Source organism: Enterococcus sp., assembly GCF_032555305.1.
Classification (GTDB): Bacteria; Bacillota; Bacilli; order Lactobacillales; family Enterococcaceae; genus Enterococcus_A.
Window position 1 is genome coordinate 1 of record NZ_JAWGOQ010000031.1, and the last position, 57,671, is coordinate 57,671.

Consider the following 57,671-nt stretch of genomic DNA (forward strand, 5'->3'; position numbering starts at 1 on the left):
GAGCCTTTATTTTTTTGTCCTGAATTTCGAAAGAAATCAGATAAAAAGACGTCCCAAACTCAAATTGCGAGTTTGGGACGTCTTTTGTCTACAGTCTGAGACATCGATTCCTCGATGTCTCTCGTTATTTCAATTTCTTTATCTCCGCTTCCTTATAAGCCGCAATCTCATCGATTAAATTCTCCGAGATTGGAGTGCCAAATGGCAATGGTGTCTTCAAGAAGTCTCGCTCGGGAGCGTCTACGCCAACATTGATATCTTCTGCGATCGGCATACTGTAATTGTGGATGTGTCCATGCATATTGCGAATATTCGTTGTTTTTCCCAGCAGCATCGGGTAATGAGTTAGATAGTATTGATGATGATTGAACTTGACGATCGCTCCGACATCATGGAATTCAAATTTATTCTCCCCATTTGCGAGCTTTGGATCATGCGCGGCTAAATATCTGAAAAACGTTCGCGTATCATGATTGCCCTTGATAAAAACGATCTTTCCTTTTAACTGTACTAGCTGCTCTAGGATATCTGGAAAGCCCTTCTCATATAGCGGATGCATCGCTACATCGCCCATATGATAGACCGTATCCTTCTCATTCACTACGGCATTCCAGGCATTGATCATTTGCTGATTCATCTCTTCAACCGTATCAAATAAGCGTGGCGCAAAATCATTATCACCTAAAAGATTCTCATGAAAGTAATGGGTATCTGATATAAAATATTTCATTCTAATCACCTACAAACGAATTCTATTTCTTAACTTCATTTTACCATCTCTCCTGAAAAAATGCGCTCATTGCGAAAAGATCGACTGACAGCTAGCTCCTGCTAGGGTCATTTTTTTCTAAAAACCAAAAAAATTTTATTGTCGTACGCATACGATCCAACTAAACAAGGCTACCGGATTATACCTGGTAGCCTTGTTTTTGCAAGAGTGATTGATATTTCATTTTAATGATCGTAATGACTGCTTCTAGCTGGGTTAAATCTTCAACTTTGGTCGCATCAAATTCCTTGGTTCGTTTAAAGGATTTCCCGGTATCGATCAAATGGAAGATTTGATTCCATTGCTCAAATTCAGAGAGATTATTGAGATTAGCGATCGGAAACGCTGCGCCATCACAAATCTCCCACAAACGGAAGACTAAAAAGGCGGTGTCGATCACTTCCATTCGTTTCTTTTTCTTCTTACATCGAATGATGACCCTTTCAGGATTGTATTCTAAATACCAATCTAAAAGAATAAAAAAAGCTTTCCAGCGATAGGTATCGCGGAACATTTTCTGCGTGTCGGGCATATCACGAAAAATCAGCGGAACCAAATACTGTTTCTTATATTTCAAGCAAGGGATCCCATCGATAAAGTAGTCGACGTAGCGTGTCAGATAGCTATTTCCTTCGTATGCACTGATATAATAGTCTTCTACACCATATTTTCGAAGCTCTTTCGTCAGGTTGGCACAGTCTTCAATTGAGACGGTCAGCCCTGACAAGAGACGGAAATCAGAAATAATTTTGTGATGCTCGATCGTGTGTATCTTGTGAACCAACTTCTCACCTTCATTCCAACAGTTTACTAATATCAGTGTACCATAATCTTCATAAATTTAATCAGATCAACATTAAAAACTTTTAGAAAAAAAGATGAATATAGCATAAAAGAAAGCGCATTATAATCACATAACCGTTAATCACTTCTTTTAACCGCAATCTATTCATTACATCTAATAATTAAATAAGCAGCGTTCTTAATTGTCTCCGTGCGCTTGATTGTCTTTCACATTGTCGCGGCTCACTAAAAAAGCAGGTCTCATCAACAATAGATAAGACCCGCTTCATGATTAAATTTCTTCTTTTACAAACAATCCGCGATCGATCATACCATCCATTAGGAAGTAGAATTTTTCTTGGACCATTTCTTGTTTTGAATCTTTGAAAATATCCACTGCTTTCAGACCGTTTGCTGTTGTCACTGACATCTTTAAGGTACTGATATCCTTTGCTACTGTGATTTTCAGCTTGAAGCCTTCTTTACTTTGGGGTGTCGCTTGTAATGGACGAACCAATTGGAAGTTGCCTGAGCTGGTTTCGGTAAAACCATTGTCCCGCAAAGTATATTTTTTAGCCGTTGGCGCTAATGCGTATTGATATTTTGATCCTTTGATCGTTGCTGTCTTCGTAAATGCCATATGCTCACCTCATCTTTTTTCTTTCACTCTTAATTATAAAGATAAGTATCAGCCATTTCAATCCACATTATTGGTTCTTGGTCAGTTCCCGTAAGCTCGCGACAAGCTGTTCAGCAAAATAGTCGACCTGCTCCATCGTATTGCCGTAGCCAAAGCTTACACGTACCGATTCTCTGATCTCTGGCGCGTTCTTGCCATACATCGCTTCAAGCACATGGGAAGGATCGATCGTTCCGGCTGTACAAGCCGAACCTGTAGAAACCGCAATCCCCTTCAGATCCAGCTTCATCAGCAACAGATCATTGATGATCCCGCTAAAGCGAAGATTCAAGACATGGGGCAGCTTATTGCTCAAATCACCATTTACATGATAATCGATCCCCGCTTGATCCAACGTCGTCAAGACCTTCTGAGTGAACTGATCATAGATTTTCTGGCGTTTTTCCCGCTCGTCTTCTGTTAATAGTTCAACAGCCTTCGCCATCCCGCAAATACCAGCCAAATTTTCGGTTCCTGCCCGACGTTTTTCTTCTTGTTCGCCGCCGCGGAGTAACGGTGCTAATTTGGCCGTATCACTTTTGAATAGGAAGCCAACACCCTTTGGCCCATTGATCTTATGAGCCGAAATGCTAAGAAAATCTACTCCTAATTCATGAGGACGAATAAACTGATTACCATAGGCTTGAACCGCATCGGTATGAAAATAGGCTGGATGATCCTTCAATCGTTCACCGATTTCTTTGATGGGCATCAAGTTGCCGATCTCGTTATTGCCGTACATGATGGAAACCAAGATCGTGTCTGGTCGCAAGCTGGCATCAAAATCAGCCAACGAGATATTTCCTTTGCGATCGACTGGTAAATACGTCACTTCAAAGCCTTGTGTCTCCAAGTACTTCATCGTATTGATCACGGCTGGATGCTCGATCTGGGTCGTGATTAAATGACGCCCTTCGTTTTGACGACCAAACGCCGTCTCCATGATCGCGGTATTGTCGCCTTCTGTACCGCCGCTGTTGAAGATGATTTCGTGGTATTTGACGCCGAGGCTCTTGCCGATCACCTCTCGCGCCATCTCCAATTTGCCGGCAGCCTGCCGACCAAAGGAATGAACGCTGGATGGATTTCCAAACGTTTCGGCCATGACTTCTGTCATCGCCGCTACTACTTCTGGATGCATCGGGCTCGTCGCCGCATGATCTAAATATATATTTTCCACAAACTTTCGTACCTCTCTCTGTGTGCAATAGTTCTATCTAAAAAAAGAAAAGGGCATCGCTGCCCTTTTACTCAAAATCTTTTTGTTCCATCGTAAATAATGGGCTGACAGATTCGTTTTGATGAATCCGTTTTACTGCTTCCCCCATCAGAACTGAACAACTGATGATCGACAATTTTTCCGGATGACGTTCAGGATCAGTCAGAACAGAATCTGTGATACAAATATCTTTGATGTCAGCAGCATCTAAATTTTCTTTTGCTGGAGGTGATAACAAACCATGAGAAGCACAAGCGACAACTTCTTTTGCGCCAGCTTTCTTCAAGGTCTTTGAAGCATTAGAGAACACTTCACCAGTATTCAAAATATCGTCTACCATGATACAGCAGCGGCCTTCCACATCGCCGATTACATAACCGGAATCCGGATTGCCTTCTTCAGCGACATCCACGATTGCGATCGCTGTGTCCAAATACTCGGCTAAACTGCGGGCACGTTGGACCCCGCTGTTTTTTGGAGAAACGACGACATAATCATCGCCCACCATTCCGCGGCGACGATAGTAATGAGCAAATAGCGGCATCGTGAATAGGTTGTCTACTGGAATATCAAAGAATCCTTGGACCTGCACAGTGTGTAGATCAAGTGTCAGTACTCTTGTTGCACCTGCGTCTGAAAGTAAATTTGCAATCAATTTTGCTGTGATTGGCTCATGCGGTTTGGCTGTACGATCCTGTCTGGCATACCCATAATAAGGTAAAACGACATTGATTGTTTTCGCGCTCGCTCGTTTCAATGCGTCGATCATGATCAACAACTCTAAATAATGATCATTTACCGGCTCATTGGTTGATTGGATCAGATACACATCAAATCCGCGGACTGTCTCCTCCAGATTGATCGCGATTTCTCCGTCACTGAACTGTTTAACCGTGCTTTTTCCCAATGGCACTCCACAGACTTCGGCGATCTTTTCAGCCAATGGTCTGTTTCCATTTAGGCTAAAAATTTTAAACTTATCATTACTTACTTCTGACATGGTGTCCCTCCAAGTATTTTTGTACCACCAGTTTAACATATTTTGGGTTATTTGCTGTAGATTTTACTTTTCCTTTCGAAAGGGATAAACGGATTGTTCGTGTTTTGGCGATCAAACCGCTGCCAAGAGCTGTCCTATTTCTTTTGGGAAACCAGCGAGATCGTCCCATTTCCCCATTCCGCCGGGATCACTGCCTCACTCTGCCCCCAATTATCATGAATCTTATAGAATCGTTTCCCTTCGGCTGTTTCCTTAAACCCGTGGGCAATCACCCAATGATTCCTATAGCTGCTGCCTAAAAGCTGGAGCAGTCCAATCATGACTGGTTCACCCGCTAAAATTCGTTTCGTCACTCGCTGCCAAGAACCCGCCACAGTCCCTCTTGCCCGATATGGAATACGATAGCGGCGAAAGAAGCGATTCAAGCCAAAGGATATCTGTAAAGGCATGGTCGGAAAATCAATCGGCTGCAATAAAGGCTGCAATGCGTGGATCAGCTGCTCATTTTGGTCGCTGTTCTTTTCCCTTAGCCCACTTGGCAAGCAGTCCGCATCTAACTGATCTTGCCAATACGCCAGCAGCACACTACTAGCATAGGTTCCGCATAAAAATCCCCGCGGTGTTTTCCACTCGCGATAGGTGTCAAAGCTCTTTAATTCGATCCATTGATCAATTGGATAGTCCATGTTCTCCACCACCGAAACATTTTCTTTTGTGTATCTTCTTAAGTTATATCATAATGGATAGTAACAGAAAGAACTAGCAAAAAAGGACGGAGGAATAAATTTTGGACAACACAAAAATCAAAGAAGATTTATACGAAGCAGTCAATGGTGAATGGATCGAAGAAGCAACGATTCCCGCTGACAAACCTGCAACCGGCGGTTTTCAAGATCTTGTCGATGAGATTGACGACCTATTAATCGCCGACACAAAGAAAATGAGCAAGGATGCTTCATTGATTCCAAACGATTTAATGAAGGAGTACATCGCCTATTTCAAACTAGCCAATGACTATCAAAAACGCGATCAAGACGGCGCGGCTCCTCTGCTGCCGTTACTTAAGCAAGTCGAGGAGTTAACTGATCTTCAAGACCTCGAAGAACAATTGACCAGTTGGGTTCTCGAAGGTCTTCCTTTACCTTTCGGTGTAGACGTGGATGCAGATATGAAAAACACCAAGATCAACGCCTTATTTGCCGGTGCACCAAGCCTGATCTTGCCGGATAAAACCTATTACGAAGCGGATCATCCACAGGCACCGCAGCTATTAGCGATCTTCAAAGAAATGACCATGAAGCTTTTTGATTTAGCAGGTTATGAAGCAGCGACAGCCGAAAAAATCACCGATGAGGCGCTTCAATACGATAAATTACTGGCCCCACACGTAAAAAGTGCCGAAGAAAGCGCCGATTACAGCAAAATGTACAACCCAGAAAGCGGCGAAGAATTTATCAAACATAGCCAGCATCTTGATTTAAAGAAATTACTGGTAGGCTTGATTGGCGAAGTTCCTGAAAAGATCATCGTGATGGAACCAGCCTTTTTTGAAAAACTCGATGAGTTAGTCAATCCAGACACATTCCCGCAAATGAAAAGCTGGATGATCGTTATGACTTTGAATGCCTTGACCGGCTATCTCAGCGAAGAATTTCGTCAGGTCGGCGGCACATACAGCCGTGCGCTGTCTGGCGCACCAGAAGCTCGTCCACAGGAGAAGGCAGCCTACTACTTGGCTTCCGGACGCTTTGACCAAATCGTCGGAGATTATTACGGCAAGAAATATTTCGGCGAACAAGCCAAGAAAGATGTCGAACAAATGGTGGAGCGCATGGTGGGAATTTACCAAGAACGCCTCAGCAGCAACACATGGCTTGGCGAAGCTACCCGCGAAAAAGCGATCGTGAAGCTGAGTACACTAGGCATCCACGTGGGCTACCCTGATAAGATCCCGCCAATTTACTCAAAATTCAAAGTAACACCAGCGGAAAAAGGCGGTACATTATTGAGTAACGCATTGCATTTCAGCCAGTTGAAGCGCAAAGATGATTACGCGAAATGGAATCAACCGGTACAACGCGATGAATGGGAAATGAGTGCTGACACAGTGAATGCTTATTACCATCCCTTCCGCAATATCATCGTTTTCCCTGCGGCGATTCTCCAAGCGCCATTTTACAGCCTAGAGCAATCCAGCAGCGAGAACTTTGGCGGCATTGGTGCCGTCATCGCCCATGAAATCTCTCACGCCTTTGACAACAACGGCTCACTCTTTGATGAGTACGGGAACATGAACAATTGGTGGACCGAAGAGGATCAAAAGCATTTCCAAGAATTAGCAGATCAAATGATTGCTGAATTCGACGGTTTGGAAATTGCCGGTGGAAAGGTCAATGGCAAGCTGACTGTTTCAGAGAATATTGCTGATGCAGGCGGACTAAGCTGTGCTCTAGAAGCAGCGAAGAAAGACAAGGACATCGATCTTGAAGGCTTCTTCATCAACTGGGCAACGATCTGGCGGATGAAAGCACGGCAAGAATACACCCAATTACTCCTGTCCATTGATGTTCACGCACCAAACAAATTACGGGCGAATGTCCAAGTCAAGAATCTAGCAGACTTCTATCAAACCTTTGATATTCAGCCAACAGATGCGATGTATTTAGCTCCTGAAAAACGCGTAAGTATTTGGTAAAGCAAAAGACCGAGGAAAATGAGTTTATTTTCCTCGGTCTCTTTTTATGCTGTTCGTAATATCTTCCATTTGCGAACCTTCGTACGAAATGACTTGAAGGGCGCGACAGTGTTGATATGAACCCACTTCCAAACAGGCCAATTCGAAGAGGTCGACTGCGCCCATTTTCTGCCGCCGGGCTGGAACAGCACCTCATCATCTAAGCTAGCTAGCCACTGACAGGTGGTGTCGACTAATTGATTGAACAACGTGATCATGTCTGCCAGACTCTTGCCCTCTTGATCCGCATAGAATTGTTCATGCAAGGGACCCATCTGATTCCACTTGATCCCTGGCGCAGGCATCTCGACTGTCTGACCTTCGCGTTCCGTCTTTTCCCAATCTTGAATCAGCGCCAACCAGCCAAGCTGATAAGCGAGATTTTCAAAAGGTGTCCGTTCGCCTTCATCCAACCGTAGATCCTTATCCTCTTCCTTGATATCCTGATACTCTTTAATGAACAGGTCTGCCCTTTTTCGGATTTCAGTGATGAATGCTTCTTTGCTTGTGTATTCTTGCATGATTTACACGCTCCCTTTAGTAGTATTTGCTGTTTGCTATACTCATAATCTACCATCTTAAGATAGGAATTCTGGAAACGTGTCATGTTTGCTTGGGTTTCTCGTTATGTTTTTCTTCTTGCAGCTAATCTCAGATAAGAATTCCACAATGGAGGGAAATCCTTTATTATAAAAGCAAGGAGTTCAAAATTTATGTGATGAAGGAGGGAGGAAGATGACGTTAAAACAGTTTGCGGTAATTATTATCCCGCCGCTATTGACCTTTGTTTTTTTCTTAATCAGGCAGCCACGGACAAAGAAACAAAAGCTTTTCCAAAAGGCGCAAGCCAATGGTTGGTATGTTGAAGCCACGGCGACGAAATGGCACTATTCGACCAAAACGACGGATGATATGAGTGATTATTCCAAAATTTTTGTGACATATGAATACACGATTAACGGTCACAAGCAGACAAAGCGCTTCATGTACCGTAATGATGACAATGGTGAGTTCCCAGCTCAATTGAAGGTCTACTACCTGAAAAATGATCCCAGTCAAGCAGTGTTTGAGAATGATGTCGAAGACAATAATTTTTCTCCATTCTATACGACCTTTAAGAAAGGCTGCAGCTGGAGCTTCATCGTCTTCATTATCTGGGGAATACTGGTGCTTAATGTATTGAATATTTAAGCTTCTAAGCTAAGAAAGCAGCCGGTTCACAACTGTAACCGACTGCTTCTATTCTATTTGCTCGCTTTTATTTTTTTCTTCTCTTCAGCAAAATGCCAAGTATCCAACATAGTACTAGTACGTTTACATTTTTCCCAAATTACATTCGCGTAGCGTTGGACTCCGTCCTTCTGAAAGATCGTCAACCGCGCCAAAATCCCCAATGATACGACCAATGCCTCATGTGCTCTGCCAAGATCCGCATTCTTCAAATTCAGACTCGTCCTTTTGCCCTTTTCGTCTTCATAAACCGTTTTGAGTGTAAATTCGAACAGGTCTGGATTAGCTAAGCAGTCCGCTTTTACCTCCTCTGTAGAGTTTTTTGTAAACTCCTCGATCATTGGGATGATCGCATCGAGCGTCGGTGCTGATGCAGCACGAATATACTTCATATCCCGCCGAATCGAATGTGTCCGCTCAGAGAATTCAGCTTGATTTCTGAATAGACTGTTTCGCACCTTCTCCCATTCACTGAACTCAAAGTAATCATAAAAGTATAAGCAAAAGTCCCGCATTTTTTCAGTCGGCTCACAGGTTAGGAAAATCTCGCGAATCAGGTCCTTACATATAAAGGAATAGTCCTCGACTACGATTGAATTCTTGGCTAAGACCGCCATCCCATACTCGATTACCTGATCTGCGTCTTGTGTTTCTGAATAATATTGAATGATTTTCTTTTCTAGAGAGTCTCGCTTCATATGAAATAGCTGTCGTTCTTGTAACGGCTTCACGTTTATTTCCCCTTTTTTCTATAGTGTTTCTGCCTCTTCCCGCTTGCGCTGCAGATAGGCTGCATCTTTCGCCTCATCAGCATAATGTTTACGCCCTACTGATACTTCACATTCAGGATATACGCTCTCATAAAATCTGCGAACGCCATTTTTTTCAAAGATCGTTAATCGTGTCAATAATTCTAGCAGTGTCTTTAATTTAGTAGGCGGTATACTGACATCTGCATTTAGAAACTTTTGCTTGTGCCTCTTCCCATTTTCATCTAAAAAAACGGTGTTGAGGGCATAATTATAACGTTCCTTCACAGCAAGTTTTCTTTGCCACTCCTCCAAATAATTCTCATAAAGCCAATCTAGTTTTTTATTCGTCGGAACAGAAGCCGCTCGTACATACTTCGTTTCAGGCCGGATCGCTCGTGTCCGCTCGGAAAATTCTGCGCGATTTTTGAACAGCCGGTCCCTTACGATCTCCCATTCGTGGTACTCAAAATAATCATAAAAATATAGACAATACTCTCGCAGAATATCCGTCGGCTCACTGGTCAAGAAGATCTCCTTGAATAAATGCTTACAGATAAACGAATAATTCGTCATTGTGATGGCATTAAACACCAAGACTGCCATACCATATTCGATCACCGAATCAACATCCTGCGTTTCTGAATAATATTGATTGATGCGTTTTTCCAGGCTCACCCGCTTCATGCGAAAAAGCTGCCTCTCATTCAATGGTTTTACCGCCATGTTCATCCCTTCTTTCTAAGAAAATCTCTAAATCTATAATACCTCTAAAATAGCCAAAAATTTACCCAACTTTCTTTAAAAAAATGAAATGACTTGGTAATCACGAATGTGGGATGAAAAGATTGTTTCCATTTTCATTCTGTGCTAGTATTTTCACGGGGACTTCCCCAAAAATAAATCAGAGTAGAAAATAAAGCGTTAAGTGCTGGAGGGATGGGATGTTGTCCTCTGGACGAAAGACTTAGTCTGCGGTTTTATTTTCGCATTCGCTGCATGCAGATGTAGCAGCTCTATGAGGAGATGCTAGAAATGAAGAAACACCTTGATGCTAGAAGCATCACAATGATGGCGCTATTGATCGCCATGATGGTCACCCTGTCTCGCATATTAGGAATCGAGACACAATTTCTCAAGGTCAGCTTTACCTTTATCCCGGAAATCATTATGGGAATGCTGTTCGGTCCATTTTGGACAGGGATCGGCGCTGTGATTGCTGATTTTATTGGAATGTCACTTTTTGCGAAGGCACCATTCTTTATCGGCTTCACCATCAATGCCTTTCTTGAAGGAGCGATCTACGGCTACTTCTTTTATAAGAAAGAGATTACTTGGAAGAACTCGATTCAATCGGTGTTAGTAACCACGATCGTGATCAACTTGATCCTGACACCACTATGGCTGGCAATGATGTATCACGTGCCGTTGAATAGCTGGTTGATCTGGGCACCACGTTTGATCAAAACCGTGATCTGGGTCCCGATCCAAGCGATCATCACCTATTTCCTAGGCGGTGTGTTGCCATATAAACAATGGATCGCACGTTTCAATCGCGCTCACTAATTATTTACAAATTATTACGTTTATGTGAAAGAGTTATTACCTTCACAGCGTATATCCCTTTAGAGGCTGTCTTATCCCATAGACGGCCTCTCTTTTTGTGTTATTTTTCTCAAGCATTAAAATCGCAATTCGTTATCTAAAGCGCTATGATGAGAAAAATTTAATACGAAAGCTGGGAGAAATATGAAAAATTCTGATGTTTTGATCGTCCCTAAAGACCGTTCACTGTACTTTTTCCCTGCCGTCACTGAAGTTAGCGTTTGTTCGGGGAAAGAACTACTTGAAGCAAGCAACGATTATTTACGCCAATACTTGAAAGATTTTCAATTAATTATATTCTTAGATTTCGGATTCGAACCAGAGATGGCTGCACGCATCCGTCCCTTCACAAAAGCCAAGATCGTTCTATTTTTCTGGAACCACTTCAAATTAGAGCACTATCGCAAACTGAATGCCGCCCAAAAAGAACCTGCGATCAATGAAATCTATCACTTCGATCCATTAGAAGCGCGGGATCTCGGATTGAAGCACAATAGCTCCTTCTACACTCAATCTGTCGGCGAGCCCTTGCACGACACTGAGTATGATATTTTCTTCGGTGCCAATGACAACGGCCGCAAGCAGCAGGCGATGGAATTAAAAGAACGCTTCGAAGCGTTGGGGCTCTCGACCTTCTATCACATCCTGCCAAAACGCGGGAATGAACAAGATGGTTATCTGCCTTATAGCGAATACCTGCAATTAGTCAAACGCAGCAAAGGCATCCTGGAAATTCTTCGTGCAGGACAATACGGTGTGACTCTGCGAACCTTTGAGTCCTTGTTCCTGCAAAAGAAATTAATCACCTGCAATGAGGTCCTGCCGTTTTATCGGATGTATGATCCAAGAAATGTCTTCATGATCGGAGAAGATCTCAGCAAATTGACCGCCTTCTTGAATATCCCATATCACCCCGCAGATCAAGAAATACGCGATTTCTTTGAAGCGAAGAATTGGGTCAAGCGCTTTGTCGATTACGATCCGAAGCTCTTTGAAGAATTCGAGTATTATCCAGAACTGATGGAGCATGAGAGCGCGTTGTAGATGAGTGAATCGAATATCAAAAAGACAAAAGCTTTCAAAATAAGAAGGCTTTTGTCTTTTTCTATTCAAAACCCTAAAACTCTTTCAAAATACTGGGCAATAATATGGTTGTAGGACCTTGCTTTTGATTTGATATCGTTTTACAATAATTGTATATAATAAAACGATATCAAAGAAAGGTGTGTACCATGAACAAACCGACACGATTCATCATTGCTGTTTTAACTGTGATCTTTTTAATTGGACAAATAATATTTGGGATAGCTTTTTTCAATCTGATCATCGCCACATTAATCGTTTTTTTCTCTGGGCTTCCAAAGGATTCTTTCGGCAATAGTGATTATTTTGGTATCGATATGAGTCACTACAACTTATCATTTCTTAGTGAGCGTCAGTTTGTTTTATTGATATTTCTTTTTGGTTTTATTGTTTTGCTTGGAACATTCTTTTTATTCCAATACCTACGGACGCTCCTGCTAAATTTGAATGAAGGAGAGGTCTTCAGCGAGTATAATCTAAAATACATTCGTCGGATCATGTTTCTATATCTTGGTGGCGGGATCATCAATTTTCTTTATGAGATTCTTCCCGTACCAATGATTAGTACAAACACAATTTCTAATACGGGCAATCTAATCATCGGATTATTCAACGTATTTATGATGACTTCTGGAATCTATACCCTCTATTTTGTCTTCAAATACGGCGTCCGGCTGAAAAAAGACAACGAAGAAATCATCTAACTATTAAGATTGTTTAGTAAGGAGGGATAACATTGATTAAGATCAACTTAGATCGAATCATGCTAGATCGAAAAATCTCTTCTAAAGAACTGGCACAACAAGTCGGCATTACACAGGCGAACCTTTCCATTTTAAAAACACAAAAAGCCAAAGGGGTCCGCTTTAATACTCTAGACAGTATCTGCAAGATTTTGCAGTGCCAGCCAGGAGATATCATTGAATATGTAGAAGAGTAAACAAAAAGCCGTGCATCTGCACGACTTTTTTTGTTGAATTCATAAGCCAATCTCTTTCTCCAATTCCTCTTTAATCATTACTTTTTCTTCTGCTAAAGTTTGCTCCGCTAATTTATCTAGAGCATGAGGTAAGTTTTTCTTACGTTTCTTGAACTCAGCCAATAAAGCTTGGTCGGTATATCCTTCACTAATCAAATCTTCTAACAGCTGGACATCAAAGTCCATGGAATCATCATCCATAAATTATTTCTTATTATCTGCTAACATAATTGTCACCTTTGACCCAAACCGCGAAGTTCTTGATATGATTCTAGAAAAAAGGAGGGAACAAAATGTTAGATGCTTTCTTTGAATTACTCATGGATTTTTTCGGTAGTTTCGTGGAAATGATCATTGCATTCCTAACGGTTCCACTAGATATATTTTTTAGTTTCTTTAATAGTATTTTTGGCTAAAACAGAATATTTTTAACGAGTCTCAGTTACTCATTAAAAAATCCCACAAACAGTTTTTTAACACTGCTTGTGGTTTTTTTTTTGTTCTTTCTAAATTGGAGGATTTTCAGTTTAAATTTACTCTTTCGAATGTACTTTCTTTTTATTCATCATGCCTATACTTCCAACTAGGAGAACAAACCCGAGACAAACAAATCTATAGTCAACAGTTTCACCTGTTTTAGGTAACTTTTCTTTTTCAGAATATGAACTGTATCTCCTATCATTTGATGGACCGAACACATTTTTTGTTTGATATTTTATTGATTGACTGCTACTTTCTCTTTTACTACTCATTGAGTTCCCTGTTGAACTGCTTTCTTTCGTACTGCTTGAAGACTCTTCGGTCGAGCTCTTTTCTTCCGTGCTACTTGTTGAGTCTTCGGTTGTGCTGCTTTCTTCCGTGCTACTTGTTGAGTCTTCGGTTGTGCTGCTTTCTTCCGTGCTACTTGTCGAACTTCCTGTTGAGCTGCTGCTGTTTGTTGTGCTACTTATCGGTTTTTCTATTGTACTGCTGCTTTCTTCCGTACTGCTTGTCGATTCCTCTGTTGAGCTGCTTTCTTCCGTACTGCTTGTCGATTCCTCTGTTGAGCTGCTTTCTTCCGTACTACTTGATGTTTCTTCTGTGGTGCTGCTTTCGTCTGTGCTACTTGAGGATTCTTCTGTTGAGCTGCTTTCTTCCGTACTGCTTGTCGATTCCTCTGTTGAGCTGCTCTCTTCCGTACTACTTGATGTTTCTTCTGTTGAGCTGCTTTCTTCCGTACTACTTGATGTTTCTTCTGTGGTGCTGCTTTCTTCCGTACTACTTGAAGACTCTTCAGTTGAGCTACTTTCGTTTGTGCTACTTGTCGAATCTGTTGTATCTGTTGTTTCTGTCCCATCATAAGGTTCTAGAATAATAAAGTGTTCATTATCTTCATATTGTGGATGTAATAGTTTTTGATCGCCATCGATTGTATTCTTTTTATCCGGGTGTACACCTGTAAAATAAAGAAGTCCACTCGTTATGTTATTCCCATCAAAAATATAAGGATGATTCTCTTGAGAGAACTGGTTCCCCTTAAAGTAGATATTTCCTCCAGAAGCCTCCGTGTAATTCGTATCAGCTAACAAGATGGTTGGCTTATTTGTTTGATTATTAACAGTATTATTGTATAACTTAAAAGTTTCAATTTTACCGGCGCTAAGCTCGATTGCAGGTTTATTGGCCGATTCCGATAAATCAATCTGATTATTCTCTAAAAGTAAATCTACTTTTTCTGCCCATTTAGACGTGCTTATTCGTGTGTCTGTCAAATGACAGTCTTTGAATGTTAAGGCTCGACAATTCAAGGTAGAGATACTTCCATTAGTAATGGTTGAGCCATAAAAAGCTACTTCCTGAGTATTCACATTCGCCTCAGGGTAGACATGTTCCTGGCAGTTTGCGTTCCCAGACAAATGAATCGTTGAATCATAAATTTTCGTCCCCCGCAAAACTGCTGAACCAATATCGATCGTTGAGTTTCGTATCGTTCCCGCCAACCAAATAGCATCCGTGTGACCATTTTCTAGTGAAAAAGATGAATCCTTCAATTCAACGACATCGCTCATACTAAGGATGCCACTGTTTATAAAGGTTTCATTCTTCCAGCTAAGCTCGGTTCCCATCGCTGGGATGACGTTCTTTCCCCCTAGATTTTTTACTAGTAAATTACGATTATAGTACGTGTTTCCTTGAATACTCGTATCTGTCCGATAATCAAAAGAAATACCTAAAACCCCAGATTTACTGTTGGGATAAAACGTATTATTCTCAACCGCATATCTCGTGGCTCTCCCATTAATACTGACATTCCCAGCAAAACTATTATTTCTTACAGTGATTTTATCGCCTGAACATACGACTAAATCCCCTATATTATTGTTAAAAGTATTGTTACTGATCTCAATGTCAGATGTAAACTCCCAGCCATCCTCGATGTCAATCGCGTGTGCCGGTGAAAGTCCTCCGGTATTGGTAAACGTATTGTTTCTGATAATAAACGATTCACCGCCGCAAATAGCCATGGCTAAACTTTTATTATTATCAAACGTACAATCCTCAAAAATAAGTCCTGATGGCTGCTCGTAATAAGTTAAAAATGCCACCGCCTTATCAAAATCAGGATCGCCACCAGTCGGCAAATTGGCTTGATGAATGACAAAATGAACACTTGCAGCTCCAGCTGGAATCGTTGTTTTCTTGTACATCAATTGATCCTTTGCTGCTTCGATAAAATTGCCATCCTTATCATAAAAAAGAGCATCAAATTCTCTTGTCGATAGATAGGGATTGTTCATGTAGCCTAAATCATAAGCAAATATGAAGTAATTTCCTTTAAAAGCCGATTCAAAATCAGCCACGCTTAACGCCTTAATTGTTCTGATCTTAGTGCTCTCCTCTATAGGCGTTCCCTTTTCTAAATCATAACCACCAGAAGCTAAATTTTGTTGAGAAACCATCGTTCCTGCGCGGGACTCATGAAATTCCTTGCCTTTACCAGTCGTCACTCCCCAGCCAGTGGAATCCTTGATGGTCAATCCTTTAAAACTACAATCAGTAACACTTTCTTCAATTAAAATGGCAATATTTTGTTCGGTTGTTGCAGGATTCGTATAATCATGTTCATTGATATCTCCTGCCACTGTTCCATTTATCAGATTTACATTCTCGCAACGCTGCATATGGATAATTTTACTAGACAATAAAGCGTTGGGATTTAATTTCAAAGTCGCACCATTTAAATCAATGGTCATGTTGTTTATATCCTTAATCGAAATAAACGTTTTTTCACTGATAACATACTCTTGCTGCGGAAATTTAATCGTAGTATAACCTTCATCTGACGCCCATTTTAATGCATTACTTATTCCCTCCGCATTATTGAGCGGGTTCCCATCAATGTTCCATTTTTCAAGATCCATGACATAAACATCTTTAGTAGCTGCCGAACTTGGAACGGAAAGACATAAAACACAAAAAAGACTGATCAATACCCCCAAAAAAATTGCTAACCTCTTCATACTCATTTCTCCTTTAAGTGACAAAACGTTTTTCTAAATACCCATTTTCCCCACTTTATAATAGTTTTCAAAAAAATATAGAATGACTACTCGCCATTTACTCTAGCCAAGATATCAACTTATTCTCTGCTACTTCAACAAACTATTTTTCCATCCTATGTCCCCTCCTCCATATTCAAATTGTATTTGCCTCATAGCCAAAATAATTTTGCCGATCCAGCAAATTTTTATAAGTGTATACTAACATAAAAATCACAGTTAAATAACCTTTTAATCGATTTTCGTTGCATATTTTAACTATTATTGACAATTTTATTCTCATATCCAAAACATAATTAACAACAAATAAATTATTGATGTAATTTTTAATTTAACTAAAAAAATTTGGATAAATTTAATAACTATATGTTTTTATACAAAAAAATTCCTATTAGTTTTATTGAATTTCTTCAATAGAACTAATAGGGATCAAGAAATGATTATTATTTAAATCAACTTCTTTCTTCTGCAAAACACTCTATTCTTTCCCGACTATAAATCAATCAATTTGTAATACCAGCTTCTACAACCCAAGTAATTTTAGAGGTATAGACCTTACTAGCCTTTCCTTGACCTGTGAAATCGTTGAAGCGGTAGTTGATAATAGTTAAAACACCTTGTTCGCGTAATTTCAATTTTAAAAACCTAAAAAGCCAAAGAGATCCGCTTCAATACTCTAGACAGTATCTGCAAGATTTTGCAGTCCAGCCAGGGGATATTATCGAGTATGTAGAAGAGTAAGCAAACTTTGCTTACTCTTCTAGTCATTCAAAATCGGAAACTATTCTTGGTTCTTTTCAATTTAGATGAGCCCTTTTACTCTATGAATTTGTTGCTGCAATATCTCAACCTGTCAAAGCAAACAACAACCACAATACACAGACAAGCAAGATAAACTGAATAATTTTTTTTATCTTCAAAAATTTCCTCCTCAGTTTCTCAATAAAAACCGCGAATGAAAGGAAGCTGCATGGATATTATCTTTATAAACAGATAATATCCGTAATGACTACGAAATGGCTTCTGCTAATTCACGCATATAAGCGACGTCCTCAGCAGAAAGCTGAATATCCAGCGCTTTACTGTTTTCATCCAATTCTTCTGGTGTGGTCGAACCACTTAAAACGTTGATATTGTCTCCTTGAGCTAAAATCCAAGCAATTGCTAGATTAGCGACGCTACAGTCGTATTTCTCGCATAACGGTTTCCATTGATCAATCATATCCACTACTTTTGCTAAGTTTTCTGGTTCAAACCATTTCTTACCGTAACGTGCAGTTCCTTTTGGCGCTACATAATCTTTGTCAATCGTACCAGTCAATATGCCCATTTCTAATGGTGAATAAGCTTGGATAGTTACTCCATGCTCTTTGCACAACGGCAACAACTCTTCCTCCACTTGTCGATCTAAAATACTGTATTTCGCTTGGATGATATCTAACTGACCCTGCTTCAGATATTCCTTAACATGATCGACATCAACATTGGCAGCGCCGATTCCGCGAATTTTCCCTTCTGTCTTCAACTCGTTCAAGACTTCCATCGTTTCAGAAATCGGTGTAAAGAAAGGTTCTACTGACTGCCAGTGACTCATATAGATGTCGATATAATCTGTCTGCAGGCGTTCAAGGCTTGACTCGATTTCTAGTCGAATAGATTCTTTTGATAAGTTTTTATATAGAGATGTTTCACCAACTTTGTTAAAGAAGGCCCCTTCTCGTTCCCATGTGATCCCAAATTTAGTGATCACCACATATTCTTTGCGTTTATCCTTGATTGCTTTTCCAACAATTTTTTCGCTGTTTCCAAAATTATAACCAGGAGCTGTATCTAAAAAGTTGATGTTCAAATCCAATGCGTGTTGGATTGTTGCGATCGAAGTCGCTTCATTGTCTTTATTTTCAAAGGCTGGTCCACCGCCAATTGCCCACGTTCCCAGTCCAATTCTTGATACCTCTAAATCTGTTTTGCCAATCTTCATCGTTTTCAAACGTTTTTCTCCACCTTTATTTGTTATAGTTTTCAATCATTTGTTCTACTTGTCGACGGCTTTTTACTCCTGCTGTTGCTCCTAACGACTCAATTGAGACAGCAGCCGTCGCATTTCCGAAATAAGCACACTCTTCAAGGCTTTTTTCATTCAATAGCTCAGAAATGAATCCTGAAACAAAATTATCGCCAGCACCGATCGTATCAATTTTTACTGATGGATCTTTTTTGAAGGCAGGTACGATTTTTTCAATGGACTCATTTTTAATGAAGCAACCTTTTTTCCCAACTTTAATCAAAACATTATTGACACCTAAATCGAGAAAAGTATCAGCTATCTCACTCAAGTCGTCTTTTCCTGTCAGCTCCGCTGCTTCCTCATAGTTCGGAAAGAAGTAGTCTACATAGCCCAAAGCTTCTTTGATATCTTCCAAGGTCTCGCCCAAGCGGCTTTTGACCATATCGGCACAGATGATCATCTTCTCTTGCTTTGCTTTTTTAAAGATCGTTACTAACGCATCATTATTCAGCAAGGGGTTGTTGAAGATGCTGGCCAAAGACAAAATCTTCGCTCCATTGATTTTTTCAAGATTAATCGCATCAAGTCCCATTTTCCACAAGCTGCCGTTTCGATTCGTCACAAAAGTTCGTTCTCCATCTTCACGAACCATTCCAATATTTAATGAGGTCGTCATTGTTTTATCAACTTTCAAATCTTCCGTGATGATTCCATTTTTTTCAGCAAACTCGCGAATAAACAGACCAGCACCATCATCTCCGACTGCGCTCATCAGTGATACCCGATTTCCCAATCGCGTAATAATCGTTGCTTCATTGATCGCATCCCCGCCAATTTTCATTGAGATATCATCCAATGGATAAGATACATGATCGAAAATATAATCACCTACCGGATAGAGAGGAATATCTACTATGGCAGCTCCGATACAAATCACATCAACATTTGTCATTTTTTTCACTCTTTCCCTAATCCAAATTCGCTACACGAATGACACCCTTGATCAAGTCGCTCTTATTGTTTACCGAAAATTCAAAGGCTGCTTGCGTATCCTTGTAGTCAAAGTACTTATCTGCCATTGAAAGGACATCAAAATCGCCCTTCGAAATCATGCTGATTGTTTTAGGATAGTCATTGGCGTAGCGGAAAACAGTCTGAATTGATACTTCTCTGTTTATTTTTAGAAAGTCGATTGGTGTATCACCTGGAATTGTTCCAACGACCATCACTTTCCCGCGACGCTTCACCAATTGCAAGGCCATTTTAGCAGTCGGGATAGCTCCAGCTGTTTCAAAAACAACATCCGCTCCATATTCACCTACCACTGCTTTAACCTTGTCGATCAAATCCTCGTCACGTCCATCGAAAATCGCTGTTGCTCCTAATTCCTCCGCTTTTTTCAAACGATTTTCCAATACGTCAATAACTACAATTTCAGAAGCACCCATTAGTTTAGTTGATTGAACGGTCATCAATCCAATACAGCCCGAGCCCAAGATAACCACTTTTTTCCCTAAAAGATCGCCCGCCATCTCCGCCGCGTGAATCCCCACCGCTGCGGGTTCCACTAGTGCTCCCTCAACAATTGACATGTTTTCAGGCAGATGGTATGTCATATCTGCTGGATGTGCTAAATAATTCGTCAATGCTCCTTTGTAATTAGGCTGTGTTGCCATAAAGTCAACATCTGGGCAAACATTGTAGTGCCCTTCCATACAAAACTCACATTTGTAACAAGGAATTCCCGGTTCGATACAAACCCGATCCCCAATTTTAAAGTTGGAGACGTCCTTACCAACTTTTTCAACGATGCCAGCAACTTCATGTCCTAATCCAATTGTTTGGTTCGGATCTTTTGGCGGAATATACGGGCCATGCTGGAAGCCATGAACATCTGATCCGCAAATTCCCACATCCCCAACTTTGATCAAAACCTCATTGTCTTTTGGCTCTGGCACTGCTGTATCCTTAATAACCATTTTTCCTGGCTTTTCTAAAATAGCAACTGTATTTTTCATAGATGAGTCTCCTTTGATTTATTTACTTCAGCCATCGCTAATTGCTGATTTTTCGTTTTTTTTAAAGAAGTATTTTCAATTTCTTCGATCGATTTTTTTCTTGTCTCAATTCCAAAGCGGGCAAGAATTAATGCACAAAGCCCTAATGCAAAACCAAGTGCAAGGAACACTGCCTGTACACCATAATTGGTTAATAGCCAAGCAATCACATACGGAGTACAAATCGCTACGATTCGCCCTAAAGAATTGGCGATTCCTGAACCACGCATCTTCACTTTCGTAGGCCAAATTTCCGGAGCATATACCGCCGATGAGAAACTGTTGAAAATGTATAGAACAAATACTAAGACCGTACCGATTACAATAATTCGATTTTCATCAGTCTGAATGGAATAAACGTATCCTAAGACAGAAATCATTCCAATCAAGGTGACCCCAAACCATTTTCGAGGAAACCTGTCTACGATCAACGTTGAAACAAACACTCCCAGAGGAGCCCCCGCCATAATCAACGTGGTCATCAGCAAGGATTTCGAAATCTCGATACCGCTATTTACGAAAATTGTCGGTATCCAAACAGTAATCGTATATAAAGAGATGTTCATGGCGATGAGTACTGTAGAGGCGACAATCGTTCTAATGCCTAAATCGCCTTTGAAAAATTCTTTGAAGGAGGTTTTTGCTTGAGCTCCTTCAGACAATTCCAAATCATTTTCCTCAAAATCTAAGGTAATATTTTTTTCCTTCTCAATTTTTGTGACAACCTTTGTCAGGATTTTTTCTCCTTGTTCGATCCGATCATTCTCAAAACACCAACGAGGAGATTCGTCTAAATAAACGCTTACAAACACCAGTATCATTAATGATGCGGAACCTCCTATGATAAATACCCAACGCCAACCAAGACTAGGAATCACTAGAAAACTGACTAAGGCCGCAATCAATGGTGAGCAGTTGCCAATCAACGAAAGTCTCGCTGACCATTTGCCGCGAACATTTGCTGGAAAGAATTCAGTAAATGACGCGTAGCCAATCACAATGCCAGACCCCATTCCGATTCCCATAGCTCCCCGACAAAAAATCAAAAACCAGATATTTGGTGAAGCGGCTGCTAAAAGGGCAAATACAGCAAAACATAAAATACTTAATTGATACGCTTTTTTTCTCCCCACCTTATCTCCAAGAGTTCCGCCGATTAATGAACCGAGGAAAAATCCCGCCATCATGGCCGAGGAGAACATGGCGTTAAAATAATTGTTTGACCACCCCTGATCCACTAGATCAGCTAAAATCGAACTACCGGAAGAATTGAGAAAACCATTAATTTGCAAACCAAACCCGATTAATAGAAAAATTTGCCAATGCCACTTGGAAATCGGTAGTTTGTCCAATCTTCTTCCTGCTTGTTTTCCATTCATAGAAAGAACCTCCAACTTATTGTTTGCGCTTTCACTATCTTTTTTTATTATATTACTTCAAACAAAATAGAATGTCAACGTTTCAAACAAAATTTCTTCGAAACAAAGATTTTTATTTGGAATATTTTTTGTTTTATATAAAAAAGCACTATAGCGCGATATATATCTACGCTATAATGCTTTATCAACTAAAAAAGTATTCTTGTTTCAGTGCTCGCTTGACATCAAATAGATCCGCAGCGACTCTTCCTTTGCATTTCTCTACATTCCACTGATCACATAATTCATAGTTTTCAATTTCAAACCAGATGCGCTGTTTTTCAACTCTTAGGCATCTGCCTATCAACGGGCGATAAAATTTCTTTGGCTGAATTTCATATAAATCGCCAATAGTAAACGTATCTATCTTTTTTCCTCCTCATAAAAGCAGAAAAAAGGGATCAAATTAATAATGTAGCTGAATATCATTCTCCTTAAAAAAGCTGATCCAATCATCACTAGGCTTCTTATCCGTCACAACATGATGAATCTGATCAATATTGGCTAAATGAACAAAACCCTTTTTACAGAATTTCTCACTGTCAATTAACAGCATCACCTCAGAAGCTTGACTAATCATGTGCTTTTTAATCCTAGCTTCTCCTTCATTCGTATCGGTCGCTCCAACTGTTTTATCGATACCTTTACAGCTAATGACCGCCATTTCAACATTGTATGTTTCAATTGCTCGTTCTGTAAGATCTCCTTGCATGGAAAGCGTCCGTTTGTTAAAGACTCCACCTGTCGATAAAACGTTGACCTCTGATACCATTAATTCTCTTAAAGCCTCTGTAGAGTTTGTTACAATCGTCATATCATCCCGATCTTTCAGAAGCTTCAAAGATTCCATCACAGTTGAGCTGGCATCCGCAGAAATTGTGTGGATCGGTCCGAGTACTTCTCTTACCTTGAGTGCGATCGCTTGTTTCGCTTCTACATTATGTTCAGCTCGCTTGTAAAAAGGAATATTAGACACCGTTTCTTCTGAGTTCAAAACTGCACCACCATAGGTTCTCGTTAGAATCCCTTCTGATTCTAATTTGTCTAGATCGCGCCGAATAGTCTCTTCAGTTACAGAAAACTGTTCACTAAGATTTGATACAGAAACTCTTTTCTCATTGATCAGAAGCTGCTTAATTAATGAAAGTCTATCTCTTGCTGCCACTTCTCCACCTCCCTTAATAATTTTATCATACAAATATAACATAATAAAGAATATTACTTTTGATCCCCAATCATTTTCTGCGTTTTAATTGATTTTTTATTGAAAAATCTGTAGTTCAGTTTCCTAAACTACAGATTTATTTTACTTATTCATTTTTCCATCTGTTCCAAAGAGCAGAATTTTTTCTGTTGCCCGTTGTTTTACTGCTTGACGCACTGCGCGTTCTAATTCCAGGAATGAACTGTCTTGTGTCTCTCTAACTGCATCCATCGCTGCTAAACATAGTTCCGTATGGATGTTAATCTTTGAAATTCCCAATGAAATTGAGGTTTTTACGTCTTTATCTGGAATACATGAGGCGCCATGAAGAACGATTGGAATATCCACCGCATTGCGAACCTTTTCTAACACATCAAACGCAATTTTAGGTTCTGAAGAGTACTCTCCATGAACGTTACCGATCGCTACTGCCAATGAATCACATTTTGTCCGTTGAACGAACTCAGCAGCTTGATTTGGATCTGTATATTGATAGGCAGATAAAGCTTCTTCATAGACCGTTTCATTACCAACATGACCTAGTTCCGCTTCCACCGGAACTCCTAGCGGGTGGAAGTAGTCGACAACTTCCTTTGTTAAGCGGATGTTCTCTTCGAATGGTGAAGCTGAAGCATCACGCATCACAGAATTCATACCATAGTTATAAGCATTCTGAACGATTTCCAGACTACGCCCATGATCCCAATGAGTAATCACTGGTACAGAGGCATTTTTTGCCATCGAAACCATCATCGGCGCAAATTCTTCGAAAATCGTATTGCCGATAAAACCTGTTCCAAAAGATATGATGATCGGTGCTTTTGTTTCCTCTGCTGCGTCAATAACGCCCATCAACATTTCCGCATTCCAAACATTAAAATGTGGAATCGCAAACCCATTTTCCTGTGCTGTTTCTTCCCAATATTTGATATTTGCTAACATTTTTCTCTCTCCTTAAGTTCTATTCTTCATCATCAAAATCATAGGTAAAGATCACCTTGATTGCTTCTTTTTTAGCCATTAAATCAAAGCCTTTTTCCCATTCTGAAAGACCAAGTCTGTGGGTGATCATAGGTTGAACCCGAACATCGCCGTTTTCCAATAGACGAAGGGCATTACGCCAAGTGGTCGAATCATAAGCCATATGACCAATAATGCTGATAGCCCATGTAGTGATATCATTGATCGGATAGTTGAAGGGCTGGAAGCCCATGCCGACACGAACGACTTCTCCATTTGGCCGCAACATATCGATCGCTTGTTTTAAAGCAATATTCGCACCTGAACATTCAACGACTAAACCAAGATTTTCTTTGCCGCAGATTTCTTGACAGCGAGCAACAACATCTTCTTTTGAGCCATTAACGACATGTGTTGCACCCAATTCTTTCGCTACTGGGAAGCGTGTCTTGGTGTCCTCTTCCAAACCAACCATAACGATATTAACCGCTCCCATAATACGGGCGATTTGAACAGAGAATAAACCTAATGGACCAGTCCCCATGACAACAACATCTTGACCTGGTAATAGACTCGAGCGTTGAGCAATTGCTTTATAGGCATTACTAATCGGATCCATTACACAAGCATCTTCATACTCTAAATTTTCAGGAATTTCCCAAATCGCGTGTTTATGAATACGGAGAATCTCACCAGGAATCAAGCAGTATTTGGTAAAGCCGCCGCCCCAACGGTTGTTGTCCAAGCCTAAATTCACTTTTTCTGGACAAGTCAAGAAGTCCCCTTTATCACACGAAGGACACGTGCCACAAACATGACCAGAATTGTCAGAAACAATCCGCTGACCTACATGCCAATCCTTTACTTTTGAGCCTACTTTGACAATATCCCCAGCAAACTCATGTCCACGAATTGAATTGAACTCATCCGAGCCATTTTCTACTCGAAAGTGTTTCATATCGGCACCGCAAATCGCTGCCGCTCTGATTTCGACCAGAATATCCTCTTCTCCTACTTCTGGAACAGGTACATCAATCAATCGATAGCCGCCAAACTCTTTTCCATATCTCGCTAAAGCTTTCATTTTCTTACCTCCAATAATATTTATATTTATCATTTAAAAATGATGAATTATTGTTTTTCAGTTTCCGGTAAAACATTCCCGATATCCTCTACTGAAGCGCTGCGTGTTTCGATCCCTAAAACTAGAATAATTACAGCAGTAACCAGCGATACTCCGCCTAATAAGGTGAACACTCCAGTTACCCCAGTCGTATTCAATAGATAGGCTACCGCATATGGTGCTGCGATCCCACTGACCCGTCCCACTGCATTCGCTAAACCTGAACCACGTAATTTTGCCGCAGTCGGCCAGATTTCAGGGACATAGACAGCCGATGCATAACACACATACATGTAGACAAAGGTGATCAAGAAAAATCCTAAGATCGAGATCATTGTAATACTGGTTTGAAGAGAATAGATATATCCCAAAATTGCAATAAGGATTAAGAGACCAGAACCCATAATCTTTCTAGGTACGCGGTCAATGATAAATGTCGCGATAAAAATACCAATTGGTGCTCCAAACATACTCATCGTATTTAGCACAACAGAATCTTTTAAATCAATTCCTTGAGTTAAGAAAATCGTTGGTAGCCAATTAATCAAAGTGTACTGCACCACATTCATCGCAATTAAAACAAACGAGCCTAAAATGACACGTTTTAAAAGCTCACCTTTGAACAATTGAGAATAAGAAATCTGTACTTCTTTTTTCTTTACTTCTGTCTCTTCCACCTCAATTGGTGGTAGTGCCTTACCGGTCGATTGTTCAACCTGTTTCTCGATATTGGTCATAATTTCATTGGCTTCCGCATAGCGTCCTTGAGATTCCAGCCATCTTGGAGATTCTGGAAACTTGCGCCATACGATTAAAAACAAGACCGTTGATAACGCTGCTGGAATCAAAAACTGTACTCGCCAATTCAACTCTGGTGCAATTGCTGGCGTAATGAACATCGCGATCGTTGAACAAATCGGATAAGACCAGTTTCCAATGAATGAAGCCCTAGCCGACCATGTTCCTCGATTTCTTGAAGGAACATATTCAGTAAAGCCGGCAAAAAGTGTAACCAGCAACGCCCCTAATGCAAATCCCATCACCACTCGACAAACGATTAAGAAGGTCATATTGGGTGAGAAAGCTCCAACCACCATTGAAGCTACATGAATCGCTACAAACAACATATAGCTATTTCTTCTTCCGATCTTATCCCCAATGATTCCCCCAATAAATGCTCCAAAAAACATTCCCGCAGTGGTCAGTGAAGAGAAGACTGCACTAATATTATTATTCGTCCACCCTATTTCCGCTAACTGTGCTAGAACCAACCCACCAATTGCATTACTCCAACTAACTAACAATCCAAAAGCGACCATTCCGAATAGTTTCCATTGAGTACCGCTAGATGGCAAACGATCAAGCCGTGCCCCAGTATTTGGTTTCGTATTGTTATCCATTTCTTCCTCCAATATTTCAGTTTTAAAAAAAAAGATACAATTATAAAAAGCGCTTTCAACAAATTGGCATTGTTTTCTATATGTAGAAGTTTACAACGAAAAAATACCGATGTCAACACAAAGTTTTGTTTTCACAGATTATTATGTTTGTTTCGAAGATTTATATCAATGGAAATCCACTTTTGGGACTGTTGAAGGAATTGATGCGTAAAAAATCACCCACTTAACTCTAAGTGGATGATTCATTGGTGTCCCTATTAAGGTTTTTTATATTTTGTTACACAAAAAAATGTTCATAGACAACCAGTAAATACAGTCTTTTTAAATGATCGTAAAAATTCTCGTGCATTCCAATTAACAGAATTGGAACGCACGAGAAATTTATAGACCATCCAATAATTTGATTTAGAATGGTTGAACTTCGCGGTCATATTTCTTTTTTAATACCCGATTTTTGGTCAAAACTATATGAATCCACTGCAATATCATCATAAGCCAATCTCTTTCTCCAATTCCGCTTTACTCATTAATTTATATACACTAGTGGGTTGCAGGAAAAAGTAACTAATTCCAATAAAAAACAGGAATTGAATCTTTTTCGTTTTTTTTTAATTCAAAATGAATATGTACTTAATTTCTATTTTCCGCTTTGGTTTATAATTTAATTATAAGAGTAAATAATTTTTTTATTTTTGAGGAGGCTTATCATGAACAATTTTGAGTATTTAGATGACAAACAGTGGTCACCGTTGTGGGAACGTTATTTGGCAAATGCAACACTTTTTGATCCTCATAGGAAGCATGACATTAATTGCTTGATACCACTCCCAGAAAAAAGAGGCTTATTAATATTTACAGACAATCATGTGTACTACAGTAATATCAATGCATTAGCAACCCTTCACCGTTTTTCTTCCATTCATTCTTTTCCTGATTATGAAGTCCTTTCGATTAGCTTAAAAGAATCGGGATGCTTCGGAAAATATAAGTTTCCATGGGTCTGTCCCTATTTTACCCTATGTCCTTTAGAGGGAAAGGATCAGACTATTTGGATCAATCCTTACAAGATCTCAATGATTTTCGAATCTCATGGGCAGCATTATGCTCAATTAACGAACGGACTTTACATGATTCTCCCTGTTCATCGTAGAAGTGTGATCGATCGAGCAGAGCTTGCTTGCCTCATCCTGGCGACTATGCGTCGTGGGCATTTTCATTATGTTATAACAGGATTGACCCCTCTAGACTATTTGTTTTTTCCCGATACAAAATTCGCTGACACACTACGTACACGACTAGGATTAAAAAAATTTCAAACAGCAATAGGTGAATTGAATCATCTTTATCAAAAAGCATACTCACTCTATCATTTTGAGCGGCTAATAGACGATCCACAAGAGATCGACGGGATCGACTGGCTTTAATCCGTTCATCAATAGCCAAGTTGATCACTTCATTTCCTAGTAACCAGCCAGTACGTGAAAATAAGCGAATTGCCTTGAGGAAATGATGCCCACAGCTCAATTTACTTTTCCCTTAAAACGATTCTTACTTATCGACAAATTTGATTTCTAATTTTTTCCCTAGTGCTGTTGCAATATCCTCTAACATGCTTATTGATGGTTCTGTTATCCCTCTTTCCATTCTGATTATTGAGGACCGGGATTTTTTTACTTTCTTCGCGAACTGTGTTTGGTTGAGGCCTTCTTTTTCTCTCAAATCAAATAGAATATTTGCTATTTCTAATTTCAGTCGTTCTTCTTCATACAATTGTTGAAACTCTTTATCTTCCAGTTCTTTATTTAATCTTTTCTCTAAGTTATTCATCTGTTCCCTCTCCTTCTCAACAATATTTCTAGCACACTGCTCCTTATTTTCTTCGCCTTCGTTATCTCCTTTTTTGGCGTTTTGTTTTGTTTTTTGTTGAACCCATGTGTTATATAGAATCCTGTCCCTTCAATTTGAAAATAGCACCCTCTAAGCCAATGCTCATCTGTTCTTGCTCTAATCTCATATAGGTTATCATCTAATTTTTTTACATATTCTTTTTTAATAGAATCAACTAAATCTATTTTTTGCACCAAATCTATTCTAGCCAGAATTTTGGCTCTGTCCTTTTTACTTAATGAATCTAGATAGTTATCAAATTCTTCTTCCCATTCAAATTCTGGTTTTACCATGCCTTCCTCACTTCTTCTCTTAACATATTGTAGCATACTTGCTACAGTTATTCGATTTTTATTTACTATACATTATGAGCAAACTTCCTCTTTCATCAAGATTACCCAACATAGAATATGACCGTACCACCCTCATTTCCAACTTGGAAACAGTCTATTTCCCTTGCCTCTTCAGTATAAAAAAACTTCTATCCTAAGATACGCAAAACGATGACGGACGAATGGGCATAATCCATTTCTTGCATCTATCGAATGAGGAAGTTTTTTTGCAAAACTCTTTATTATAAACCCAATAGAAAACGATTTCAAATCGCAATTTTGCACTTCCCCCCCTCAAATTAACCGATTTTGGGCCAAAAACGGCTTTTTTCGCTCAAAATGTGCAAAATTGAGGGGGGTATCTGCAATTTTGCGATTCGCATTTTTTTGAAAAATCCTCTATCTTTTAGTCACCGGCCGGGACAAAAAATTTATTGGAGGAATTCAAATGATTCAACACATCGGAAACAAACTGCAAGTAGAGATTGACGCAGGCGGAGAAAAAGTGAAGAAGATCAGCTTCGCGAATGTGATCGAAAATCCAAGTGAAGAAAAAGTCCTTGAACTAGGAGAAATCATGAAAGGGTTATCTGTTGAAGGCAGTGAGCTGTATGGCGTAGTTCTAACCAGCCAATCACGCTACACCAAATAGAAAGGGGAAAAATAAATGTCCATGTTAAAAATCGTTGCAACCTTTAAAAACAGCTTTGGCAAGAATCAAATGTGGAGCTTCAATGATCCGGATACTACGAAGACAGGCACCGAAATCAAAGGATTATTAGAACGCATGACGGACGTGAAGCTTTGTTACAAAGACGGCGCGGAACTCTTCCACACCGTGGAAACCGCTAAGTACGTCGAAACGATTGAAACCATTATTTTTTAAAAAGAAAATTTGAGGAGCGGCGGTAACGCGCGACTGCCCTTCTCCATCATGAAAACGAAAGGATGAGAACCCATGATGCAGATCCAACCCCTGTCGTTCCGGCAGCTATTCCATTTGAAACCAAAAACCCTAGAAACTCGAATTACCGATTTTTATCAAGCCACACAAAACAGCAGCATCACGCTCCAATATATCTTGACCTTAAAAGTGCGCTACCAGCTGGGAGCGGCGGAGTTTGATCATTTTCTGAAGGATCTTGTCCGTGATCTGTTTATGAATACAAAGGCAACACGCACCATGAAACGCTTCTTTCATTATTTTGAAGATTACTTTATGGCTCCTGAATGGAAAACGTTAAGCGCGAGAATCTCTCCGCAAAGAAACTTCGGCGAGAAAGTCGTGACAAAGCTCCGTTCTCTGTTTCCATTTGCCCGTCCTGAAGAAACCAGCGAACCTTGATGACTACGAACCTACGCAGATAAAAAACTATAGAAAGGAAACAGAACAATGATCCAGGATTTAATTGTGACATTTGGAAAAGGCGATGGCAGCACTCACGACTGGACCTATAAAGGCCTCAACCCTGACCTAGCCGCACCAAAGATCAAAGAAGCTTGCGAACTATTGACGAAATTGGATATTAGTACACAAAATGGCGTAAAACTATTTGATTCTGTGGTGACCGCAAAAGTCGTGAAATACATTGATACCTTAATCTTTGATCCAGAACATGAGGCGCAGAACGTGAATTATTATGGCGAGCCGGGCAAAGAAGCAGAACCAACCTGTGAAGAAGTTGGATGCTTTGAAGTGGCGGATAAGCCGAATCAAACAGAACAGGAACTGTTGGCTACTCCAAAACGACCTACTCTGCCCGAAACACCATTTGGCCGCTATTTCAAGCAGTTGACTAGTATTGAACCAACAGAAAAACCAGAAGTAGCAGTGGCAAAGGATACTCTTCCACAACCAAAAAAATCGCCATTTGATAATAACGAGCAGAAACAAGACGTTGTATTACCTGCTGAACCTTATTCTAGCCAAGATAAGCAAGAACGAACCGGACTACTGCACTGGCTGCATCGAATCAGGAAGAGAAACAAAGAAGGACCAACTGAAATTCCCCGCGAATAAGCCATTTTCGCGATTATATCTGATCATTGACAAGTTCATAACTGCGTAGGGCAGCAACATTTTACTGACACCTGCGATTCTACTCGCAGGTGTTTACAAATAATTTTAGAAAGCGAGGTATGTACATGAATCTTTTTTCAATCGTTTCAGGAGGAAGTATCCTTGATTATTTATTCGGTGGAAGCGTGCCAATCATGGGTGTTTTCTTAACTATGACCGGCTTAGACCTTTTTACCGGCTATTTTAAAGCTTTGAAAAATCACACGTGGGTCTCCTCCATTAATCTTTATGGACTATTTACCAAATTTATCACCTTTTCCACCATCATTTGTGCGGCAGCATTAGACAAGATCGCGCCAACCGTTGGGATCACATTACCCATCAATGTGGCATTAATCTGGACGGCTTTATTGATTGTTTACGAGATCGGCTCGATTCTGGAAAATGCTCATGAGTTCGGGCTGAAGATCACTTGGCTGCAGAAATGGCTGCGAATCTTTGAACGAGATGTTGGAAAAACACCTGATAAAGACGATCAAGAAAACAATATTCAGCAAGGGTGTCAGTTCCTCTTTTCACAGTCTGCAATAGTGGCGCACGATCATTCATATCCTAAGTATAAAAACATCTAGAGGAGTTTAGAGGAATGATATGCGGCTTGAAAATCAGACTTATTTTTCTGGAGGAAAAATAAATACATCAAATTGAAAAAGAAGGTGAGCCAATTGCAAACTACTGAATTTGCTCTGCAATTTGGGCTGAATTTACGAGGGAAAGTCTGTTACTCCATGTCCAATCGACTCGGAGTTCGTTCGATGGATTGTTCAAGTTTTGTCTTTCGTGCGTTAATTGCGGCAGGCTTTTTACCTACTAATTCCTACATTGGAAATACGGAAACACTCTTTAAATTGAATGGCACGCTATTGGAAGAAATCAGCCGCTCAGAAGTTCGTCGGGGATGTCTGTGGATTGCAGGGCATGAAGGCGCATCGCTGGGGTCATCTGGGCATACCGGATTTTTCTTGGGTGATATCAACGGTGATGCACTACATTGCACCTATTCGAAGGGATGTCAGAACATCGCCATCACCAAAGCGATCGGCTGGATGGGCGATTATTCAGGCTTACCTGTGCGCTATTTTCGAGTGAAGAACACGAGTGTCATAGGTCCCAGCGAGAATGTCGGGCAGCAAAGAATGTTAGCGATCGATGGTTCGTGGGGACCTGCTACTACCAGACGACTACAAGAAGTGCTGAATTGCACGATCAAGGACGGGATCACCAGCGGTCAAATCAGAAATCCGGCGAATCAAGCAATCCCTTCTGTTCAGTTTGGAAATGGCGGTTCGACTATGATCCGAGCGCTCCAAGCTCTATTAAGTGTGCCCTCAGATGGCAACTTCGGTCCATTTACCTGCCAGAAGCTGCAGCAAAGAATGTGCACACTCCAAGATGGGATCATCAGTCCCACCTCTGATTGTGTGAAGGTGATGCAGCGAAGATTGAATGAAGGATTTGTTTAATGAGGAATTCTCGAAAACGATTACTAGAAATGAGGGACAAACATGAATCTAACCAGCACATACGATAGACCAACGTTCAATCCTTTTTACGAGCGACAAGCGATCGAACAACTAACCTATTCAAATCACTATTTACCTACGAAAAGTCATTACCCGATTCGACTGCTGCGGATCAAAGAAAAGCACATCGTACCAAGCATTTACCAAGGCAGAGAATGGCGGCTCTGCCCTTCCTGCAGGCAGCTGTTCATCGAAGAGCTGGGTGATTATACTTATACTTTCCACCCTCACAGTTCAACTCTCAATAGCAGCTATATTCACTTCGATAGAAAAGAATGGAAAGAAGTGGTGCACTGCTGCTCGAAAGAATGCTTAACGAAGGCTGCTGCGAGATTCGCCATAAAAAGTGTTACTGAACAAGGAAGACTTGTTATTCAAGTGCGGAAAATTCGAGAGGATATCAAGGAAGTAATTGAGACGTTTCATTAATTTTTGAGAGACAATTTAGATACTTGAAAAGCACTCAAGACGATCACGGTATTCCATCACATCACAATCGTTTTGAGTGTTTTAGTATTCATATAATGAGTTAGATATCAAAGACTTTTGCGCCAATAACAAATGATTTACCTTCTCCATCCAAATTAGTTGCAATATTCGCAGAATAGCTCTGCCATGTAGGTCTCATCCTCTTTAAAATCTCCCAAGACCCATTCAACTAGAATATTAAAAAATCCGCCGCATAAAAATTTGATGGTGTATTTTTCTTTTTCAGGAGAATAAAACTTGTCACATACGAATTCTTTACATATGTCTTCTAAAAATATATTGCTCTTATCAAGTAGTAAATAAGACAAATTCGAATCGATCAAGTTCATCATAAGCGTCTTCTCCGTTTTAAAACTTGAGAAAAACATCAAAACGATATCATAGGTGTTGTTTAAGCCAATATCAGCGATTTTTTCTTCATAACTCTCAAAAAACGTATTCAGATAATCAGTTATAACATCTTCCAATACCTCATAATTTCTATAAAAGGCCATTCTAGAAACGCCTGCCTTTGTGGTTACTTCAGTAATTGAGATTTTATGAAAGTCCTTTGTCTTCATCAAAATCATCAGAGCGATGAAGATGCTTTCTTTTGTGAGTGCATTTCGATAGGTATTCAGCTTGTTTGCCATTACAGTTTTCTCCAATCTGTAACGTTTCGTAGTATTGCCCTTGAAACGTCTTGTTAGTCATAGTATATTGCAAACATAAAGACGTTGCAATTGTAACATCAAAAAAAGAAAGGACTTGTTAACTATGAACAACAGTCGAAATAATAATAAAAGATGGACAAAAAATGAAATGGGATCTCAAGCTGGTAAAAACATTATCATCACTGGTACTGGTGGTTTAGGATTTGAGGCAGCAATTTCTTTATCAAGCGCTGGAGCAAATGTTATTATAGCTGGACGCAACCCAAGTAAAGGGGCACATGCCGTTAAAATGATCAAGAGCGACTATCCGCAGGCTAAAATTGAATTTCAAAAGCTTGATCTTGCTGATTTGGCATCGATAGAAAAATTTGGGAAAGCTATTCAATCAAAGTTTGATAAGTTGGATATACTAATCAATAATGCAGGTGTTATGGCTACCCCAGAGAGAAAAGTAACAAAGAACAACTTTGAGCTGCAATTAGGGACGAATTATTTAGGTCATTTTGCCTTAACTGCTCACCTACTCCCGCTTCTTCGCAAAGCACAGAACGCTCGTGTCGTAACAGTTAGCAGCATGGCTCACCGTTCTGGAGAAATTCATTTTGATGATTTGCAACTAGAGAAAAATTACGATCCAAATGTCGCTTATTCGCAATCAAAATTAGCTTGTTTAATGTTTGCTTTAGAGCTTCATAAGCGTAGTGTTGCTTCAAATTGGGGAATTTCCAGTATCGGCGTCCATCCTGGTGGCGTCGCAACTGATTTAATTGATAATGGACCTGGAAAAAATCTGTATACACGATTGATTTATCACACGCTCCAGACACCTAGTCAAGGAGTCCGAGCTACTTTGCTTGCAGCAACGTCCCCAGAGATTCAAAGTGGTACTTTTTATGGACCGACCAGATTCATGGAAATATACGGATACCCTAAACAAATTACACCAGCAAAACAGTCATTAGATGCATCGGCTTCCGCAAAATTATGGGACGTATCATGTAAATTAGTTCATGCAAATTTTGAATAAAGGAAATTGGCTCACTACCATTTCAAAAAAAAGATAATTATCCATTATTTCCAAACGATTTTTTTCCTCTATCTCATCTTTGGTAAGTATCAACTTAAGAAAACAAAAGTGGACAGTTCAAGTTCATCTACTTTGTCAAATTCAGGGAGCTTCTTTCAATTACCAATATTTTTTAGTTCAATAAAATTGGGGGGAATGTCATTTTTAACTGTACAAATCCTTTCAGACCATTTGTTCAGCTTACGTGATTCGTTTTCTCTAAGCATTATTAGTGCTGGTTATAACCTGACAGCAATTCTTGCTCGAAAAAAACCTACTCTTCGATTTTAGAAGAGTAGGTTTTTTTCAAGGGGAGCGAATCTGCTTTCAAACGTACCATTTCATCATGGTTATCTGTCTGAATGTCACTTAACCTCTAAAATAAGTACTTCGTAGGGAGACAAATGAATTTCTTTTCCGATTGGTTTCTCGGTAAGTAAATCAACTGTTTCATTTCTTACTTGAATAGTTTTCGTTGTTTCTGAGAAATTCATAACAAAAAACGTTGGTCGACCATTTCTATCACGTGATTGAACCGAGACACTCGGATCTCCCACGAGTACGAACGAATTGCTAAGGTCATATTTACTTACTAATTCCTGATAAAATGCTTCTAAAAAATCAGCGTCGGTTCGTGGTGCAATAAAGTAGGCTTCGCCTTTGCCATAATGATTGACAGTAATCGCTGCTCGCCCAGCGTAAAAATCTTCTTGGTAATAGGCAAGTGCGCGAGCATTTCCGCGTTTTATTAGCGAAGCGTAATCCTTTACTGTAAAGGAGCGATTATCGAAAACAAGGGTATTTTTATCAGACGGATAATAGGTATCGGTTTCTTCAATTTCAATCCCAAAGATTTCCTGTAGCTTATCAGGCCAGCCATTCAGATAAACTAGATCGTTTTCATTTACGATACCGGTCATATAGGTGCTGACTAAATGTCCTCCTGCCTGCACGTAATCTGAAAGGTGCTGGATACTTTTTTCGGTAATGAGATAAAGCATCGGAGCCACAACTAAATCATATTTACTTAGGTTCGCGTTCGGAGTAACGACTTCAACTGGAATGTCATGATTCCAGAAATAACGATAGTGCTCCTGACAGGTCTGTGAATAGCGTTTCGTTCTTTGGGCAAACCCTTGTGCATCATCCAGAGCCCAACTATTATCCCAATCATATAGAATCGCTACTTTTGCATCTTTATAGCTCCCTTTAACAGCTTGGATTTTTTCCATTGCGCTTCCAACTTCACGGACTTCCTGAAAGACACGGTTGTCTGAACGGTTGTCGTGGTCAACAACAGCACCATGAAATTTTTCTGATGAGCCTCGTGATTTGCGCCATTGAAAGTAGAGATTACTATCAGATCCGTGCGCAATATGCTGCATGGAAGAAAGCAAATGTACTCCTGGTCTTTTGGTTTTATTGACTGGATGCCAATTAACGCCGCTTGGTGTTGATTCCATTATAAGGAATGGCTGCTGCTTCAAGCTGCGGTACAGATCGTCAATGAAACCAACTTTGCTGGCTAAATCATCCGTCAGTTCCCAGTCATTGTGCCATGCCGGATAGCAATCCCAGCTTAGAATATCTACATGCTTCGCAAACTTTTCATAATCCAATGCCTGAAAAGGAATCAAATCCATCGTATCTGCCATAAAATTGGTGGTGATAGGGATATCAGGAGTCAGTTTACGGATATCACTAATTTCATGTTCAAAGAAATCAATGGTTTGATCAGTGACAAATCTACGCCAATCTAGATTCATCCCGTGAACAGCAGTCTCTCCAAGCGGAGATGGGGAAGCGATCTGACTCCATTCACTAAAGGCATGACTCCAAAAAGGTCCCCACCATGCATCGTTGAGCGCCTTCAGGCTGCCGTATTTTTTTTGCAGCCAGCTTCTAAAGTTCTCTTGGCAATACTCACAATGGCAGTCCCCGCCGTATTCATTTGAAATATGCCACATCAATAGAGCTGGATGCTCTCCGTAACGTTCGGCTAATTTCTTGTTGATGATTGCAACTTTTTCTCGATAGATAGGAGAAGAGAAACAATGGTTGTGACGTCCCCCATGCAGCATTTTCTGACGAGCAGCATTCGTTCGCAGTACTTCTGGGTATTTTTGAGACATCCATGCAGGTCTTGCCCCGCTTGGAGTAGCCAAGATTACCCGGCAGCCCTGTTGATGGAGATCATCCATAATCTTATCCAGCCATTCAAAGTGAAACTCCCCTTCAGTAGGCTCCAAAGCGCTCCAAGCAAAAATCCCTAATGAGAAGGTGTTTGTATGAGACTCTTTCATTAATTCCAAGTCTTTGGCTAAAATATCGGGATAATCTAGCCATTGATCAGGATTATAGTCGCCTCCATGTAGTAAACGCGGTTCTTTTAAGTAGTTAGTCATAAATTGTTATCCTTTCGTTCCTCCAGCGGTTAAGCCTGAAACAAAATGTTTTTGCAGAATAATGAAGACAATAGCAATCGGAATACTAATTAGAATTGCTCCTGCCGCAAAGGTGGTATAGCTTGCGCCCATTTTGTCTGTGACTAATTTGTAGAGTCCAATTGGTAAAGTATAGTATTCAGGGTTACGTAGTAAAACTGAGGACAATGCGAAATCGCCTAATGGTCCAGTAAAACCATTCATAGCAACAACAGCCAACATTGGTCGCGCTAATGGCATTAGAATCTGAAGAAAAATCCGCGTATTACTAGCCCCGTCTAGTTTGGCACTTTCATCCAAATCAAGTGGAATAGAATCTAGATATCCCTTCATTAAATAGGTGTTCATTGGAATTTGACCGCCTACGTAAATCAAGATTAGTAACCAATGACTGTTTATCATTCCTAACATTTGTGCGAGTACAAAGATAGCAATTAACGCTGAAAATTGCGGAATCATCTGAAGCAGTAAGAATAGTACCAACCCATTTTTTCGACCGGCAAAGCGAAAACGTGAAAAAGCATAAGCAGTAAAAGAAACAGAGACTAAAGAAAGTACCATGGTAAATAAACTGATTTTTATCGAATTGACGTACCATTGCTTATATAAAAGCGTGCCTTCTCCCGCAAACAGCTGCTGATAATGTGAAAAGGTTGGATTTTCAGGAATAATGCTGGTAGAAACCAAGCTATTTCCTGGATTGAAACTCGCACCTACAGTCCACATTAAGGGATAAATAATAATTACGACCATAAAAATTAACAGAAGGTAGGTAAGCAGCATCCGAATTCTACGTTGGCTTTTTATACTAGAAGTAGTCTTCATGTTATACCTCCTCCTTAAACGAATTGGTGCGTCGGAATTGCCAAATAGCAATGGCAATGACAAAAATCGATAGCAGAATGGTTAATGCTGCGGCTAGTGCATATTGACTGTTTTGCATAGTTAGCTTATAGATCCAAGAAACTAAAATATCAGTACCGCCTGCTGTTGAATCAGGAATGGCAGGTCCACCCGCATTAAACAAGTAAATGATATTAAAGTTATTGAAATTAAAGGTATATTGCGTAATGATGATCGGTGCCATCGCGTACAGTACTAGTGGCAAAGTAATATTTTTGAATTTTTGAAAAGCCGAAGCGCCATCGATCGTTGCGGCTTCATACAGATCATCCGGAATTGACTGTAGGTTTCCCGTTGTCACGATAAAAATATACGGAAAGCCCAGCCACCCTTGAATAAGCAGCAATGCTAAACGAGTCCAGTTTGCATCATTTAGCCAAGGGATCGGTGAAATTCGGAAAAAATCCAGAATTACATTATTAACCGCTCCAAAGCTATCGTTAAATAAACCGGCAAAAATAAGGATAGTGACAAAACCTGGAACTGCCCAAGGCAGAATCAAGATCGTACGGAAAAATCGTTTGAATTTTAGTTCTTTTTGATGAACCACAATCGCTAAAAAGACGCCGATTGACACCTGCAAGGTTGAAGCGATCAAGGTCCAGACAGCCGTCCAGCCAAGGACCCCAAAGAAAGTGTCACGCCAAATATCAACTGTAAATATTTTTTTAAACGTTTCTAACCCTACCCAGTCTGCCAAGTTTGCAGGTGCTGAGTGATACAAATCGTAATTTGTAAAAGCCAAAGTAAGACTAAACAAAATTGGAAAGATGACTGAGAAAACTAATAAAATAAAAGCTGGACTGCTGATTAGATAAGGATAGCCTTCTGCTAATAACGCGTGGTAGGATTCTCTAATCCCATTCGGCTTATGACCCATACTGATTTTTTCACCATTTTTGTATGCATCACGCAGATTTAAGTAATAAAAAAGAAGGCCAAAAGCAATCACGATTAATGCAACTAAACCTTCTGCTAAAAGAAAAATAGAGTTGTCTCGCGGAACTTCTGTACCTAATGTCATCAGTCCCCAGATTCCCATATTAAATAGGTCTTTAAAAACGAATAAATACATGATGAAGAAAAAGAGAAAAAGCGCGCCTTTGGCATACTGTTTGTTAAAAAATTGACCCATGCCCGGCAGCAGTGAAAGCAGCGCCGCCTTTTTTCCTCGAGTGGTTGAACGTGATGTCCCTTCCATATGTTTGTCGTCCTTTCGTATGTATATCCAAATCTAGTGACAAAGGAATGGACAGCAATGATCAGAGTATTGCTGTCATTCCTAAAGGGGCTATTGATTTGCGGCAATACTAGATTCAATCTGACCAACTGCTTGCTCTAAAGCCTTCTTGACCTCTACCTTGCCTGTCGCAATGGTTTGTAGTGCGGCATCAATCGGCTTCCACACAGAATCCATTTCCGTGATACCTGGTGTCAATTCTGCATATTTTGATTGTTCAGCAATTGCCATCGCGCCTTCACTTTCCTTCACCGATGAGTCCTCCGCTAAAGCTGCAACAGCAGGAACTTCTTGTGTTTTTTCATAACGAACCTTTGAATTCTCTTCATTCGTAATAAAGGTAACAAACTCTTCTGCTAATTCAGCATTCTTGCTATAACTCGAAACGTTATAACTCTTCACACCGATAAAAGAGCCCATGTGCTTGCCATTGTTTAGCAGCGGTAATTCCTTTACACCATAATCAATGTTTGCTTCTTTAAATGGCGCTAAATTCCATGGCCCTGAGATGACAGCGGCAGCTTTTCCTTCAGTGAATAGAGAATCTAAGACTGTCGTTCCCTGTTCTCCGATGATCCCAGTTGGCAAGACTTTGTTGTCATAGAACTTCTTGATTTGCTCCGCGCCTTCAATCGCACCCTTATTGGCCAAGCCGATATCTTCAGGATTAAAGGAACCATCTTCATTCTTCCCGAAGATGTAGCCCCCGTAGCCATTCATTATGCCTTGCGCGTAATAAATTTGGTCAAATGTAGCAATAAGACCATATTTATCTTTTTCGTTGTCGGTGATTTTCTTCGAATAGTCATACCATTCATCCAATGTTTCTGGCAGCTGATCTTCAGTGATCAGATCTTTGTTATAGAATAAAACTTGGGTCTCAATCGCTTTTGGCAGGCCGTAGACTTTCCCCTTAACGATTTGCGACTCCATCGCTGCTTCTGTGAACGTGGATTTCACTGCATCGTCTACCTTCAACTCCTGTAACAAGCCTTCTGTTGTGGCAGTACCAATCTGGTCGCCAGGAATCGTGATCACATCAGCGCCAGTACCCGCGGGACCATCTAAACGTAAGTCCTCCAACTGTTTAGCGTATGCTTTTTCAACAACCTTTATTTTTACATCGTGCTCTTTTTCAAAAGCCGCAATCGCATCCTCGATCCCTGCTGTTTTTTGCTGATCCTCCCAAACTAGCAGGTCATAATCGCCGTTGCTCTTTCCGCTTGCTTTACTTTTGTTGTCATTCGTTTCACCTGGACCACAAGCAGTTAGCGACAATAACGCGATCCCTAAACCAACTAAAAATTTTGTTGTTCTTTTCATCATAGTCTCTCCTATCCTTTGTCCTACTAAAATCATTATCACAAAAAAAGAAAACGTCTTCATTTGTACTAAAAAAAATAATTGCTTATAGCTGGACGTCATTGTGTTTAATAACCTTTTTAATAAACAAAAAAATATGTTATACTAAGCCTAATCATTGAGCTCCTGCAGAAACCTTGTCATAACTGATTTAACAAGTTCATTATATGTTTATTTAGACAATTATGATATTGTCTAATATGCAAAATGTACTAACATTTTCTGCAAAGGAGGAAAAAGCATGTTAACAATTACCGGCGGTGGTGTTCAATCACATCACTCATCTATTTATGTACTGCGCAATAGTGGATTTCCAGATTATACGTTGCTTATTACCAACACCCCTGCTCATTTCAGTATTGCAGGCGTGCATCATGATGTCCCCGCACATTCTGTAGGGATTATTGACAAGAATACCCCGTATACCTATTTCAATCCTGAAGGTGATTATTCTGATGATTGGCTCTATTTTAATACGGTTGATGATCATTGGAGCAACCGTTTACGCCCACTGCTCAATCAATTTTTTCAGATACCTAAGGGAATACTGATTCAAAATTATGTCCATGATTTGATCTGGGAACGCAATATCACCGACCATCCGTTGGGATCTGAAAATGCTTCTTTATTGCTCTTAGTATTGTTAAATAATTTTTTTGCGATTACCAAAGAAAAGCAGGACACAAAGATTGATAATCCATACTTTTATGCCTTTCAGAAAATTCGAATGGATATCCAAAATCGACCGGAAATGCATTATTCACCGGAGGCCTTAGCAGAAGAGATGGCTATCAGCCTATCGCATTTCCAGCATTTGTATAAAACTTTTTTCCAACAATCACTTAAGGCAGACGTGATTCATAATAGAGTAGCGAAGGCACAGCGTTTGATTGCAACCAGTGACTTGACGATTACAGAGATCGCGGAAATTTGCGGCTACAGCAGTGATGTGCACTTTTATCGCCAGTTCAAGCGAGTAACCGGCACTTCCCCACGGGAGTATCAACGAGGCGTCCACGAGGATTCCACCACCTCATTAGAGGCAAAAAAAAATAGTTCTTTTGAATGAACAGAAAATAGTCAGCCAAACGAATGTTAAACGTTCGTTTGGCTGACTATTCCATCTACTGCTTTTGAGTGTTTTCAATAGTAAAATGCTCATTTTGTCTAAAAAAGCTCAAATAGTTATTTCCTCATTGATAAATTCCTGCAAAATTGTTTTAACAGACTCTTTTTCCTCTGTTAAAATAGTCTCGATTTTTTACATTGGATGAGCATTTGCCAGAAAAAGTGGTTAAATAATTGACTTAAGTATCTATTTTTCAGTTCTTCTCACTCCATATTTATGAGAACATCTTTTAACTTGTCGATAAGAAGTTGACGATCGACTCGATCAAATAAAATTACTTTCCTTGAAACCAAATAGCAGATGTTATATTTATAAATTTGACTTCAAATGCAAACTGAATTAAAATTATGTTAAAGTTTGGAAATGAGGTCAAACATTATGAAGAGGCTTGTCCAGAGAGTTGAGTACTTGAATTTCTTGAAACGACACCGTGACAAACCAATCATTAAGGTAGTCTCTGGTGTTCGCAGGTCGGGAAAATCAACGCTTTTCACACTTTACCGTCACTATCTGGAAGCAGATGGCGTAGCAGCAGAAAATATTGTGAATATTAACTTTGAAGATATGCAGTTCAACGAGTTACGGGATGCAAATGCCCTCTACGCTTACCTGATCACTAAAATTCAAAACAAAGAAAAAGTATATGTATTTTTAGATGAAATTCAGCATGTTCACCAGTTTGAAAGAGTGGTTGATTCCTTATTTATTAAGGAGAATGTTGATTTGTACATCACAGGTTCTAACGCGTATTATCTTAGTGGGGAGATCGCGACTTTGCTATCTGGCAGATATGTGGAATTACAAATGCTCCCTCTGTCCTTCGCGGAATTCCTGGAATGGCATATACAAAATGATCCGAACAAACAAACTAACAACGATTATTTTAACGAGTATCTAAAAAGCGCGATGCCTTACACTCTCTTTACTGATTCTGATCAGGAGACGCTGGAATACTTAAATGGCGTATACAATACAGTCGTTTTGAACGATATCGTAGCACGGTTAAATATCTCAGATGTTCGAGTGCTTCAACGACTGATTGAAACATTATTTAGCACGATCGGAGGCTTGGTCACTATCAACAAATTGAGAAATACCTTAGTCAGCAAAGGTGCCCAGATTGCTAATAAGACGGTGGAAAAATACATCAGAGGTATTCTTGATAGCTTAATTATGTACGAGGCCAAGCGTTTTGATATCCATGGCAAAGAATTACTAGAAACTCAAGAAAAATACTACATTGTCGATGTAGGCTTAAGAAGATTGACTTTGCGGGATCATCTTGAAGATTTCGGGCATATTCTGGAAAATATTGTCTTCTTAGAATTAAAGAGACGCGGATATGAAGTATATGTAGGAAAAATCGGTACTTATGAGGTGGATTTCGTGGCAATTAATAGTAAACAAGAGCTGAGTTACTATCAAGTAGCCTTAAATACCACTGATAGAAATGTTTTAGAGCGGGAGCTGCGACCATTACAATCGATTAAGGATTCCTACCCAAAATATCTATTAACCTTAGATGACTTCAATAAAGAAGCGAACTATGACGGTATAAAGAAACTGGGTGTGATCGATTGGCTTTTAGGTCAGCATTCATCACTGTCTGAAAATATGTCATAGAATAGAAATACGAGCCCATTAATCCTCCTCAACTAGATAGGAAAATTAATGGGCTTTTTCACTATGGGAGTTTAATTACCTCCTCTGGAAGAAATGAGCTTTTGAAATGTTAAAGGCTAACTCCAAAGCTTCTCCTGGGTGATAGACAAAAAATTTTTTATTACTAACGAAGAAAGACCTATTCCATCAAAACCAACTCGTAACTTTCAGACTTTCCCCATCTAGATTATCGCACGTGCTATACTAGTATTAAGACTTTGTAGAAGGTGATTCGTATGGTAGACAAACGAGGTAGCTCCTCGATACAGCTGATTGGATAGGCACTGTATCGAGGTGGATTTTTCCTATCGATCGGCTATATCGTTCTCAGAAAAAATGAGAAGGAGCTATAGCAATGGAGAAAACATACATGAAGGATTGGTTAGCCAGCGAAGCCAATCAAAAGAAATTTAGCGGCTGGGATTTTTCTTATTTAGAGGGAAAGATGGAACAAGCAAAGACGCCTTGGAGTTATAAAGAGCTGGTCAAAAAGCATCTACACCCCACCATGCAGCTGCTAGACATGGGAACTGGCGGCGGTGAACTACTTGAGAGCTTTCACCATCCCTATGAACGCACGGCAGTTACGGAAGGCTGGGAACCAAATTATCAGCTGCTGTTAAACCGATTGCAGCCTAAAGGGGTACATGTGCAGTTTGTGGAGGAGAATGATCATTTGGCATTTCCTGATGCGCACTTTGACATGGTTGTGAACTCCCATGAAGCTTTTTCGGTTCCAGAGGTTTGGCGTGTGTTGAAAAAAGGCGGCTATTTTATCTCACAGCAGGTAGGCGATTTGAACGGGCTCCCCTTAAGCACCAAGCTGATTCCGAATTTTAAAAAAGACACTTTCAATCTGCATCTTTCTTCTGTGGTGGCAGAATTGCGTCAACAGGGATTTTCGGTAGTATTCCAGGATGAGGCTTTTTTTGAGCAAAAATTTTTCGACTTAGACGGCTTAATTTATTATGTCAAAACGATCCCTTGGGAATTTCCCGATTTCAGTGTAGCGACACATTATAAGCAACTGCTCTACCTGAAAGAAGAGCTTTCGTTGAAGGGGTTTATTTTCAATCAAGAACACCGCTTCATATTTATTGCTAGAAAATAGCGAGAACAACCGTGTTCACGGACATATAAATAAATTCGCTAAAATTAAAAATCCACTTAAGCCGCTTGCTTAGGTGGATTTCTTTTCGTTAATGCTTCAAAAGAATACTGTTTTACATACTTTTTATACAAAAAGATTTTTCAAGCTCTTCTGTTCAGGAATTATGGGAGTTTAATAACCTCCTCTGACTCCTTATCGAAGAAATGAGCTTTTGAAATGTTGAAGGCTAACTCCATCATTTCCCCTGGGTTATGGAAATCACGAGCATCTACTTTAGAAACAAACTCGGTATCACCAACTTTTGTATAAAGCATCGATTCCGCTCCTAACAGTTCCGATACTACGACCTCTGCTCTGACTGTTGCTTCCGGCGACGTTGACAGAGCGATCTGTTCACTGTGAATGTCCTCTGGACGAATCCCAAAGATGACTTCTTTTCCATTGTAGCCTTTTTCTACTAGTACTTTGTTTTTGCCTTCAGGAATACGAAGCTTCAACCCATGATTATCAGAAATGATCCCGTCATTTAGTGTGACTTTGAAGAAGTTCATCGCAGGCGAGCCAATGAAGCCAGCAACAAATACATTGATTGGTGTGTCATAGACCTGTTGCGGGGTTCCGATTTGTTGGATGAAGCCATCCTTCATAATCACGATTCGGTCCGCCATGGTCATGGCTTCTGTTTGGTCATGGGTAACATAAATCGTGGTCGTGTCTAGCCGTTGATGCAGTTTGGCGATCTCCGCACGCATGGCTACCCGCAGCTTCGCATCCAAGTTGGATAGCGGTTCATCCATCAAGAATACTTTCGCGTCTCGAACGATCGCTCGACCTAAGGCAACCCGTTGACGCTGCCCGCCAGAAAGTGCGGCTGGTTTGCGATCCAAGTACTCTGTCAAGCCAAGGATTTCAGCCGCCGAGTCCACCCGCTGCTTGATATCTGCTTTATCATATTTGCGCAATTTCAAGCCAAAGGCCATGTTATCAAAAACGGTCATGTGAGGATACAGCGCATAGTTCTGGAAAACCATCGCGATATCACGATCCTTAGGGGCAACATCGTTCATGACCGTATCGCCAATGATCAATTCTCCTTCAGAAATATCCTCCAAGCCAGCAATCATTCGCAGCGTGGTCGATTTCCCGCAACCTGAAGGACCAACAAAAACAATAAACTCACGATCGGCGATATCAAGGTTAAAATCAGTTACCGAGTAATTTTCAGCATTGTCATACTTTTTATATACCTGCTGCAACGCCATTTTTACCATTCTAAATTCCTCTTTTCGTTCTTTCTATGATTGCTCTATCAAGTGTTCTTATTCCTCCCAACGTGCAGCTGGGCATTTCTTATTGGCAAGATGGGCGCGAAATTCGTAGAAGCAGCCGCATTTGGTGCAGGTGTGCAATGACCGAAATGGACATTGCTCGCAGGTCTGTATGCGCTGCTGAAAAAGCTTCTCGGGGGCGAGGTGCTGCTCTAAAGCCAGCTGCTCTTCGATCAACGCTTGGATATCCATATTCTGGGCTTCTTCTTTAATTTCGCAGCCAATGCAAGCCATCTGCTACACCTCGAATTGTAGAGTAATGACACTCATTGCCGGTACTGTTACTTTCAAGGTATTGTCTTCCAAGGTAAAGTCACTGAATTCTTTGATAACAATAGCCTCTGGATGGTCGAAATCGTTATGGGCGTTCATTTTGTCTCCAACAATGTAGCGGGCACTTTTAACGTTCTTCACCTCTTCAAAATCAAAGGCCACTTGTTCGCTGCCAGTAACGGCGTAATTGCAAAGAGATAGATTCACGATGTTTTCTTTTTTCGAAATCGTGTGTGTCATCGTCTGTGGCAAGTCGTCGCCGTAGCTGTCGACCCGTTCTGCATCCTGATGGACTTTGTACAAATCAAAGACATGATAGCTAGGCGTTTTCACCATTTTGTCGCCTTCTGTTAAGATCATCGCCTGCAGCACGTTGACGGTCTGCGCAATATTCGCCATCTGAACCCGCTCTGCGTGCTTGTGGAAAATATTTAAAGTGATCGCTGCCACCATGGCATCGCGAATCGTATTTTGCTGGTACAAGAAACCTGGATTGGTACCGGGCTCCACGTTGAACCAAGTCCCCCACTCATCGACAATAATGCCGACACGTTTTTCTGGATCGTATTGATCCATGATCGCACTGTGGCGAGTGATTAATTCATCCATGTGGTCGGCCTTTTCACAGGTAACGAACCATTCGGCCTCATCAAAATCTAAGGCACTGCCCTTTTTCTCCCAGCCTTGAGGATGAACATAGTAGTGCAGGCTTAACCCATCCATCATCGAATGCGCATTTTTCATTAATACTTCTGTCCAATTGTAATCATCAACGTTGGCGCCACCGGCGATTTTATAAATCTTGTCTTCGCCATACTGGCGGACATAGGTTTGGTAACGGCGATAAAGGTCTGCGTAGTATTCTGGACGCATATTCCCGCCACAGCCCCAGTTTTCATTGCCGACGCCGAAGAACGCCATCTTCCAAGGCTCATTTTGTCCATTTTCACGGCGCCAATCCGCCATTGGAGAAGTACCGCCCATCGTGATGTATTCCACCCATTCAGACATTTCTTGAACGGTGCCGCTGCCCACGTTGCCATTTACATAGGCTTCACATTCTAGCTGCCGCACCAACTCAAAAAATTCGTGGGTTCCAAAATGATTCGTCTCAGTGACACCACCCCAGTGAGTGTTAACGATTGTTTTGCGATCTTCCGGCGCACCGATCCCATCTTTCCAATGGTATTCATCCGCAAAGCATCCGCCGGGCCAACGCAGCACAGGAATATCAATATTCTTTAGCGCCTCTACCACGTCAGTTCGCATGCCATTTACGTTCGGTATGTCAGAGTCCTTTCCAACATAAATTCCTTCGTAGATACAACGTCCTAAATGTTCCGCAAAATGACCATAAATGTATTTGCTGATTTTAGGGCCTTTTTTGTTCGTTAAGATTTTCATTTGATTGTCCTTTCTGACTAAGTTCTCGGATTTTCTACGTTTCCCGGTATCCCAAAAACAGGAAAGCCTTGTTCATCCCATGAAAATGCTTGTACATGAGCATGACGATTAGGATTATCTAAAGGATCGCCTGACTGGTTTTTTTCAGGACGCGCATGATAAACAATCAAGTCTTGTTTGCCATCTTCTGAAGTCGTAAAGGAATTATGTCCCGGTCCAAAAAGTTGATTTTCTTCAGATGTTTGAAAGACAGGATCAGGATTTTTCTGCCAGCTGTAGCCATCTAGCAAATCGCTATTTTCATCTGCCCACAGTAATCCCATACAGTAATTTTCGTCTGTAGCGCTTGCCGAATAGGTAATAAATATTTTGCCATTGCGTTGAATCGCAGCTGGGCCTTCATTGACCTTGAAGCCCACTTGTTCCCAGTCATACTCTGGAATCGACAGTAATAACTCTTTGCCTGTCAATGTCCAGGGATTTTCCATTTTAGACAAATACAAATTGGAATTTCCCGGAATCGCAGGACCTAACTGCGCCCAGACATAATAAAGCTCATCTTGATGAGTGAAAACTGTTCCATCTAAACTAAAGCTCTCCTGTTGAGTCTTGATTTGCCCTTTTTCTACCCACTCTCCTTCAAAAGGATTCGGACTGCTGTTTTCTATGACGAACATACGATGGTGATGACGCTCATCACGAACTTCTTCGTCATCACTGGCTGCAAAATAGATGTACCATTTGCCTCTGATAAAATGAATTTCAGGTGCCCAAATCAAGCGGCTCAATGGTCCGGTCTCATGGGCATGCCAGACATTGTGTCTTTCAGCGGTTGCTAATTCATTCAAGCTCTTTGCTCGACGAACCTCAATTTCCTGATAGCCTGGAACCGAGCCCGTAAAATAGTAATAGCCATCTGTATGCTTATATACCCACGGATCGGCTCGCTGCAATACAATTGGATTTTTATAGTGTCCCTCCATTTTCATCTCTACCCCTACCTTATTTCTTCATTCGAAGCATGTTCCATGAATAGCCAGGAATCTTCGCTTCGATTTTTCCATCATCTAATGTGACGTAATCCGCTAATCTTTGCGGTTGAATATGCTTTTGATTGTCACGACTGTTTTTATCCTGTAGCTCATACCCGCCAATATAGCGGTGTTCGATCAGTGAAAGTTTCTGCTCAAAATCATGATCGACTTCCACAAGCTGTTCTTCTTCAGAACGATTGACTAAAAATAATACCAATTCTTCTTCGTTATTCACTAAGCAAGTATCTACGCATTCCACCTGCTTCATCTTATCCACATCGTACGTTGGTCCTGAAAATTGTGTTTGCAGAACTTCCCCTTTGGCATAATTTGAGAGCTGCTCCATCACATAATAGGTTGGATTCACCCAGCAATCACCGCCTGCATCGGTCAAAATCAAAGGGATGGTATTGACTAGCAGCGATTGACACCCAATCTTCACTCGATCCGCATGGCGTAAGATAGCTAATCCCAATGAACCAAACAGGAGCGTATCCTCCATCGTAAACTGACACCAATCAATGGGACTGCCCACTTCAAAAGGCTGGTTCTCTTTCTCGGGCTGCGCATGGACGTTCCACTCATCAAAGGCTAAGTACATCGTCTTATCGCTGCGCTTCAACGCCTTAACGTAATCGCAGGTGGCGACGATTTCTTCGATTTGGCGATCGAACCGCTTCGATTTCGCAAGATAGGTCGGTGTATCGTCTCGCTCTGTTTTCGGCGGACGCGTCAAATCGTCTTCATCGTATTTATCAATGTAATTGTGTAAAGCAAGGTAATCCACATTCTCATAAGCCGCCTCCAACACGAGTCGATCCCATTCTGGATAACTAGATAAACGCGGTGTAGAGCTGCCGACTAAGACTGTTTCGATGGTGTCATCTACCCATTTCATTGCTTTGGCTGCTTCATTAGCGAGCCGTCCATATTCCTCAGGCTGCTTTGTTCCAATCTGCCAAGGACCATCTAACTCATTTCCTAGACACCAAAGTTTAATCCCGAATGGTTCAGCAGCACCATTTTTTTGACGCAGATCACTCCAATAGGTTCCTCCGGAAAAATTACAATACTCGACAATATCTCGGGCATCATCGATCCCCTTAGTTCCTAAATTGATCGTAAATATCGGCTCGGCACCTGTCTGCTCCACCCATTTCATAAATTCATGGATACCAAATGTGTTTGGCTCAATTGCCCGCCAAGCAATATCGATTTTGCGAGGGCGTTTCTCAATCGGTCCAATCGTATCCTTCCAGTCATAACCAGAGGTAAAATTTCCTCCGGGATAACGAATCACGCCTAGATCCAACTCGTTGATCAGTTTCATCACGTCTTGACGAAAGCCATTTTCATCAGCAGTTGCGTGTCCCGGTTCATAGATTCCGGTATAAACGACACTTCCCATGTGCTCGACAAACGAGCCAAATAAGCGCGGGCTAATTTCACCAATCGTAAATTTTTTTCGTGCTGTAAGTGTTGTTTTCATGTTATAAACCTCAATGTTAAAATTTTTGCGCCAATCCTAATTGAATCAGCTTCCAATAGCCGCCCGCGAATAGAAAGATAAATGGCGGAAAAACAAAGACCAAGCCCATAAACAAAAGTGTGATTCCTACGACCAGTAGATTGGATAAAAAATAGGTCACTACACTAAAGACTGCGGATCGTAAAACAGACTGCCATGATTGCCGCTCACCTGTCATCTGCCAAATGATCCGAAACAGCAAGCTTATGCTAACAATCAGAGATAGCAGATAGATTACCGCCAACCATTGGTTTGATAATCCGCCTTGCAGTTGCTGGACATTTGAATCACTGACGAAATACAAACTGAGAAACAGCAAACTAACCAAAAGCGACAATGGCAATTGCCGTTTGAAGCCGGTCCAATAATTTCGTAAAATCTCTCCTGAACCTTGCCCGTGCCACTGACGCATGGTATACACAATCCCATTGCAGGAGGCGACAAAAGTCACGAGCGGCAAGCAACCAACTACCCACAAAATCCCGATTAAAATATAGTCCGTAATGAGCATTAAAAATGAATAAACTCTTGTCTCTACTAGTTTCATCTCTTTTTTCCTTCTATTCTTTCATGCCTGACATGGCCGTACTTTGAACAAAATATTTTTGGGCGAACATATAAATAATCAAAAGCGGCAGCATCGAAATCACAGTCCCAGCCATTACAGGTCCGTAGAAGGAAATATTCTGTCCGGTAAATAGAGCAAGTCCAGCGGGCAATGTGCGCATTTTTGAACTGGTTGTCATAATCAATGGATACAATAGGTCGTTCCAGCTGTTCATCAAAGTAAAAATTCCTAGTGACAGCATGGTCGGCTTGCTTAACGGCAGCATGATTTTCAAAAAGATATTAAATTCGTTTAGCCCATCAATTCGGGCCGCTTCCTCCAAATCTTTTGGCAAGGTGATAAAGAAGGAGCGCATCATGAAAATACCAAAAGCAGTCGTCATTCGCGGAATGATCAATCCGGGATAGCTGTCAATGATTCCCAAGAAATTAACCTCCATATAAAGCGGGATCATGAATACTTGGAACGGAATCATCATGGTGATCATGACGAAATAGAAGAACGCTGATTTTCCCTTGAAGTGCATCCGGGCAAAGGCATAGCCGGCCAACGAATCAAAGAATACTGAAGTGATCACCACACCACCTGCGAAGATCACCGTATTTTTGATGTAATCCATTAAGGGAATAGTCGTCCACACCTTGGTATAGTTTTCCAAAGTATAGCGGTCAGCGAAAATCTTTGGCGGAAAGGAAATAATGTCTTTCTCATATTTAAATGAAGATATCAAAAGCCATAAGAAGGGAAAAGCAACTAATAAAATCACTACACAAAGAATCAGTTTTCCCACAATTTGCTTGGCCTTTTGCTTCTTTTTTGAAACTGGTTTGATCGCTGTAGAAGCTTCCATGTCTTTTCTCCCCTATCTCATTTGTTTTTCTTTACGTGACATATACAGGTTGATAGATACTGCTAATACAGCAATGATCACAAAAAGAACACTTGATAATGCTGAGGCATATCCCAATTCATAAGGGGCTGTAAATCCTCGAGAATAGATGTACTGAACAGCCGTTTCCGTCTTAAATTGCGGTCCACCGGCAGTCGCTACATAGACTTGGTCAAAGACCTGCATTGATCCAATAAAGTTGGTCAGAATACAAAAGCCTAACGATGGCACTATTTGCGGCAACGTAATGTTGAAAAACTGCTGATTCTTTGTGGCCCCATCCATCTCTGCTGACTCATACAAGGAAGGTGAAATCCCCTGAATCGCCGTTAGGAGAATCGTCATCGTCACCCCAAAGTTTTTCCACACAGTCATGAAAGCAACCGTTGGCATCGCCAATGTCGGATCGCGGAAAAATTGCGGAGTCTCCATCCCAAGCTGAGAGAACATGTACGGGATCGCCCCAATGTTCGGATCTAAAAGCATGGAAAAAATGATAGCAATCGATGTCAACGAACAAATAACAGGAATATAGAAGGTCGAACGACAAAAGCGATTAAATAATGTGTTTCTTGAAAGAACGACTGCAAAGATTAAACCGACAATAATTTGGGCAGGTGTTTCCAATAAGGTAAAGTACAGAGAGTGGATAAACGAGTTGACTGCCCGTGGGTCTTGAAAGACACGAAGGAAATTGTCAAAGCCGACAAAATCTTGACTCGTGAAGAAAATATTCATATTGGTAAAGCTTAAAGCAAAGGTCCCGATTAATGGGATAACAGTAAACAATAAAAGAATTAAAAAGGATGGTAGCAAGAAAAGATATGCTGCGTGATTCGGTTTGTTCCAATAGGTCAGCAGTCCACGTTTCCCTTGGTTCATTATGTCTCCTCCTAAATTGATTCGTTTGCTCTTTTCGCAGCGTTGCCAAGAAAAGAACCATTGAACTTCAACATCGACAAGCTTGCTGCTATCGATGTTGAAGTCTGAGTTGCCACAAAATTATTCAGCAAGCAACTCGTTGATTTTTTTATCTGCTTCCTTCATTAGTTTTTCAGCATCTTCTCCAGCTAGTAAACGTTCAATTAGCGGATTGATGATATCATTGTTAATGGATGGCAGTTTTTCAAATCCAGGTAGGAATGGTTCCGCAAACTCCATTTGTTTAGACAGTTCAGAGACGATTGGGTCTTCTTTGACTTCTTTGTCGTCATTCACAGAGTTTAGATATGCTGGGAAGCCATTTTCCATGCTCCATTTTTTCCCGATTTCAGTCGAATTCCAATATTTCAAGAATTCATAAATCGCTTCTTTTTTCTCCGGATCAGTACTTGCAGGAATCGCATAGCCAACACCATCTAAAATAGCTTGTTTCTTCCCATCTTCGCTACCCTGTGGAATCGTAGTCACACTATAGTTGATTTCATTGGCCTTCAGTCCGTTATTCAACCATGGTCCATTCAGCTCGATCGCTAATTGGTCCGCATTCATCACATTGTCCATCTCAGCCCCTGAAATTGATTCAGGCCCCGCCTTGTCATCGTGAATCATTTTTTGAATAGCCTTCAAGGTTTTCAAGTTCTCTGGTGAATTAAACTCAGACTTAGTATAGTCATCATTCACCAACTTCCCGCCATTTGCTAACATCCAATTGTATAATGGCCAAGTACCATCCTTATTAAAAATGAACCCTTGAACATTTTTTGACGAGTCCGCTAATTTCGGTGCCATTTCCGTTAGCTGTTCCCAAGTGCGAGGTGGCTGATTTTCATCTAAGCCTGCTGCCTTGAACAAATCCTTGTTCCAATACATGTACATTCCTTGCACCTGCATTGGAATGAAGTATTGCTTGTCATCTACTTTTCCTAAATCAACAGCAGTGTCCACAAAGTCACTCTTATCAACACCATCATATTCCCAAAAATCCTCTAAATCTTGCACAGCACCATTCTTCACGTATTGAGCAAAATCACCATAATTCAAGGCGATAAAGTCAGGTGCTTTTTTCGCAGAAATTGCAGTAGGCAGCTTTTCATTTAAGTTCGCCCATGTCATAACATCCATTTCAATCGTAATATTCTTATCATTTTCCTTATTGAAGGTATCGACAATCCCCTTCAAAATCTCCCCATCAGATGCTGTAAATCCATTCCAAAACGTTAGGGTTGTCTTATCGCCGCTGCCACCATCGCCATCAGCCTTCCCCTTATTTCCACAGCCAGCGAGCAAAGAGGTCGTCAAAGCAAAGGCAGCTGCCCCAATAAAAAATTTTTTCAGTTTCATTTATGATTCTCCTTTTCCTTTTTTTTTCTGAATGGATAGAAACACTCAGCTTTAAAACCAAATAAAATAGTGCATCGTTAAGTAAGCGCTTTTAACTTCTATGCAAATAATACAATTTAAAGAAACCGCTGTCAACAATATTTTTATTAATTTAGATAAATAATGTTAGATGTTCATTAATGTTTTTATTAACGAATAGAACTATTCAACTATCAGTTTTACATTCATTAACAAATATGTTAATATACAAACAGATAATAGTTACATGAAAGGACGTCTCTTAATGCAAATAGATATCTCTTACGAATCTTTGCCAATTTTTGAAGCGCTCTCAAGCAAAGTCCGCATCGATATCATCAAATTGCTCTCAAAAGATAAGTTGAGCGTGAAAGAAATTGCGGATAAGCTGCATTTGAGCAGCGCGATTGTTACGATGCATATTAAAAAGCTAGAGGAAGCCAAGATTATTCGAACAGAACGGGTCGCTCAAAGAAAAATATCAAGCCTCCGTGTCGATGAAATTGACATTCATTTTCCGAAGAAGATTTTCAACGCCTTCGATACTAAAGAAACCTGCATACCGGTTGGGCATTACACCAACTATTCCATCAAGCCTACTTGTGGGCTCGCAACGCTGCAGGAATTTATCGGAAATGTGGACGAACCAAGATACTTCATGGATACTCGTCGGATGGATGCGCGGATTCTTTGGTTTACAGAAGGTTTCGTGGAATACCAGACACCGAATTATTTAAATGAAGATGAAAAGGCGGAAATGATCGAGATTTCCATGGAAATTTCTTCTGAGTTCCCTTTCCACAACAATAACTGGCCTTCTGATATTACCTTTTACTTAAATGACGTTGAACTTGGGACGTGGACAAGTCCTGGGGATTTTGCGGATATTCGTGGAAAACTAACCCCTGATTGGTATCCAGACAACCTGAACCAGTACGGTATTTTAAAAACGATTCGAATCAGCAACCATCTGACTAATATGGATGGCGAACCGTTATCAAACATCACCATCGAAGATATTCCAACCGATAACGAAGTCTGGACCTTACGCATAGAAGTCAAAGAGGATGCTAAGAATGCTGGCGGCTGTACCTTATTTGGCAAAGGCTTTGGAAATTACGATCAGGATATAAAGATTAAGACATATTATAGTTAAAAAGAACGCTGAAAACACTTTTTTTAGTGTTTTCAGCGTTCTTTTCTGTTGTTTCGTTTCTGCTGAACTGCTTCATCAAAATATCCACTTAATCCAGAGATCAAAAGAGGATCGGCTTCATTTCCAATAAATTTTGCTATTCCTTAAGTAGACTAAATCACTATCGCTTCATCGCTGTAAATACTATCAGTCCAATCCTATCTATATCACGCTATGGTTCTTCGGTGAATTTTTTTACAATATTGATTACACCTTCATTTGCTGCGGTGATCCCTTGAGAAACTAAGTTATCTAGTGGAAATAGTGTTCTTCCACTCAGCACTTCTAATAGCAAGGGTAAATTCACACCCGATATGGCTTGGATATCGAAACCTTCCGCTAATAATAGGGCTACTGCGTTAGAGGGTGAGCCACCAAATAAATCCACTAAAACAAGAGTTGGATGGTCATTATCAAAGCGGTGCAATTTCTCCTTCAACGCAATCACTAAAGCATCCAAAGACATCTCGGGGGTAAATACTAATGTTTCAAAATTATCCTGCTCCCCAATGATCATTTCAGCAGACTTTTTAATTCCCGCAGCAAATTCTCCGTGAGTCATAACGAGTACATTGCTCATATTGGTTTCCATAGTTAGTCCCTTCTTTTAAAAGACATGAAGTAATGAGCCTGCTGCACCCACCACTATTAAAATCAACAGTAATTTAATGACAGAAACATTCTTTTTGTCATGCAGGTACCACACCGCCATGACTAAAACGAACGGCAATAAACCAGGCATTAATCCGTCGACAATATCTTGAAGTTTGGTTACAGCCCCTCCACTTCCCCATTTAATTGGAGTAGATAAGGAAACAAATTGTGCAGACAAACCGCCCACCACCGTCAATCCAAGAATGGATAGAAAACCAGTCACTTTTTCGATCATTGCTGGAGAAAATATCTCGGAGTCCATGATCTTCATGCCTTCCTTAAAGCCGAATTGAACTCCCCAGAGACCAAATCCCAAAGTAATCGCCGTCCATCCAACTAAGAAAACGATTGGGCCAAGAATGTTCCCTTCTAAAGCTAAGCCCATACCAAAGCTTAGCAAAAGAGCATTTCCTGTACTTGCAAACAAGGAATCTCCCAAAGCAGCCATTGGTCCCATCAATCCAGATTTAATGGCATTGAAAACATCGTCTGGGATATCTTCTCCTTGTGCTTTAGATACTTCCATCGCACAAACAGCACCGATTAAAGGTAATCCGATCGTTGGTTCAGTATTGAAAAATGCCATGTGGCGAGTAAGGGCCTGCCCCATTTCACCTTTATCATTGTTGGTCACCTTTTTCAACACAGGAACAATACTCCAAGCAAAGGCAACATTCTGCATCCGTTCCCAATTCCAAGCGGATGTATTGGACATGATCCAGCGTAATCCTACTTTATAGATATCTTTTTTAGTAACTTCTTGCGTAGTATTAGACATGCCCATACCCTCCTGCATTATCTTGATTCAAATAGCTAATCATGGCTAAAGCAATTCCCACTAAAGCAACAGTAAAAATAGGTAATTTTAATGCGGTTACCGCGATAAAGCCTACAATAAAATACCCCATCAAACTTGGTTTTGTGAGCAGCATTTTTAACAATACTGCCATCCCTAATGCTGGTAACATGCCTCCAATAACAGTAATCACTGCGGTTAACCAGTCCGGAATCACTTTCACGATATCTTGTGCTGCCGAAGCTCCAAAATAAAGAACTAAAAATGCTGGAACAAAACGGAAAATAAATGCAATTATTTGCGGCAATCCAAGCGTCATGAAAGTCAGCATTTTCAAGTTTCCTTCAGCTGCATATTCATCCGTTTTATGGACAAGAAAAGAATTGATTGTAGCGAATAGCTGCCATACGAAAGTACCAATTAATCCCAAAGGTACAGCGATCGAAACTGCCATTTCTGCTGTTACACCGGTAGAAAGAGCCAATGCAGTTCCTACATACCCAGCTATTCCAATATCAGAGGCCATCGCCCCTCCAGGAGTAACTGCGCCTACATATAAAGCATTGATCGTCGCCCCGATAATTACACCATTCTGGACATCGCCCATGATGATACCAACAATTAACCCCGCAACAAGAGGCTTTCCAAATACATGATATGCAATCCCTTGCCCACCCAGCCAAGGTGTTGCAATCCAAGCCAAATAGGTGAAAAGTGAGATTAGTACTGCTTGTAATAAAGTCATATTGTTTACCCCTTCATTTTCAAATTTAGAATGTTGATACTGGTTGCCCTGGTACAGTTTGCATAAAGACTTCAACACAATCATTGCAATTCAACATGCTAATAGCCTGATAGTTCTCATCATCCAGATGGACTGTTTGAGCATACTTCTTTCGCCCAGGAGCCATCCCGATATTCTCGACATTCAATTTCCAGTCATACTGATCATTTGCTTCAATGATTTGTTGAGCGCTCACTGGAGATTTCGCAATAAATAATGTTTCGTTTTCAACGTATCCCTCAATACACTCAGCGGCTTCTCCTACTTTTTTTATATCTAACGTGACATGCTTCGGCGTCGCCATTGTTAGCGCTTTCGAAATTATCGGATTACTCGCTGCTAGGTCATCAATTACCACAATCCGTTTGGCCCCTAATTGTTTTATCCAAGCAGTCACCACTTGTCCATGTACTAGTCTGTCATCAATTCTAAAAAACATCTTTTTATCCTCCTTTGTTTTTGTCAAATTATCCGCTTGGGTGTTCATTCACAATCGC

General features: G+C 40.5%; 59 protein-coding genes and 1 riboswitch. Of the genes, 20 read left to right on the forward strand and 39 right to left on the reverse strand.

Going from position 1 to position 57,671, the window contains the following annotated elements:
* Positions 1–124: 124 nt before the first annotated feature.
* The 6 genes from E6139_RS18365 to E6139_RS18390 all read right to left on the reverse strand — a co-directional run bounded on the left by E6139_RS18365 (position 125) and on the right by E6139_RS18390 (position 5,136).
* Entirely contained in the window at positions 125–730 is a 606-nt protein-coding gene (locus E6139_RS18365; protein ID WP_316404985.1) for a metallophosphoesterase, read from the reverse strand.
* Between the two features lie 178 nt (positions 731–908).
* On the reverse strand, positions 909–1,553 hold the full coding sequence (locus tag E6139_RS18370; protein WP_316404986.1) for a hypothetical protein: 645 nt from the start codon (positions 1,551–1,553) through the stop codon (positions 909–911).
* A 291-nt stretch (positions 1,554–1,844) separates the two neighbouring features.
* Positions 1,845–2,192, reverse strand: coding sequence for a DUF1831 domain-containing protein (locus E6139_RS18375; protein ID WP_316404987.1), 348 nt, complete (start codon positions 2,190–2,192; stop codon positions 1,845–1,847).
* A 67-nt stretch (positions 2,193–2,259) separates the two neighbouring features.
* The gene (locus tag E6139_RS18380; protein ID WP_316404988.1) at positions 2,260–3,411 is read right to left on the reverse strand and encodes a cysteine desulfurase family protein; all 1,152 of its coding nucleotides are present in this window, start codon (positions 3,409–3,411) and stop codon (positions 2,260–2,262) included.
* Positions 3,412–3,478: 67 nt separating this feature from the next.
* Positions 3,479–4,450 carry a ribose-phosphate diphosphokinase gene (locus E6139_RS18385; protein ID WP_316404989.1) on the reverse strand — a complete coding sequence of 324 codons (972 nt, stop codon included), beginning with the start codon at positions 4,448–4,450 and terminating at the stop codon, positions 3,479–3,481.
* Positions 4,451–4,584: 134 nt separating this feature from the next.
* Positions 4,585–5,136 carry a hypothetical protein gene (locus E6139_RS18390; RefSeq protein ID WP_316404990.1) on the reverse strand — a complete coding sequence of 184 codons (552 nt, stop codon included), beginning with the start codon at positions 5,134–5,136 and terminating at the stop codon, positions 4,585–4,587.
* Between the two features lie 101 nt (positions 5,137–5,237).
* Between E6139_RS18390 and E6139_RS18395 the strand changes: the two genes are divergently transcribed.
* On the forward strand, positions 5,238–7,145 hold the full coding sequence (locus tag E6139_RS18395) for a M13 family metallopeptidase (protein WP_316404991.1): 1,908 nt from the start codon (positions 5,238–5,240) through the stop codon (positions 7,143–7,145).
* A gap of 44 nt (positions 7,146–7,189) precedes the next feature.
* On the opposite strand, the gene E6139_RS18400 is transcribed toward E6139_RS18395, so the two are convergent.
* Positions 7,190–7,705 carry a ClbS/DfsB family four-helix bundle protein gene (locus E6139_RS18400; RefSeq protein WP_316404992.1) on the reverse strand — a complete coding sequence of 172 codons (516 nt, stop codon included), beginning with the start codon at positions 7,703–7,705 and terminating at the stop codon, positions 7,190–7,192.
* Positions 7,706–7,919: 214 nt separating this feature from the next.
* On the opposite strand from E6139_RS18400, the gene E6139_RS18405 reads away from it, so the two are divergent.
* A complete protein-coding gene (locus E6139_RS18405; protein ID WP_316404993.1) occupies positions 7,920–8,375 on the forward strand; it encodes a DUF3592 domain-containing protein in 456 nt (151 codons plus the stop codon).
* A gap of 53 nt (positions 8,376–8,428) precedes the next feature.
* Here the strand turns inward: E6139_RS18405 and E6139_RS18410 are convergent, their stop codons facing one another.
* Positions 8,429–9,145, reverse strand: coding sequence for a hypothetical protein (locus tag E6139_RS18410; RefSeq protein WP_316404994.1), 717 nt, complete (start codon positions 9,143–9,145; stop codon positions 8,429–8,431).
* A gap of 18 nt (positions 9,146–9,163) precedes the next feature.
* Entirely contained in the window at positions 9,164–9,889 is a 726-nt protein-coding gene (locus tag E6139_RS18415; RefSeq protein ID WP_316404995.1) for a hypothetical protein, read from the reverse strand.
* Between the two features lie 177 nt (positions 9,890–10,066).
* Positions 10,067–10,163, forward strand: a riboswitch (THF riboswitch).
* 35 nt (positions 10,164–10,198) lie between these two features.
* Here E6139_RS18415 and E6139_RS18420 point away from each other — a divergent pair.
* From E6139_RS18420 to E6139_RS18435, 4 genes are all read left to right on the forward strand, one after another.
* Positions 10,199–10,729 carry a folate family ECF transporter S component gene (locus tag E6139_RS18420; protein ID WP_316404996.1) on the forward strand — a complete coding sequence of 177 codons (531 nt, stop codon included), beginning with the start codon at positions 10,199–10,201 and terminating at the stop codon, positions 10,727–10,729.
* A 183-nt stretch (positions 10,730–10,912) separates the two neighbouring features.
* The gene (locus E6139_RS18425; protein ID WP_316404997.1) at positions 10,913–11,812 is read left to right on the forward strand and encodes an oligosaccharide biosynthesis protein Alg14; all 900 of its coding nucleotides are present in this window, start codon (positions 10,913–10,915) and stop codon (positions 11,810–11,812) included.
* A gap of 188 nt (positions 11,813–12,000) precedes the next feature.
* A complete protein-coding gene (locus E6139_RS18430; protein WP_316404998.1) occupies positions 12,001–12,555 on the forward strand; it encodes a DUF2975 domain-containing protein in 555 nt (184 codons plus the stop codon).
* A gap of 32 nt (positions 12,556–12,587) precedes the next feature.
* Entirely contained in the window at positions 12,588–12,791 is a 204-nt protein-coding gene (locus tag E6139_RS18435; RefSeq protein WP_410470551.1) for a helix-turn-helix domain-containing protein, read from the forward strand.
* A 39-nt stretch (positions 12,792–12,830) separates the two neighbouring features.
* On the opposite strand, the gene E6139_RS18440 is transcribed toward E6139_RS18435, so the two are convergent.
* The gene (locus E6139_RS18440) at positions 12,831–13,016 is read right to left on the reverse strand and encodes a hypothetical protein (protein ID WP_316404999.1); all 186 of its coding nucleotides are present in this window, start codon (positions 13,014–13,016) and stop codon (positions 12,831–12,833) included.
* A gap of 107 nt (positions 13,017–13,123) precedes the next feature.
* Here E6139_RS18440 and E6139_RS18445 point away from each other — a divergent pair, with 107 nt between their 5' ends.
* A complete protein-coding gene (locus tag E6139_RS18445) occupies positions 13,124–13,246 on the forward strand; it encodes a hypothetical protein (protein WP_316405000.1) in 123 nt (40 codons plus the stop codon).
* A gap of 117 nt (positions 13,247–13,363) precedes the next feature.
* Here E6139_RS18445 and E6139_RS18450 read toward each other — a convergent pair whose 3' ends face one another.
* The 9 genes from E6139_RS18450 to E6139_RS18490 all read right to left on the reverse strand — a co-directional run bounded on the left by E6139_RS18450 (position 13,364) and on the right by E6139_RS18490 (position 26,539).
* The gene (locus E6139_RS18450) at positions 13,364–16,330 is read right to left on the reverse strand and encodes a right-handed parallel beta-helix repeat-containing protein (protein ID WP_316405001.1); all 2,967 of its coding nucleotides are present in this window, start codon (positions 16,328–16,330) and stop codon (positions 13,364–13,366) included.
* Between the two features lie 1,048 nt (positions 16,331–17,378).
* Positions 17,379–18,350 (reverse strand): aldo/keto reductase, encoded by a 972-nt coding sequence (locus tag E6139_RS18455; RefSeq protein ID WP_316405046.1) that lies wholly within the window; start codon positions 18,348–18,350, stop codon positions 17,379–17,381.
* A gap of 25 nt (positions 18,351–18,375) precedes the next feature.
* The gene (locus tag E6139_RS18460; protein WP_316405002.1) at positions 18,376–19,329 is read right to left on the reverse strand and encodes a carbohydrate kinase family protein; all 954 of its coding nucleotides are present in this window, start codon (positions 19,327–19,329) and stop codon (positions 18,376–18,378) included.
* A 16-nt stretch (positions 19,330–19,345) separates the two neighbouring features.
* Entirely contained in the window at positions 19,346–20,395 is a 1,050-nt protein-coding gene (locus E6139_RS18465) for an NAD(P)-dependent alcohol dehydrogenase (RefSeq protein ID WP_316405003.1), read from the reverse strand.
* Complete coding sequence (locus E6139_RS18470) at positions 20,392–21,813, reverse strand: MFS transporter (RefSeq protein WP_316405004.1); 1,422 nt, start codon at positions 21,811–21,813, stop codon at positions 20,392–20,394. The genes E6139_RS18465 and E6139_RS18470 overlap by 4 nt, the downstream gene beginning before the upstream one ends.
* Before the next feature lie 445 nt (positions 21,814–22,258).
* Positions 22,259–23,017 carry a DeoR/GlpR family DNA-binding transcription regulator gene (locus E6139_RS18475; protein WP_316405005.1) on the reverse strand — a complete coding sequence of 253 codons (759 nt, stop codon included), beginning with the start codon at positions 23,015–23,017 and terminating at the stop codon, positions 22,259–22,261.
* A 141-nt stretch (positions 23,018–23,158) separates the two neighbouring features.
* Entirely contained in the window at positions 23,159–23,998 is an 840-nt protein-coding gene (locus E6139_RS18480) for a ketose-bisphosphate aldolase (RefSeq protein WP_316405006.1), read from the reverse strand.
* 19 nt (positions 23,999–24,017) lie between these two features.
* Complete coding sequence (locus tag E6139_RS18485; RefSeq protein WP_316405007.1) at positions 24,018–25,100, reverse strand: zinc-binding dehydrogenase; 1,083 nt, start codon at positions 25,098–25,100, stop codon at positions 24,018–24,020.
* Positions 25,101–25,147: 47 nt separating this feature from the next.
* A complete protein-coding gene (locus E6139_RS18490) occupies positions 25,148–26,539 on the reverse strand; it encodes an MFS transporter (RefSeq protein WP_316405008.1) in 1,392 nt (463 codons plus the stop codon).
* 707 nt (positions 26,540–27,246) lie between these two features.
* Here E6139_RS18490 and E6139_RS18495 point away from each other — a divergent pair.
* Positions 27,247–27,963: a hypothetical protein gene (locus tag E6139_RS18495; RefSeq protein WP_316405009.1), complete on the forward strand. Its 717-nt coding sequence runs from the start codon at positions 27,247–27,249 to the stop codon at positions 27,961–27,963.
* Between the two features lie 124 nt (positions 27,964–28,087).
* Here the strand turns inward: E6139_RS18495 and E6139_RS18500 are convergent, their stop codons facing one another.
* Together E6139_RS18500 and E6139_RS18505 are read right to left on the reverse strand one after the other, a co-directional pair.
* Positions 28,088–28,366: a helix-turn-helix transcriptional regulator gene (locus E6139_RS18500; protein WP_316405010.1), complete on the reverse strand. Its 279-nt coding sequence runs from the start codon at positions 28,364–28,366 to the stop codon at positions 28,088–28,090.
* The gene (locus E6139_RS18505; RefSeq protein ID WP_316405011.1) at positions 28,363–28,719 is read right to left on the reverse strand and encodes a type II toxin-antitoxin system RelE/ParE family toxin; all 357 of its coding nucleotides are present in this window, start codon (positions 28,717–28,719) and stop codon (positions 28,363–28,365) included. Before E6139_RS18505 ends, E6139_RS18500 begins: the two co-directional genes overlap by 4 nt.
* Before the next feature lie 487 nt (positions 28,720–29,206).
* On the opposite strand from E6139_RS18505, the gene E6139_RS18510 reads away from it, so the two are divergent.
* The 7 genes from E6139_RS18510 to E6139_RS18540 all read left to right on the forward strand — a co-directional run bounded on the left by E6139_RS18510 (position 29,207) and on the right by E6139_RS18540 (position 32,790).
* The gene (locus E6139_RS18510) at positions 29,207–29,410 is read left to right on the forward strand and encodes a hypothetical protein (RefSeq protein WP_316405012.1); all 204 of its coding nucleotides are present in this window, start codon (positions 29,207–29,209) and stop codon (positions 29,408–29,410) included.
* 21 nt (positions 29,411–29,431) lie between these two features.
* A complete protein-coding gene (locus tag E6139_RS18515) occupies positions 29,432–29,644 on the forward strand; it encodes a hypothetical protein (RefSeq protein ID WP_316405047.1) in 213 nt (70 codons plus the stop codon).
* Between the two features lie 75 nt (positions 29,645–29,719).
* The gene (locus tag E6139_RS18520; protein ID WP_316405048.1) at positions 29,720–30,103 is read left to right on the forward strand and encodes a hypothetical protein; all 384 of its coding nucleotides are present in this window, start codon (positions 29,720–29,722) and stop codon (positions 30,101–30,103) included.
* 48 nt (positions 30,104–30,151) lie between these two features.
* A complete protein-coding gene (locus E6139_RS18525; RefSeq protein ID WP_316405013.1) occupies positions 30,152–30,778 on the forward strand; it encodes a hypothetical protein in 627 nt (208 codons plus the stop codon).
* 125 nt (positions 30,779–30,903) lie between these two features.
* On the forward strand, positions 30,904–31,410 hold the full coding sequence (locus E6139_RS18530) for a phage holin family protein (protein ID WP_316405014.1): 507 nt from the start codon (positions 30,904–30,906) through the stop codon (positions 31,408–31,410).
* Positions 31,411–31,494: 84 nt separating this feature from the next.
* Complete coding sequence (locus tag E6139_RS18535) at positions 31,495–32,301, forward strand: peptidoglycan amidohydrolase family protein (protein WP_316405015.1); 807 nt, start codon at positions 31,495–31,497, stop codon at positions 32,299–32,301.
* Positions 32,302–32,343: 42 nt separating this feature from the next.
* Complete coding sequence (locus tag E6139_RS18540; protein ID WP_316405016.1) at positions 32,344–32,790, forward strand: hypothetical protein; 447 nt, start codon at positions 32,344–32,346, stop codon at positions 32,788–32,790.
* Between the two features lie 155 nt (positions 32,791–32,945).
* Here the strand turns inward: E6139_RS18540 and E6139_RS18545 are convergent, their stop codons facing one another.
* Positions 32,946–33,482 (reverse strand): TetR/AcrR family transcriptional regulator, encoded by a 537-nt coding sequence (locus E6139_RS18545; protein WP_316405017.1) that lies wholly within the window; start codon positions 33,480–33,482, stop codon positions 32,946–32,948.
* Between the two features lie 124 nt (positions 33,483–33,606).
* On the opposite strand from E6139_RS18545, the gene E6139_RS18550 reads away from it, so the two are divergent.
* Positions 33,607–34,530: an oxidoreductase gene (locus E6139_RS18550; protein WP_316405018.1), complete on the forward strand. Its 924-nt coding sequence runs from the start codon at positions 33,607–33,609 to the stop codon at positions 34,528–34,530.
* 404 nt (positions 34,531–34,934) lie between these two features.
* Here E6139_RS18550 and E6139_RS18555 read toward each other — a convergent pair whose 3' ends face one another.
* The 4 genes from E6139_RS18555 to E6139_RS18570 form a co-directional block, all read right to left on the reverse strand.
* Positions 34,935–36,974 carry a beta-galactosidase gene (locus tag E6139_RS18555; RefSeq protein ID WP_316405019.1) on the reverse strand — a complete coding sequence of 680 codons (2,040 nt, stop codon included), beginning with the start codon at positions 36,972–36,974 and terminating at the stop codon, positions 34,935–34,937.
* 6 nt (positions 36,975–36,980) lie between these two features.
* Entirely contained in the window at positions 36,981–37,838 is an 858-nt protein-coding gene (locus E6139_RS18560) for a sugar ABC transporter permease (RefSeq protein WP_316405020.1), read from the reverse strand.
* A gap of 1 nt (position 37,839) precedes the next feature.
* Positions 37,840–39,117 carry a sugar ABC transporter permease gene (locus E6139_RS18565; protein WP_316405021.1) on the reverse strand — a complete coding sequence of 426 codons (1,278 nt, stop codon included), beginning with the start codon at positions 39,115–39,117 and terminating at the stop codon, positions 37,840–37,842.
* A 90-nt stretch (positions 39,118–39,207) separates the two neighbouring features.
* Positions 39,208–40,482, reverse strand: coding sequence for an extracellular solute-binding protein (locus E6139_RS18570; RefSeq protein WP_410470552.1), 1,275 nt, complete (start codon positions 40,480–40,482; stop codon positions 39,208–39,210).
* A gap of 277 nt (positions 40,483–40,759) precedes the next feature.
* On the opposite strand from E6139_RS18570, the gene E6139_RS18575 reads away from it, so the two are divergent.
* From E6139_RS18575 to E6139_RS18585, 3 genes are all read left to right on the forward strand, one after another.
* Positions 40,760–41,587: a helix-turn-helix domain-containing protein gene (locus E6139_RS18575; RefSeq protein ID WP_216405554.1), complete on the forward strand. Its 828-nt coding sequence runs from the start codon at positions 40,760–40,762 to the stop codon at positions 41,585–41,587.
* A gap of 438 nt (positions 41,588–42,025) precedes the next feature.
* Positions 42,026–43,270, forward strand: a complete 1,245-nt coding sequence (locus tag E6139_RS18580) for an ATP-binding protein (RefSeq protein ID WP_316405023.1) — start codon at positions 42,026–42,028, stop codon at positions 43,268–43,270.
* 394 nt (positions 43,271–43,664) lie between these two features.
* Positions 43,665–44,420 (forward strand): class I SAM-dependent methyltransferase, encoded by a 756-nt coding sequence (locus E6139_RS18585; protein ID WP_316405024.1) that lies wholly within the window; start codon positions 43,665–43,667, stop codon positions 44,418–44,420.
* Positions 44,421–44,581: 161 nt separating this feature from the next.
* Here the strand turns inward: E6139_RS18585 and E6139_RS18590 are convergent, their stop codons facing one another.
* From E6139_RS18590 to E6139_RS18630, 9 genes are all read right to left on the reverse strand, one after another.
* Positions 44,582–45,691 (reverse strand): sn-glycerol-3-phosphate ABC transporter ATP-binding protein UgpC, encoded by a 1,110-nt coding sequence (locus E6139_RS18590; protein WP_316405025.1) that lies wholly within the window; start codon positions 45,689–45,691, stop codon positions 44,582–44,584.
* Between the two features lie 48 nt (positions 45,692–45,739).
* Positions 45,740–45,982, reverse strand: coding sequence for a DUF6171 family protein (locus tag E6139_RS18595; RefSeq protein ID WP_316405026.1), 243 nt, complete (start codon positions 45,980–45,982; stop codon positions 45,740–45,742).
* 3 nt (positions 45,983–45,985) lie between these two features.
* Positions 45,986–47,425, reverse strand: coding sequence for an alpha-N-arabinofuranosidase (locus E6139_RS18600; protein ID WP_316405027.1), 1,440 nt, complete (start codon positions 47,423–47,425; stop codon positions 45,986–45,988).
* A 17-nt stretch (positions 47,426–47,442) separates the two neighbouring features.
* Entirely contained in the window at positions 47,443–48,408 is a 966-nt protein-coding gene (locus E6139_RS18605; protein WP_316405049.1) for a glycoside hydrolase family 43 protein, read from the reverse strand.
* A 19-nt stretch (positions 48,409–48,427) separates the two neighbouring features.
* On the reverse strand, positions 48,428–49,948 hold the full coding sequence (locus tag E6139_RS18610; protein WP_316405028.1) for an alpha-N-arabinofuranosidase: 1,521 nt from the start codon (positions 49,946–49,948) through the stop codon (positions 48,428–48,430).
* 16 nt (positions 49,949–49,964) lie between these two features.
* Positions 49,965–50,534 carry a DUF624 domain-containing protein gene (locus E6139_RS18615; RefSeq protein ID WP_316405029.1) on the reverse strand — a complete coding sequence of 190 codons (570 nt, stop codon included), beginning with the start codon at positions 50,532–50,534 and terminating at the stop codon, positions 49,965–49,967.
* Positions 50,535–50,547: 13 nt separating this feature from the next.
* Positions 50,548–51,405 carry a carbohydrate ABC transporter permease gene (locus E6139_RS18620; protein ID WP_316405030.1) on the reverse strand — a complete coding sequence of 286 codons (858 nt, stop codon included), beginning with the start codon at positions 51,403–51,405 and terminating at the stop codon, positions 50,548–50,550.
* A 12-nt stretch (positions 51,406–51,417) separates the two neighbouring features.
* Positions 51,418–52,326, reverse strand: a complete 909-nt coding sequence (locus E6139_RS18625) for a sugar ABC transporter permease (protein ID WP_316405031.1) — start codon at positions 52,324–52,326, stop codon at positions 51,418–51,420.
* A 120-nt stretch (positions 52,327–52,446) separates the two neighbouring features.
* Positions 52,447–53,727, reverse strand: coding sequence for an ABC transporter substrate-binding protein (locus E6139_RS18630; protein ID WP_316405032.1), 1,281 nt, complete (start codon positions 53,725–53,727; stop codon positions 52,447–52,449).
* A 283-nt stretch (positions 53,728–54,010) separates the two neighbouring features.
* Here E6139_RS18630 and E6139_RS18635 point away from each other — a divergent pair, with 283 nt between their 5' ends.
* The gene (locus E6139_RS18635; RefSeq protein ID WP_316405033.1) at positions 54,011–54,901 is read left to right on the forward strand and encodes an ArsR/SmtB family transcription factor; all 891 of its coding nucleotides are present in this window, start codon (positions 54,011–54,013) and stop codon (positions 54,899–54,901) included.
* A gap of 211 nt (positions 54,902–55,112) precedes the next feature.
* Here the strand turns inward: E6139_RS18635 and E6139_RS18640 are convergent, their stop codons facing one another.
* From E6139_RS18640 to E6139_RS18655, 4 genes are read right to left on the reverse strand one after another with little or no spacing between them, the layout of a single operon-like run.
* Positions 55,113–55,532, reverse strand: coding sequence for a PTS sugar transporter subunit IIA (locus E6139_RS18640; RefSeq protein WP_316405034.1), 420 nt, complete (start codon positions 55,530–55,532; stop codon positions 55,113–55,115).
* Between the two features lie 15 nt (positions 55,533–55,547).
* A complete protein-coding gene (locus E6139_RS18645) occupies positions 55,548–56,372 on the reverse strand; it encodes a PTS system mannose/fructose/sorbose family transporter subunit IID (protein WP_316405035.1) in 825 nt (274 codons plus the stop codon).
* Positions 56,365–57,135: a PTS sugar transporter subunit IIC gene (locus E6139_RS18650; protein WP_316405036.1), complete on the reverse strand. Its 771-nt coding sequence runs from the start codon at positions 57,133–57,135 to the stop codon at positions 56,365–56,367. Before E6139_RS18650 ends, E6139_RS18645 begins: the two co-directional genes overlap by 8 nt.
* 25 nt (positions 57,136–57,160) lie before the next feature.
* Positions 57,161–57,613, reverse strand: a complete 453-nt coding sequence (locus tag E6139_RS18655) for a PTS sugar transporter subunit IIB (protein WP_316405037.1) — start codon at positions 57,611–57,613, stop codon at positions 57,161–57,163.
* Between the last annotated feature and the right edge of the window lie 58 nt (positions 57,614–57,671).

What these genes read in the sequence shown, in the direction of transcription:
- E6139_RS18580 (WP_316405023.1), top strand. Translation starts at nt 42,026, where the DNA reads ATGAAGAGGCTTGTCCAGAGAGTTGAGTACTTGAATTTCTTGAAACGA.
- E6139_RS18635 (WP_316405033.1), top strand. Translation starts at nt 54,011, where the DNA reads ATGCAAATAGATATCTCTTACGAATCTTTGCCAATTTTTGAAGCGCTC.
- E6139_RS18400 (WP_316404992.1), bottom strand. Translation starts at nt 7,705, where the DNA reads ATGCAAGAATACACAAGCAAAGAAGCATTCATCACTGAAATCCGAAAA.
- E6139_RS18490 (WP_316405008.1), bottom strand. Translation starts at nt 26,539, where the DNA reads ATGGATAACAATACGAAACCAAATACTGGGGCACGGCTTGATCGTTTG.
- E6139_RS18460 (WP_316405002.1), bottom strand. Translation starts at nt 19,329, where the DNA reads ATGACAAATGTTGATGTGATTTGTATCGGAGCTGCCATAGTAGATATT.
- E6139_RS18550 (WP_316405018.1), top strand. Translation starts at nt 33,607, where the DNA reads ATGAACAACAGTCGAAATAATAATAAAAGATGGACAAAAAATGAAATG.
- E6139_RS18420 (WP_316404996.1), top strand. Translation starts at nt 10,199, where the DNA reads ATGAAGAAACACCTTGATGCTAGAAGCATCACAATGATGGCGCTATTG.
- E6139_RS18390 (WP_316404990.1), bottom strand. Translation starts at nt 5,136, where the DNA reads ATGGACTATCCAATTGATCAATGGATCGAATTAAAGAGCTTTGACACC.
- E6139_RS18545 (WP_316405017.1), bottom strand. Translation starts at nt 33,482, where the DNA reads ATGGCAAACAAGCTGAATACCTATCGAAATGCACTCACAAAAGAAAGC.
- E6139_RS18375 (WP_316404987.1), bottom strand. Translation starts at nt 2,192, where the DNA reads ATGGCATTTACGAAGACAGCAACGATCAAAGGATCAAAATATCAATAC.
- E6139_RS18640 (WP_316405034.1), bottom strand. Translation starts at nt 55,532, where the DNA reads ATGGAAACCAATATGAGCAATGTACTCGTTATGACTCACGGAGAATTT.
- E6139_RS18495 (WP_316405009.1), top strand. Translation starts at nt 27,247, where the DNA reads ATGAACAATTTTGAGTATTTAGATGACAAACAGTGGTCACCGTTGTGG.
- E6139_RS18645 (WP_316405035.1), bottom strand. Translation starts at nt 56,372, where the DNA reads ATGTCTAATACTACGCAAGAAGTTACTAAAAAAGATATCTATAAAGTA.
- E6139_RS18440 (WP_316404999.1), bottom strand. Translation starts at nt 13,016, where the DNA reads ATGGACTTTGATGTCCAGCTGTTAGAAGATTTGATTAGTGAAGGATAT.
- E6139_RS18455 (WP_316405046.1), bottom strand. Translation starts at nt 18,350, where the DNA reads ATGAAGATTGGCAAAACAGATTTAGAGGTATCAAGAATTGGACTGGGA.
- E6139_RS18610 (WP_316405028.1), bottom strand. Translation starts at nt 49,948, where the DNA reads ATGAAAACAACACTTACAGCACGAAAAAAATTTACGATTGGTGAAATT.
- E6139_RS18600 (WP_316405027.1), bottom strand. Translation starts at nt 47,425, where the DNA reads ATGAAAATCTTAACGAACAAAAAAGGCCCTAAAATCAGCAAATACATT.
- E6139_RS18595 (WP_316405026.1), bottom strand. Translation starts at nt 45,982, where the DNA reads ATGGCTTGCATTGGCTGCGAAATTAAAGAAGAAGCCCAGAATATGGAT.
- E6139_RS18445 (WP_316405000.1), top strand. Translation starts at nt 13,124, where the DNA reads ATGTTAGATGCTTTCTTTGAATTACTCATGGATTTTTTCGGTAGTTTC.
- E6139_RS18560 (WP_316405020.1), bottom strand. Translation starts at nt 37,838, where the DNA reads ATGAAGACTACTTCTAGTATAAAAAGCCAACGTAGAATTCGGATGCTG.
- E6139_RS18405 (WP_316404993.1), top strand. Translation starts at nt 7,920, where the DNA reads ATGACGTTAAAACAGTTTGCGGTAATTATTATCCCGCCGCTATTGACC.
- E6139_RS18520 (WP_316405048.1), top strand. Translation starts at nt 29,720, where the DNA reads ATGCAGATCCAACCCCTGTCGTTCCGGCAGCTATTCCATTTGAAACCA.
- E6139_RS18555 (WP_316405019.1), bottom strand. Translation starts at nt 36,974, where the DNA reads ATGACTAACTACTTAAAAGAACCGCGTTTACTACATGGAGGCGACTAT.
- E6139_RS18480 (WP_316405006.1), bottom strand. Translation starts at nt 23,998, where the DNA reads ATGTTAGCAAATATCAAATATTGGGAAGAAACAGCACAGGAAAATGGG.
- E6139_RS18510 (WP_316405012.1), top strand. Translation starts at nt 29,207, where the DNA reads ATGATTCAACACATCGGAAACAAACTGCAAGTAGAGATTGACGCAGGC.
- E6139_RS18655 (WP_316405037.1), bottom strand. Translation starts at nt 57,613, where the DNA reads ATGTTTTTTAGAATTGATGACAGACTAGTACATGGACAAGTGGTGACT.
- E6139_RS18590 (WP_316405025.1), bottom strand. Translation starts at nt 45,691, where the DNA reads ATGGTAAAAATGGCGTTGCAGCAGGTATATAAAAAGTATGACAATGCT.
- E6139_RS18605 (WP_316405049.1), bottom strand. Translation starts at nt 48,408, where the DNA reads ATGGAGGGACACTATAAAAATCCAATTGTATTGCAGCGAGCCGATCCG.
- E6139_RS18365 (WP_316404985.1), bottom strand. Translation starts at nt 730, where the DNA reads ATGAAATATTTTATATCAGATACCCATTACTTTCATGAGAATCTTTTA.
- E6139_RS18565 (WP_316405021.1), bottom strand. Translation starts at nt 39,117, where the DNA reads ATGGAAGGGACATCACGTTCAACCACTCGAGGAAAAAAGGCGGCGCTG.
- E6139_RS18530 (WP_316405014.1), top strand. Translation starts at nt 30,904, where the DNA reads ATGAATCTTTTTTCAATCGTTTCAGGAGGAAGTATCCTTGATTATTTA.
- E6139_RS18415 (WP_316404995.1), bottom strand. Translation starts at nt 9,889, where the DNA reads ATGGCGGTAAAACCATTGAATGAGAGGCAGCTTTTTCGCATGAAGCGG.
- E6139_RS18515 (WP_316405047.1), top strand. Translation starts at nt 29,432, where the DNA reads ATGTTAAAAATCGTTGCAACCTTTAAAAACAGCTTTGGCAAGAATCAA.
- E6139_RS18625 (WP_316405031.1), bottom strand. Translation starts at nt 52,326, where the DNA reads ATGAACCAAGGGAAACGTGGACTGCTGACCTATTGGAACAAACCGAAT.
- E6139_RS18465 (WP_316405003.1), bottom strand. Translation starts at nt 20,395, where the DNA reads ATGAAAAATACAGTTGCTATTTTAGAAAAGCCAGGAAAAATGGTTATT.
- E6139_RS18525 (WP_316405013.1), top strand. Translation starts at nt 30,152, where the DNA reads ATGATCCAGGATTTAATTGTGACATTTGGAAAAGGCGATGGCAGCACT.
- E6139_RS18385 (WP_316404989.1), bottom strand. Translation starts at nt 4,450, where the DNA reads ATGTCAGAAGTAAGTAATGATAAGTTTAAAATTTTTAGCCTAAATGGA.
- E6139_RS18585 (WP_316405024.1), top strand. Translation starts at nt 43,665, where the DNA reads ATGGAGAAAACATACATGAAGGATTGGTTAGCCAGCGAAGCCAATCAA.
- E6139_RS18540 (WP_316405016.1), top strand. Translation starts at nt 32,344, where the DNA reads ATGAATCTAACCAGCACATACGATAGACCAACGTTCAATCCTTTTTAC.
- E6139_RS18430 (WP_316404998.1), top strand. Translation starts at nt 12,001, where the DNA reads ATGAACAAACCGACACGATTCATCATTGCTGTTTTAACTGTGATCTTT.
- E6139_RS18650 (WP_316405036.1), bottom strand. Translation starts at nt 57,135, where the DNA reads ATGACTTTATTACAAGCAGTACTAATCTCACTTTTCACCTATTTGGCT.
- E6139_RS18570 (WP_410470552.1), bottom strand. Translation starts at nt 40,482, where the DNA reads ATGATGAAAAGAACAACAAAATTTTTAGTTGGTTTAGGGATCGCGTTA.
- E6139_RS18575 (WP_216405554.1), top strand. Translation starts at nt 40,760, where the DNA reads ATGTTAACAATTACCGGCGGTGGTGTTCAATCACATCACTCATCTATT.
- E6139_RS18615 (WP_316405029.1), bottom strand. Translation starts at nt 50,534, where the DNA reads ATGAAACTAGTAGAGACAAGAGTTTATTCATTTTTAATGCTCATTACG.
- E6139_RS18470 (WP_316405004.1), bottom strand. Translation starts at nt 21,813, where the DNA reads ATGAATGGAAAACAAGCAGGAAGAAGATTGGACAAACTACCGATTTCC.
- E6139_RS18500 (WP_316405010.1), bottom strand. Translation starts at nt 28,366, where the DNA reads ATGAATAACTTAGAGAAAAGATTAAATAAAGAACTGGAAGATAAAGAG.
- E6139_RS18425 (WP_316404997.1), top strand. Translation starts at nt 10,913, where the DNA reads ATGAAAAATTCTGATGTTTTGATCGTCCCTAAAGACCGTTCACTGTAC.
- E6139_RS18620 (WP_316405030.1), bottom strand. Translation starts at nt 51,405, where the DNA reads ATGGAAGCTTCTACAGCGATCAAACCAGTTTCAAAAAAGAAGCAAAAG.
- E6139_RS18450 (WP_316405001.1), bottom strand. Translation starts at nt 16,330, where the DNA reads ATGAAGAGGTTAGCAATTTTTTTGGGGGTATTGATCAGTCTTTTTTGT.
- E6139_RS18505 (WP_316405011.1), bottom strand. Translation starts at nt 28,719, where the DNA reads ATGGTAAAACCAGAATTTGAATGGGAAGAAGAATTTGATAACTATCTA.
- E6139_RS18485 (WP_316405007.1), bottom strand. Translation starts at nt 25,100, where the DNA reads ATGAAAGCTTTAGCGAGATATGGAAAAGAGTTTGGCGGCTATCGATTG.
- E6139_RS18630 (WP_316405032.1), bottom strand. Translation starts at nt 53,727, where the DNA reads ATGAAACTGAAAAAATTTTTTATTGGGGCAGCTGCCTTTGCTTTGACG.